Annotated in this window: 54 protein-coding genes (1 of these 54 running past the window's edge); 27 read left to right on the top strand and 27 right to left on the bottom strand. The window is 74.0% G+C overall.

Going from position 1 to position 55,982, the window contains the following annotated elements:
• Nucleotides 1-387, top strand: a 387-nt coding sequence (locus tag AB0P06_RS24645) for an oligopeptide/dipeptide ABC transporter ATP-binding protein (RefSeq protein ID WP_363610810.1), incomplete at its 5' end; no start/stop codon positions are given.
• Nucleotides 380-1,399: a dipeptide ABC transporter ATP-binding protein gene (locus AB0P06_RS24650; protein ID WP_363610812.1), complete on the top strand. Its 1,020-nt coding sequence runs from the start codon at nt 380-382 to the stop codon at nt 1,397-1,399. The genes AB0P06_RS24645 and AB0P06_RS24650, both read left to right, overlap by 8 nt.
• Nucleotides 1,400-1,451: 52 nt before the next feature.
• On the opposite strand, the gene AB0P06_RS24655 is transcribed toward AB0P06_RS24650, so the two are convergent.
• The 5 genes from AB0P06_RS24655 to AB0P06_RS24675 form a co-directional block, all read right to left on the bottom strand.
• The gene (locus AB0P06_RS24655) at nt 1,452-3,161 is read right to left on the bottom strand and encodes an ABC transporter family substrate-binding protein (protein WP_363610814.1); all 1,710 of its coding nucleotides are present in this window, start codon (nt 3,159-3,161) and stop codon (nt 1,452-1,454) included.
• A gap of 140 nt (nt 3,162-3,301) precedes the next feature.
• Entirely contained in the window at nt 3,302-5,599 is a 2,298-nt protein-coding gene (locus AB0P06_RS24660; protein ID WP_363610816.1) for a peptidoglycan binding domain-containing protein, read from the bottom strand.
• A gap of 238 nt (nt 5,600-5,837) precedes the next feature.
• Nucleotides 5,838-6,299, bottom strand: a complete 462-nt coding sequence (locus AB0P06_RS24665) for a DUF6113 family protein (protein WP_363610818.1) — start codon at nt 6,297-6,299, stop codon at nt 5,838-5,840.
• A complete protein-coding gene (mshB, locus tag AB0P06_RS24670) occupies nt 6,296-7,234 on the bottom strand; it encodes an N-acetyl-1-D-myo-inositol-2-amino-2-deoxy-alpha-D-glucopyranoside deacetylase (protein WP_363610820.1) in 939 nt (312 codons plus the stop codon). The genes AB0P06_RS24665 and mshB overlap by 4 nt, the downstream gene beginning before the upstream one ends.
• 46 nt (nt 7,235-7,280) lie before the next feature.
• Nucleotides 7,281-7,475, bottom strand: a complete 195-nt coding sequence (locus AB0P06_RS24675; protein ID WP_363610822.1) for a DUF2304 family protein — start codon at nt 7,473-7,475, stop codon at nt 7,281-7,283.
• 325 nt (nt 7,476-7,800) lie between these two features.
• On the opposite strand from AB0P06_RS24675, the gene AB0P06_RS24680 reads away from it, so the two are divergent.
• The 3 genes from AB0P06_RS24680 to AB0P06_RS24690 all read left to right on the top strand — a co-directional run bounded on the left by AB0P06_RS24680 (nt 7,801) and on the right by AB0P06_RS24690 (nt 12,108).
• The gene (locus AB0P06_RS24680) at nt 7,801-9,954 is read left to right on the top strand and encodes a prolyl oligopeptidase family serine peptidase (RefSeq protein WP_363610824.1); all 2,154 of its coding nucleotides are present in this window, start codon (nt 7,801-7,803) and stop codon (nt 9,952-9,954) included.
• Nucleotides 9,955-10,288: 334 nt separating this feature from the next.
• A complete protein-coding gene (locus AB0P06_RS24685) occupies nt 10,289-11,539 on the top strand; it encodes a histidine kinase (RefSeq protein WP_363610826.1) in 1,251 nt (416 codons plus the stop codon).
• A gap of 362 nt (nt 11,540-11,901) precedes the next feature.
• Entirely contained in the window at nt 11,902-12,108 is a 207-nt protein-coding gene (locus tag AB0P06_RS24690; RefSeq protein WP_363610828.1) for a hypothetical protein, read from the top strand.
• A gap of 148 nt (nt 12,109-12,256) precedes the next feature.
• On the opposite strand, the gene AB0P06_RS24695 is transcribed toward AB0P06_RS24690, so the two are convergent.
• Complete coding sequence (locus AB0P06_RS24695) at nt 12,257-12,796, bottom strand: carboxymuconolactone decarboxylase family protein (protein WP_363610830.1); 540 nt, start codon at nt 12,794-12,796, stop codon at nt 12,257-12,259.
• A 361-nt stretch (nt 12,797-13,157) separates the two neighbouring features.
• On the opposite strand from AB0P06_RS24695, the gene AB0P06_RS24700 reads away from it, so the two are divergent.
• Together AB0P06_RS24700 and AB0P06_RS24705 are read left to right on the top strand one after the other, a co-directional pair.
• The gene (locus AB0P06_RS24700) at nt 13,158-14,258 is read left to right on the top strand and encodes a YncE family protein (RefSeq protein WP_363610832.1); all 1,101 of its coding nucleotides are present in this window, start codon (nt 13,158-13,160) and stop codon (nt 14,256-14,258) included.
• Between the two features lie 148 nt (nt 14,259-14,406).
• Nucleotides 14,407-15,039 (top strand): response regulator transcription factor, encoded by a 633-nt coding sequence (locus AB0P06_RS24705; protein ID WP_363610834.1) that lies wholly within the window; start codon nt 14,407-14,409, stop codon nt 15,037-15,039.
• A gap of 6 nt (nt 15,040-15,045) precedes the next feature.
• On the opposite strand, the gene AB0P06_RS24710 is transcribed toward AB0P06_RS24705, so the two are convergent.
• The gene (locus tag AB0P06_RS24710) at nt 15,046-15,918 is read right to left on the bottom strand and encodes a transglutaminase-like domain-containing protein (protein ID WP_363610836.1); all 873 of its coding nucleotides are present in this window, start codon (nt 15,916-15,918) and stop codon (nt 15,046-15,048) included.
• A 91-nt stretch (nt 15,919-16,009) separates the two neighbouring features.
• On the bottom strand, nt 16,010-16,927 hold the full coding sequence (locus AB0P06_RS24715; RefSeq protein ID WP_363610838.1) for a GNAT family N-acetyltransferase: 918 nt from the start codon (nt 16,925-16,927) through the stop codon (nt 16,010-16,012).
• 227 nt (nt 16,928-17,154) lie between these two features.
• Between AB0P06_RS24715 and fdxA the strand changes: the two genes are divergently transcribed.
• Both fdxA and dapC read left to right on the top strand, forming a co-directional pair.
• Nucleotides 17,155-17,481, top strand: coding sequence for a ferredoxin (gene fdxA, locus AB0P06_RS24720; protein WP_030061559.1), 327 nt, complete (start codon nt 17,155-17,157; stop codon nt 17,479-17,481).
• 21 nt (nt 17,482-17,502) lie between these two features.
• Complete coding sequence (gene dapC / locus AB0P06_RS24725) at nt 17,503-18,663, top strand: succinyldiaminopimelate transaminase (RefSeq protein WP_363610840.1); 1,161 nt, start codon at nt 17,503-17,505, stop codon at nt 18,661-18,663.
• Nucleotides 18,664-18,734: 71 nt separating this feature from the next.
• Here dapC and AB0P06_RS24730 read toward each other — a convergent pair whose 3' ends face one another.
• Nucleotides 18,735-19,496, bottom strand: a complete 762-nt coding sequence (locus AB0P06_RS24730) for a hypothetical protein (protein ID WP_363610842.1) — start codon at nt 19,494-19,496, stop codon at nt 18,735-18,737.
• Between the two features lie 278 nt (nt 19,497-19,774).
• Entirely contained in the window at nt 19,775-20,791 is a 1,017-nt protein-coding gene (locus AB0P06_RS24735) for a hypothetical protein (protein ID WP_363610844.1), read from the bottom strand.
• 373 nt (nt 20,792-21,164) lie between these two features.
• On the opposite strand from AB0P06_RS24735, the gene dapE reads away from it, so the two are divergent.
• Both dapE and AB0P06_RS24745 read left to right on the top strand, forming a co-directional pair.
• A complete protein-coding gene (gene dapE / locus AB0P06_RS24740; protein ID WP_363610846.1) occupies nt 21,165-22,238 on the top strand; it encodes a succinyl-diaminopimelate desuccinylase in 1,074 nt (357 codons plus the stop codon).
• 88 nt (nt 22,239-22,326) lie between these two features.
• Entirely contained in the window at nt 22,327-23,136 is an 810-nt protein-coding gene (locus AB0P06_RS24745) for a TIGR00730 family Rossman fold protein (RefSeq protein WP_363610848.1), read from the top strand.
• 5 nt (nt 23,137-23,141) lie between these two features.
• Here the strand turns inward: AB0P06_RS24745 and folP are convergent, their stop codons facing one another.
• A complete protein-coding gene (gene folP, locus AB0P06_RS24750) occupies nt 23,142-23,954 on the bottom strand; it encodes a dihydropteroate synthase (RefSeq protein ID WP_363610931.1) in 813 nt (270 codons plus the stop codon).
• 157 nt (nt 23,955-24,111) lie between these two features.
• Here folP and AB0P06_RS24755 point away from each other — a divergent pair, with 157 nt between their 5' ends.
• Both AB0P06_RS24755 and AB0P06_RS24760 read left to right on the top strand, forming a co-directional pair.
• Nucleotides 24,112-24,528 (top strand): DivIVA domain-containing protein, encoded by a 417-nt coding sequence (locus AB0P06_RS24755; RefSeq protein WP_363610850.1) that lies wholly within the window; start codon nt 24,112-24,114, stop codon nt 24,526-24,528.
• Nucleotides 24,525-25,148 (top strand): DNA-3-methyladenine glycosylase I, encoded by a 624-nt coding sequence (locus AB0P06_RS24760; RefSeq protein ID WP_363610851.1) that lies wholly within the window; start codon nt 24,525-24,527, stop codon nt 25,146-25,148. Before AB0P06_RS24755 ends, AB0P06_RS24760 begins: the two co-directional genes overlap by 4 nt.
• A 31-nt stretch (nt 25,149-25,179) precedes the next feature.
• On the opposite strand, the gene AB0P06_RS24765 is transcribed toward AB0P06_RS24760, so the two are convergent.
• A complete protein-coding gene (locus tag AB0P06_RS24765) occupies nt 25,180-25,980 on the bottom strand; it encodes an enoyl-CoA hydratase-related protein (RefSeq protein WP_363610853.1) in 801 nt (266 codons plus the stop codon).
• Between the two features lie 296 nt (nt 25,981-26,276).
• Here AB0P06_RS24765 and AB0P06_RS24770 point away from each other — a divergent pair, with 296 nt between their 5' ends.
• Nucleotides 26,277-26,444, top strand: a complete 168-nt coding sequence (locus AB0P06_RS24770) for a DUF3117 domain-containing protein (protein WP_014137929.1) — start codon at nt 26,277-26,279, stop codon at nt 26,442-26,444.
• 148 nt (nt 26,445-26,592) lie between these two features.
• On the opposite strand, the gene AB0P06_RS24775 is transcribed toward AB0P06_RS24770, so the two are convergent.
• Nucleotides 26,593-27,225, bottom strand: a complete 633-nt coding sequence (locus AB0P06_RS24775) for an O-methyltransferase (RefSeq protein WP_363610933.1) — start codon at nt 27,223-27,225, stop codon at nt 26,593-26,595.
• A gap of 177 nt (nt 27,226-27,402) precedes the next feature.
• Here AB0P06_RS24775 and sigE point away from each other — a divergent pair, with 177 nt between their 5' ends.
• From sigE to AB0P06_RS24795, 4 genes are all read left to right on the top strand, one after another.
• Nucleotides 27,403-28,251: an RNA polymerase sigma factor SigE gene (gene sigE, locus AB0P06_RS24780; RefSeq protein WP_363610935.1), complete on the top strand. Its 849-nt coding sequence runs from the start codon at nt 27,403-27,405 to the stop codon at nt 28,249-28,251.
• Nucleotides 28,248-29,240 carry a zf-HC2 domain-containing protein gene (locus AB0P06_RS24785; RefSeq protein ID WP_363610855.1) on the top strand — a complete coding sequence of 331 codons (993 nt, stop codon included), beginning with the start codon at nt 28,248-28,250 and terminating at the stop codon, nt 29,238-29,240. Before sigE ends, AB0P06_RS24785 begins: the two co-directional genes overlap by 4 nt.
• A 138-nt stretch (nt 29,241-29,378) precedes the next feature.
• Nucleotides 29,379-29,816, top strand: a complete 438-nt coding sequence (locus tag AB0P06_RS24790) for a sec-independent translocase (RefSeq protein WP_363610857.1) — start codon at nt 29,379-29,381, stop codon at nt 29,814-29,816.
• A gap of 232 nt (nt 29,817-30,048) precedes the next feature.
• Entirely contained in the window at nt 30,049-30,726 is a 678-nt protein-coding gene (locus AB0P06_RS24795; RefSeq protein ID WP_363610859.1) for a hypothetical protein, read from the top strand.
• Between the two features lie 79 nt (nt 30,727-30,805).
• Here the strand turns inward: AB0P06_RS24795 and AB0P06_RS24800 are convergent, their stop codons facing one another.
• The 4 genes from AB0P06_RS24800 to AB0P06_RS24815 all read right to left on the bottom strand — a co-directional run bounded on the left by AB0P06_RS24800 (nt 30,806) and on the right by AB0P06_RS24815 (nt 34,622).
• Nucleotides 30,806-31,966 carry an Mrp/NBP35 family ATP-binding protein gene (locus AB0P06_RS24800; RefSeq protein ID WP_363610861.1) on the bottom strand — a complete coding sequence of 387 codons (1,161 nt, stop codon included), beginning with the start codon at nt 31,964-31,966 and terminating at the stop codon, nt 30,806-30,808.
• A gap of 56 nt (nt 31,967-32,022) precedes the next feature.
• Entirely contained in the window at nt 32,023-32,589 is a 567-nt protein-coding gene (locus AB0P06_RS24805) for a DUF1003 domain-containing protein (protein ID WP_363610937.1), read from the bottom strand.
• Between the two features lie 76 nt (nt 32,590-32,665).
• The gene (locus AB0P06_RS24810) at nt 32,666-33,949 is read right to left on the bottom strand and encodes a CBS domain-containing protein (protein ID WP_363610863.1); all 1,284 of its coding nucleotides are present in this window, start codon (nt 33,947-33,949) and stop codon (nt 32,666-32,668) included.
• A gap of 100 nt (nt 33,950-34,049) precedes the next feature.
• Nucleotides 34,050-34,622 carry a hypothetical protein gene (locus tag AB0P06_RS24815; RefSeq protein ID WP_363610865.1) on the bottom strand — a complete coding sequence of 191 codons (573 nt, stop codon included), beginning with the start codon at nt 34,620-34,622 and terminating at the stop codon, nt 34,050-34,052.
• A 198-nt stretch (nt 34,623-34,820) separates the two neighbouring features.
• On the opposite strand from AB0P06_RS24815, the gene AB0P06_RS24820 reads away from it, so the two are divergent.
• Nucleotides 34,821-35,681 (top strand): DMT family transporter, encoded by an 861-nt coding sequence (locus AB0P06_RS24820; protein ID WP_363610939.1) that lies wholly within the window; start codon nt 34,821-34,823, stop codon nt 35,679-35,681.
• A 9-nt stretch (nt 35,682-35,690) separates the two neighbouring features.
• Here AB0P06_RS24820 and corA read toward each other — a convergent pair whose 3' ends face one another.
• Nucleotides 35,691-36,815, bottom strand: coding sequence for a magnesium/cobalt transporter CorA (corA, locus tag AB0P06_RS24825; RefSeq protein WP_363610867.1), 1,125 nt, complete (start codon nt 36,813-36,815; stop codon nt 35,691-35,693).
• Nucleotides 36,816-37,268: 453 nt separating this feature from the next.
• Between corA and AB0P06_RS24830 the strand changes: the two genes are divergently transcribed.
• Nucleotides 37,269-37,934, top strand: a complete 666-nt coding sequence (locus tag AB0P06_RS24830) for a suppressor of fused domain protein (RefSeq protein WP_363610869.1) — start codon at nt 37,269-37,271, stop codon at nt 37,932-37,934.
• Nucleotides 37,935-38,005: 71 nt separating this feature from the next.
• Here the strand turns inward: AB0P06_RS24830 and AB0P06_RS24835 are convergent, their stop codons facing one another.
• The 5 genes from AB0P06_RS24835 to AB0P06_RS24855 all read right to left on the bottom strand — a co-directional run bounded on the left by AB0P06_RS24835 (nt 38,006) and on the right by AB0P06_RS24855 (nt 43,218).
• On the bottom strand, nt 38,006-38,866 hold the full coding sequence (locus AB0P06_RS24835; protein WP_363610871.1) for a PHP domain-containing protein: 861 nt from the start codon (nt 38,864-38,866) through the stop codon (nt 38,006-38,008).
• 62 nt (nt 38,867-38,928) lie between these two features.
• On the bottom strand, nt 38,929-39,567 hold the full coding sequence (locus AB0P06_RS24840; RefSeq protein WP_363610873.1) for a DUF6758 family protein: 639 nt from the start codon (nt 39,565-39,567) through the stop codon (nt 38,929-38,931).
• 320 nt (nt 39,568-39,887) lie between these two features.
• Entirely contained in the window at nt 39,888-40,034 is a 147-nt protein-coding gene (locus tag AB0P06_RS24845; RefSeq protein WP_363610875.1) for a hypothetical protein, read from the bottom strand.
• 401 nt (nt 40,035-40,435) lie between these two features.
• Nucleotides 40,436-41,320, bottom strand: coding sequence for an alpha/beta hydrolase (locus AB0P06_RS24850; protein WP_363610877.1), 885 nt, complete (start codon nt 41,318-41,320; stop codon nt 40,436-40,438).
• A gap of 134 nt (nt 41,321-41,454) precedes the next feature.
• The gene (locus tag AB0P06_RS24855) at nt 41,455-43,218 is read right to left on the bottom strand and encodes a DEAD/DEAH box helicase (RefSeq protein WP_363610879.1); all 1,764 of its coding nucleotides are present in this window, start codon (nt 43,216-43,218) and stop codon (nt 41,455-41,457) included.
• 781 nt (nt 43,219-43,999) lie between these two features.
• Between AB0P06_RS24855 and AB0P06_RS24860 the strand changes: the two genes are divergently transcribed.
• Nucleotides 44,000-44,728 carry a ferritin-like fold-containing protein gene (locus AB0P06_RS24860; RefSeq protein WP_363610881.1) on the top strand — a complete coding sequence of 243 codons (729 nt, stop codon included), beginning with the start codon at nt 44,000-44,002 and terminating at the stop codon, nt 44,726-44,728.
• A 12-nt stretch (nt 44,729-44,740) separates the two neighbouring features.
• Here AB0P06_RS24860 and AB0P06_RS24865 read toward each other — a convergent pair whose 3' ends face one another.
• From AB0P06_RS24865 to AB0P06_RS24875, 3 genes are all read right to left on the bottom strand, one after another.
• On the bottom strand, nt 44,741-45,067 hold the full coding sequence (locus AB0P06_RS24865; protein WP_363610883.1) for a hypothetical protein: 327 nt from the start codon (nt 45,065-45,067) through the stop codon (nt 44,741-44,743).
• Between the two features lie 132 nt (nt 45,068-45,199).
• Entirely contained in the window at nt 45,200-45,427 is a 228-nt protein-coding gene (locus AB0P06_RS24870; RefSeq protein ID WP_363610885.1) for a DUF3107 domain-containing protein, read from the bottom strand.
• 132 nt (nt 45,428-45,559) lie between these two features.
• A complete protein-coding gene (locus tag AB0P06_RS24875) occupies nt 45,560-46,222 on the bottom strand; it encodes a TetR/AcrR family transcriptional regulator (protein ID WP_363610887.1) in 663 nt (220 codons plus the stop codon).
• Between the two features lie 221 nt (nt 46,223-46,443).
• On the opposite strand from AB0P06_RS24875, the gene AB0P06_RS24880 reads away from it, so the two are divergent.
• From AB0P06_RS24880 to moeZ, 4 genes are all read left to right on the top strand, one after another.
• Complete coding sequence (locus tag AB0P06_RS24880) at nt 46,444-47,373, top strand: alpha/beta hydrolase (RefSeq protein WP_363610889.1); 930 nt, start codon at nt 46,444-46,446, stop codon at nt 47,371-47,373.
• A gap of 380 nt (nt 47,374-47,753) precedes the next feature.
• Complete coding sequence (locus AB0P06_RS24885) at nt 47,754-48,545, top strand: glycosyltransferase (protein ID WP_363610891.1); 792 nt, start codon at nt 47,754-47,756, stop codon at nt 48,543-48,545.
• Between the two features lie 95 nt (nt 48,546-48,640).
• On the top strand, nt 48,641-49,630 hold the full coding sequence (locus AB0P06_RS24890) for an NAD-dependent epimerase/dehydratase family protein (RefSeq protein WP_363610893.1): 990 nt from the start codon (nt 48,641-48,643) through the stop codon (nt 49,628-49,630).
• Nucleotides 49,631-49,908: 278 nt separating this feature from the next.
• Nucleotides 49,909-51,087, top strand: a complete 1,179-nt coding sequence (gene moeZ / locus AB0P06_RS24895; protein ID WP_363610895.1) for an adenylyltransferase/sulfurtransferase MoeZ — start codon at nt 49,909-49,911, stop codon at nt 51,085-51,087.
• A gap of 68 nt (nt 51,088-51,155) precedes the next feature.
• Here the strand turns inward: moeZ and AB0P06_RS24900 are convergent, their stop codons facing one another.
• The gene (locus tag AB0P06_RS24900) at nt 51,156-53,918 is read right to left on the bottom strand and encodes a lysylphosphatidylglycerol synthase transmembrane domain-containing protein (protein ID WP_363610897.1); all 2,763 of its coding nucleotides are present in this window, start codon (nt 53,916-53,918) and stop codon (nt 51,156-51,158) included.
• 143 nt (nt 53,919-54,061) lie between these two features.
• On the opposite strand from AB0P06_RS24900, the gene AB0P06_RS24905 reads away from it, so the two are divergent.
• Together AB0P06_RS24905 and AB0P06_RS24910 are read left to right on the top strand one after the other, a co-directional pair.
• Nucleotides 54,062-54,397, top strand: coding sequence for an MGMT family protein (locus AB0P06_RS24905; RefSeq protein ID WP_363610899.1), 336 nt, complete (start codon nt 54,062-54,064; stop codon nt 54,395-54,397).
• A 123-nt stretch (nt 54,398-54,520) separates the two neighbouring features.
• Nucleotides 54,521-55,982, top strand: the 5' portion of a protein-coding gene (locus AB0P06_RS24910; protein WP_363610901.1) for an ATP-dependent DNA helicase. It continues 1,916 nt past the right edge of the window; the window shows 1,462 of its 3,378 coding nt (coding positions 1-1,462); the start codon lies at nt 54,521-54,523; its stop codon lies off the right edge, out of view.

A 55,982-nucleotide genomic window follows, 5' to 3' on the forward strand; every position in this document is an offset into this window, starting at 1 on the left:
AACATGGGGCTGATCCTGATCACCCACGACCTCGGTGTGGTCGCCGACGTCGCGGACAAGATCGCCGTGATGTACGCGGGGCGGATCGTGGAGACGGCTCCGGTGCACGAGCTGTACGCGCGCCCGGCGCACCCGTACACCCGGGGCCTGCTCAACTCGATCCCGCGGCTGGACCAGAAGGGGCAGAACCTCTACGCCATCCAGGGCCTGCCGCCGAGCCTGCTGCGGATCCCGCAGGGTTGCGCGTTCAACCCGCGCTGCGACCGGGTGGCGGACCGCTGCCGCACCGAACTCCCGCAGCTCGTCCCGGTACTGGACGGCGAAGGGGCCGACCTGCCGGGCCGCCGCAGCGCCTGCCACTTCTGGAAGGAGACCCTCCATGGCTGAGCCCATCCTGGAGGTGAAGGACCTGGTCAAGTACTACCCGCTGACCCAGGGCATCGTCTTCAAGAAGCAGGTCGGCGCGGTGAAGGCGGTCGACGGCGTCTCGTTCGAGCTGCGGCGGGGCGAGACGCTGGGCATCGTCGGCGAGTCCGGCTGTGGCAAGTCCACGCTGGCCAAGGTGCTGATGAACCTGGAGCGGGCCACCTCCGGCCAGGTGCTCTTCAAAGGCGAGGACATCACCCGGCTCTCGGGCGCCGGCCTCAAGGCCGTGCGGCGCAACATCCAGATGGTGTTCCAGGACCCGTACACCTCGCTGAACCCGCGGATGACGGTCGGCGACATCATCGGGGAGCCGTACGAGATCCACCCCGAGGTGGCGCCGAAGGGCGACCGCCGCAAGGCCGTTCAGGATCTGCTGGACGTGGTCGGGCTCAACCCGGAGTACATCAACCGGTATCCGCACCAGTTCTCCGGCGGTCAGCGCCAGCGCATCGGCATCGCACGGGGGCTGGCGCTCAAGCCGGAGCTGATCATCTGTGACGAGCCGGTCTCCGCGCTGGACGTGTCGGTCCAGGCACAGGTGATCAACCTGCTGGAGCAGCTCCAGGGTGAGTTCGAGCTCTCGTACATGTTCATCGCGCACGACCTCTCCATCGTCCGGCACATCTCCGACCGGGTGGGGGTGATGTACCTCGGCAAGATGGTCGAGATCGGGACGGAGGACCAGATCTACTCCTACCCGACCCATCCGTACACCCAGGCGCTGCTCTCCGCGGTGCCGGTGCCGGACCCGGTGGCGCGCGAGTCCCGCGACCGGATCATCCTGAGCGGCGACCTGCCCTCGCCGGCCAACCCGCCGTCCGGCTGCCGGTTCCGCACCCGCTGCTGGAAGGCGCAGGAGCGCTGCTCCACCGAACTGCCGCTGCTGGCGGTGCCGTCCGTGCTGAGCGGCCCGGCCGCGCACGAGTCGGCCTGCCACTTCGCCGAAGTGCGGGACGTGATCGGCGCGGGCTGACCGGACGACCGCCGGGCCCCGGAGGGTGTGACCGCCTCCGGGGCCCGGCGCGTCACTTCTCGAAGCCGACGTTCTCCCAGACGATGTCGGAGAGGCCCTGCGCGCCGATGTTGGCGAGGTTGGCGCGGGCGCCGTACAGCTGCGGGCGCTGGTAGAGCGGCAGCACGCCGGCCACCTTCCACAGCTCGCCGTCGGCCTGGTTGATGGCCTCGAAGGCGGTGGCCGCGTCGGTCGCGGCGGCGGCCCGGTAGAGGGCGGTGTCGACGGCGGGGCTGCCGGCCTGGGAGTGGTTGGTCCCGCCGTTCTGGACGAAGTTGGCCCGGTTGCCGCTGGCCGGGAAGGGCGTGCCGAGCAGCGAGTACGCGGCGATGTCGAAGTCGCGCCGGTTCACGTACCGGTCGAAGAACTCGTTGGCTTCGGCGGTCACGGTGGTGACCTTGACCCCGACGTCCTTCAGCATCCGGGTGGCGACCGAGGCCTCGTTCTGGGCCTGGGTGACCCCGGCCGGGATGACCATCCGCAGGTTCAGCTCCCGGCCGTCCTTCTTGCGGACGTCGCCGTCGAGCTTCCAGCCGGCCGCCTCCAGCTTCCGGACGGCGTCGTCCGGGTCGTAGCGGCTGAGGCCGAGGGAGTTGTCCCGGTAGGCGTTCTGGTTGGCGACCAGCAGATGGTTGTTGAGGGTGACGGTGGGCCAGTCCAGGCCGTTGAGGTCGGACCGGGTGATGGCGTCCCGGTTGATCGCCTGGAACAGGGCCTGGCGGACGGCCGGGTCGGTGAGCGCGGGGCTCCGGCTGTTCAGCGTGAACTGGCGGAAGTCGGGGCCGCCGGCGCGGCGGACGGCGGCCCCCTTGGTGCTCTTAATGATCTGGTAACCGGCCACGTCGGGACCGTTGTTGAAGAGGTCGACCTCGCCCCTGGCGAAGGCGGCGGCCATGGTGTTGGGGACCATGGCACGGAACACGATCCGGTCCAGCAGCGGTTGGTCGCCCCACCAGGCCGGGTCCGCGACCAGGGTGACGGTCTGGGTGGCCCGGTCGAGCCTCTCGACCTTGAACGGGCCCGCGGTGACCGGGATCGCGTTCAGGTAGGAGGTGTTGAACAGCTCCGGGGTGGCGATCCGGCTCGCCGGGAGCAGCGGGGCGTTGGCGGCGCCGTTGAACATCGACTGCCACTCGGAGAACGGCCGCTCGAAGGTCATCACGGCCTGGAAGTCGTCCTTGCCCCGCTCGACCGCGGAGGCCAGCTCGAAGCCGGTGCTGCTGGAGGCCCGGTAGGCCGGGTCCTTCCCGTTCAGGGCACGCCAGTTGGCCTCGATGTCCCGCCAGGTGATCGGCGTGCCGTCGGACCAGACGGCCTTCGGGTTGAGCGTCCAGGTGACGGTCTGCCGGCCGTCCTTCAGCTCGGACCTGGCGTCCTGGAGATAGGCCGGGTTGACGGTCTGGGTGCCGGCCGCGTCCGAGCGGAAGAAGGTGGGCAGCAGGGGCTTGGTGACGCTGATGGTGGAGGACTCGCCACCGTCGGTCTGGATCGGCGACCACTGGCTGGAGAACTGGGCGATCGCGACGTTCAGCGTGCCGCCCCGGCGCAGCCGCGAGCGGTCGTGAGGGTTGGTGTCGACGGTGGTGAGCTTGGGCGCCTCGGCCGCGGTCGGGAGCGCCCGGGCGCCGGTGCCGGTGCCGCAGGAGCAGAGCGTCAGCGAGAGCGGGACGACGGTGAGGCCGGCGAGCAGGGCCGTTCGGTGTGGCGTGAGGCGGCGGCCCATGGTGTGCTTCTCCCTGGTGCGGGTGTGACGGACGGTACGGCGTCACATCTTGCTGACCTGGGAGGGGAGTTGTCGAGGGGCGGGCCCGAATCCGGGCCCGCCCCCGGGGTCTGCCGCCGGGTGGTGGGTCGGGAAGCGGGTCAGACGGTGGCGAACTTGAAGGTGCGGTCCTTGTCGCCGCTCTTGTCCAGCACCGAGGTGATGCCGTCGGCGACGTCCTGCGCGGTGATCACGGCCGTCTGGCCGTTCTTCTTCACCTTCACCTTGTCGAAGTAGCCGTTGATCTGGCCGTTCAGCGCGTCCAGGTCCCACTTGGGCACGATCTTGCCGGAGGCGTCCGGCACCAGGGTCAGCGCCTTGGCCGCGGTGAGCTTGCCGAAGTCCCACTTCTTGGTGCCGGCCAGGACATGGACGTTGCCGCTCACCACGGACTTGCCCAGGCTGTCGGCGGCGGCCTGGAGGGCCTGCGGCGAGACCTTGGGCTGGGCGGCCGTCACGGAGAGCGCGACGGGCTGCTCGGCCTTGCCCGCGGCGCGGTCGCGGTAGGCCTGCTCGATCTGGTCGACCGCGGCGGCGGAGTCCACCGCCTGGCCGGCCCGGCCGGGCACCACGACGGGCTCACCGGAATCGCTGAACTTGACGTAGCCCTCCTGGAGGGTCTGCCCCGAGCCGGCGCCCAGGGCGTCCAGGGCGGCCTTGAGCTTGGCCCGGTCCACCTTGACCTCCGGCGGTACGGCCTTCTCGCCGCCCTTCAGCGAGGTGATCACGTCGACCGGGCTGTAGCTGTGCCGGGTGAGGTTGTCCACGGTGGCCGTGGTGTCGAAGCTCAGCCCGGCGACGGCCGGGTCGAGGTCCACGGACTGTTCGCCGATCTTCAGCTTGACGGGCTGCCGGCCGGCCTTGCCGATCGTCTCGTCGAGCTGGTGGATCGCCTGGTCTCGGTTGTTGCCGCCGATGTCCGTGCCCAGCACGACGGTGCCCTTGGGGATGTCGGACTGGTTCAGCATCAGACCGGTGCCGTACGCGGCGGCGCCGAGGAACAGCAGGCCGCCGACGGCGTAGACGCCGAGCTTGACGAGCTTCTTGCCGGCGCCGGCCTTGGGCTTGCCCGCCGCCTTGCCCGTCGCGGGCTTGGGGGCCGCCGGCTTGGGTGCCTCGGGCTTCTTCGGGCCGGGCGCGGGCGCCGCCACCGGTCCGGCGGGGCCGCCGGGCGTCTGGGCACCAGGCTCGGGCTGCGGGCGGCCGGGCGCGGTGGCGCCGGGGCCCTCCGGCCGGTGGCCGGGGGACGGGGCGGGGGTCTCGCCCTGGCGGCCGGGGGCGCCGGGGAAGAGGCCGCCCTGGACCGCGGTGCCGAACGGGTCGGTGCCGGCCGGGGGCCGCTGTGCGGCGAACGGGTCGGTGCCGGCCGGGGCGGAGGCGAACAGGCCGGGCTGCGGCAGGCCGTCCTGGGGCAGGCCGTGCTGGGCCGCCGCGCCCGAGGGCGGACCGGATATGGCGCCCGGCGCGGGGGCGCCCTCGCGGATCGGCGCGAAGCCGTCCACCGAGGTGTCCTCCGGGCTCACCGCGCCGGACGGGCCGCCAGCCGGGTGGCCCTGGGGGTGGCCGGCGGCGGGGCCGCCCGCCGGGGCGAAGGGGTCGGCGACCGGGGCGAACGGATCCGCCGGGGCGAACGGGTCGGTGGGGAAGTCCTCGTACACGCCGGCCTCGTCCGCAGGGACGTCCGGTCCGACGCCGGTGCCGAACGGCGAGGCGGGCGCGCCGGTCGGGCGCGGTGCGGGTGCGGGGGCCTGGCCGGGCACCGGGCGGCCGTTCGGGTGGTCCGTACCCTGGCCGGAGGCCTGGGTCTGCCGGGCGCCGCCCGGCTGGGAGCCGTTCTTCCGGGCGCCGTTCGGGCGGGCCCCGGCACCGCCGGCGGGTTCGGCCGGGGGGCCGGCCGGAGCCGGAGCGGGCTCGGTGGAGGACGCCTTCTTCTGGCGCGGCCGGAACCACGCGCCGGTCGACTCGGCCTCCGAGGTGGCCGGCGGGATCTGCCACTCGGGCGGCAGGTTCGGCGGTGTGGCCGTCCGGGCGCCGCCGTCCATCACCCCGAGCACGGGGGAGGAGGGCGCGGCGGAGCGGTGCCGGGGGCCGGGCGGCTCGGTGGCGGCGGGCGGGGTGTCATCGCCCGGGCCGTCCTCGTTCTTGACGGCGCTGCGGACCACGACGGGCGGGATCGGACGCGAGCCGGGGATGTTGATCCGCACCCTGGTGGTCAGGGTGGTCTCGGTCTTCGGGGCCTCGTCCTCGCCGCCCGACGCCGGTCCCTGGGCGGCACTGGTGCCCGCACGGTCGCCGCCGGGGAGGCCCGGTGTGCCGTAGGGCGGGGTGCCCGACGGGTAGGCGTCCGGGCCCGTGCGCCGAGGCGTCGGGTGGGCGTTGTCAGATTCGCGGCTGCTCAATGCTGCTCTGCTCCGGGTTCGCGGGCGGGCCGTCGGGCGCGACCGCGGGTTCGTGGGCGCCGGGCCTGGCGGGCGGCGGTCGGGTACGGCGTTCTGCGGCACCACCATACTGGGAAGAACTGAGCGGTGAACCGGTTCGGATAGAACCTGATACGTCCGGTTCCTCCGGTATGAGAGTACGGCCGTTCGGTCCTGACTGCTCGTCGTACGCGGTACCGTACGCCGCGCACCGCCGAGGTCAGCGGGGAGGGCCCGGTACTCCGGGGAACCAGCTGGTCCGGGTGGGCAGGGTGGCGCAGATCACGCCCAGAATCGACCCGGCGAACAGCCAGCCGAGTGAGGTCGCGTTGGTCCAGAGCACGTTGTCGCCCTCGGGCCGGGGGACCATCACCAGCAGCAGCGCCAGGAACCAGCCGGCCGCCGGGAGCCCCGCGCCGAGCCGGGTACCGGTGACCCGCAGACCGGCGTAGAAGGTGGCACCGGTGGCGGCCAGCGCCAGCAGAACCCCCACCGGCGGCCACAGGGCCTGCACAAAGGCTCCGCAGATCGACACCGCGGCACCCAGCAGGAAGAACAGGACGTAGGCGACGATCCGCCAGGCCCGCGGGGGCTGAGGCTCGGCCAGCCGCTCGGCGCGGGTGCCGAGGACGGCCGCCGGGATCGAGCGGCGCGGCGGCCGGGCGTCGGCGGGCTCGGTCATCGGACACCTTCCTGTTCCTGCGCGGGGGCGGCGGTCGCGTCGGCGGCGGCCGGGCCTGTGGTGTCCAGGCCCGCGAAGAGGTCGTCCTCGGGCAGCCGCGGCCCGGCCTGGCCGCGCACCAGCTGGTAGTACTCGGTGGCGACCAGCGGCTGGCCGAGGTTGTTGGAGAGCGCGAAGAAGGCGCCGTCCACGGTGATCTGGGTGGCGTGCGCGGCCATCGCGGCCGCCTTGCGGCCGGCGTACGCGGCGCCGTCCAGCAGGGTGGTGACCGCGGCGTCGTCCACCACGCCGGGCACGTCGGACGGCGCGGCGACACCGGGGAACGGTGCCCTGGCGGCGGTCTCGGCGAGCCCCCGCTCGATCACCGAACGGGGCATCCGGTTCCAGTACACCTTGGCGATCCGCCAGGCCGGGCCCAGCTCGGGCCGGTACGCGGGATCGGCGGCCAGCTCGTACGCGCGCATCGCGACCCGGTGCGCCTGGATGTGGTCCGGGTGCCCGTAGCCGCCGTCCTCGTCGTAGGTGACCAGGACCTGCGGCCGCACCTCCCGGACCACCGCGACCAGGTGACCGGCCGCCTCGTCCGGGTCGGCCCGCCAGAAGCAGCCGGGCACGTCGTTGTCGGGGACGCCCATCATCCCGGAGTCGCGGTAGCGCCCCGGGCCGCCGAGGAAGCGGACGTCGGCGACGCCGACCGCGCGCATGGCGGCGGTCAGCTCGCCGATCCGGTACGGGCCGAGCGCGTCGTCCCGATCCGCCGTCAGACGGGCCAGCTCCGGCGGGATGACCTCGCCGCCCTCACCGAGGGTGCAGGTCACCAGGGTGACGTGGGCGCCCTCGTCGGTGTACCTGGCCATCGTGGCGCCGTTGCCGATCGACTCGTCGTCGGGGTGCGCGTGCACCAGGAGCAGGCGGCGGCCGGTAGTCACGGTCATGGGAGCAGCCTAACGACCGGTCCACAGGGTGCGGGCGGGGGCGGGGTCAGAGCTTGAGGCCGTTGATCATCCCGGCGAGGTTGCTGGTCACCTGGCTGATCGAGGGGGCGATGGAGCTGGACGCCAGGTAGAAGCCGAGCAGCGCGCAGATGATCGCGTGCGCGAGCTTCAGACCGGAGCGGCGGATCAGCACCACCACGATGACCAGCATCAGCATGGCTGCGGAGATGGACAGGGCCATGTCGGCTTACACCCCTTTTCTCGGGTGCGCCACCCCTCGGCAGGGCGGCGGTCGGACCGTGCGGGACTTGCGGTCGGGCGACCGGGGCCCGGGACGGGGCCCGACGATCACGCGCCGGACCCAGTCATACCCGATGAGTGATGGATGTATGACGTACGGTGACGCCGCACGCCCGGGGTACGGCGGCACCGGTGGGGCGCACAGGCCGGTCGGAGGGGGTTCGGAGGGGGGCGGACGGCTTCGGGGCGTCCTTCGCCGGGATGCTCCGAACGAGTGATCGTGATCGGCCGGGCGGTGGCACCCGAAGGTCGTATGGTCTGGTGCCATGACCACCCACACCCCTGCGGACACCTTCCCGAGGCAGTACGCGCGCACCCTGCGCTACACCGTCGGCGCGCCCCGGTCGTTCTCCGTCGCACCCGACGGCTCCCGGGTCGTCTTCCTGCGCTCCCGTTCGGGCGGCGACCGGGCCAACCTGCTCTGGACCCTCGACACCGCCACCGGCGAGGAGCGGATCGCCGCCGACCCGGCCGTCCTGCTCGGCGGCGGCGAGGAAGACCTCTCCCCGGCCGAGAAGGCCCGCCGCGAGCGCAGCCGCGAGGGCTCGGCCGGCATCGTCGGCTACGCCCTGGACGGCGCCGGCCGGCTGGCCGCCTTCGCCCTCTCCGGACGCCTGTTCACCGCCGACCTGGTGGCGGGCACCACGGCCGAACTGCCCGCCGAGGGCCCGCTCCTCGACCCGCGCCCCTCGCCGGACGGCGTCCACGTCGCCTACGCCAACACCGCCGGCGAGCTGCGGCTCACCCGGACCGACGGTACCGGCGACCGGGCCCTCGTCCAGCCCGAAGGCCCCGGCGTGACCTGGGGGCAGGCCGAGTTCATCGCCCAGGAGGAGATGGACCGCGACCGCGGCTTCTGGTGGTCGCCCGACGGTGACCGGCTGCTGGTCGAGCGGGCCGACGACAGCCCGGTGCGCCGCTGGTGGATCGCCGACCCGGCCAACCCGGGCACCGAGCCCGCCGAGATCGCCTACCCCGCCGCCGGCACCGCCGACGCCGAGGTCGGCCTCTGGGTGGTCGGCCTGGACGGCGCCCGGACGGAGGTGCTGTGGGACCGCACCGCCTTCCCGTACCTGGCCCGGGTGCACTGGTCCAAGGGCGGCGTACCGCTGCTGCTCGTCCAGGCCCGCGACCAGCGCAGCCAGCTGATCCTCGGGGTGGACGTGGCGAGCGGCGCCACCGAGGTGCTGTTCGAGGAGCGCGACGACGCCTGGCTGGAGCTGTTCCAGGGCGTCCCGGCCTGGACGCCGGACGGCCGGCTGGTCCGGATCTCCGACGCGGACGGGACGCGCGCGCTGGTGATCGGCGACCAGGCCGTCACCGGGGCCGACCTGCACCTGCGCTCGGTGGTCGCGATCACCGAGGACGAGGTCTTCTTCAGCGCCTCCGGCGGCGCCGAGGAGACCGACCCCGAGCCCGGCTGGATCGCCGTCGGCCGGATCAGCCACGACGGCAAGCGGCTCTCCTGGGAGGCGGCCAACGGCCGGCCGTTCACCTCGGTGACCACCGCGGTGCACGCGGCCGGCGTCACCGTCCGGGCCACCGCCGAGCACGACCGGCCCGGCACGCTCGTCCAGGTCGCCCGCGACCTGCCGGAGGGCGTGGTGGTGGACGACATCGCCACCATCGAGTCCTACGCCGAGACGCCGGTGATCACCGCCCGCCCGGTCTTCCGCTTCGCCGGTGAGCGGCGCATCCCCGCCGCGGTCTTCCTGCCCACCGGCTACGACCGCGAGCGCGACGGCCTGCTGCCCGTCCTGATGGACCCGTACGGCGGCCCGCACGGCCAGCGCGTCGTCCAGGCGCACAACCCGCACCTCAACTCGCAGTGGTTCGCCGACCAGGGCTTCGCGGTGGTCGTCGCCGACGGGCGCGGCACCCCCGGGCGCGGCCCGGCCTGGGAGAAGTCGATCGCCTTCGACTTCGCCGGCGCCACCCTGGACGACCAGGTGGAGGCGGTGCAGGCGCTCGCCGAGGAGTTCCCGCTGGACCTCGGCCGGGTCGCCATCCGCGGCTGGTCGTACGGCGGCTACCTCTCCGCGCTCGCGGTGCTGCGCCGCCCGGACGTCTTCCACGCGGCCGTCGCCGGCGCCCCGGTGACCGACTGGGAGCTGTACGACACCCACTACACCGAGCGCTACCTGGGCCACCCGGCCGAGCGTCCGGAGGTCTACGCGGCCAACTCGCTGAGCGGCTACGCGGCCGGTCTGGAGCGGCCGCTGATGATCATCCACGGTCTGGCGGACGACAACGTGGTGGCCGCGCACACCCTGCGGCTCTCCTCCGCCCTGCTCGCGGCCGGCCGCCCGCACACCGTGCTGCCGCTCTCGGGCGTCACCCACATGACGCCGCAGGAGGAGGTCGCGGAGAACCTGCTGCTGCTCCAGGTCGACTTCGTGAAGCGCTCGCTGGGCATCTGATCCCCCGCAACCGCCCCTGACCCGCGGCTTCCGCGGCCGGTGCCCGTGCCGCGGGTGCCGGCCGCAGCCATGACATCCGTCATGCGGAAGGCACGACGGCGGGCACTGCCGCCGGCCCCGGTCCGCGCGGGACCCTGAGGTGGCGCGAACGACACCGGCAGGGGAGAGGACCGGGGCGATGGACACCGAAGCGGCCGCCTTCCGGCAGGTCGGCAAGAGCCGCGGCCGGGTCCGGGCGGTGGACGGTGGACGGTCCGGCCGGCTTCCCGGTGGTCTTCGTCGCGGCCGCGGCAGCGCTGTACCGCCGGGACACCGGGCGGGCATGATGGCCCCCATGCCAGACACGTTCTCCGCGTACCGTCCCGACGAGCTCGGGAAGGCGGGCGGGGAACGGGTGGTCTTCACCAACATCCCGGGCGCCCCGGTGGAGAACCGCCGCCAGCTGCTGGTCAAGGTCTGCTGGATGCTGCTCTGGATGGTCTACCTGTTCTACCCGGTGGGCGATCTGCTCAAGGGCGGGCACGCGGTGGCCGCCACGGTGGCCGGCTGGCTGGCCCTGGCCGCCTTCCTGGCCAGCTACATCGGCCTGGTGATCTTCCGCTCGATGGTCGGGAGGCTGCCCAGGGCGGGCGACGCGATGGCCGCCGTGATGATCGTGATCTCGGTGGTCACCACCTTCGGCCTCGGCACCGCCTGGCTGACGCTGTTCACCTACTCCGCGGTGGCCGTCGGCGTCGTCCTGCCACCGCGCTTCGCCCTCGGCGGGGTCGCCGTGATGACGCTGGTCACCGGCGCCGTCGGACTGCTCAGCCACGCCGACCGCGGCGCGATCCCGACCATCATGCTCAGCGCCTTCCTGGCCGGCGCCGCGATGACCGGCCTGCAACGGCTGGTCGCGACCATGCGGGAGCTGCGCGAGGCACGGGCCGCCGTCGCCCACCTGGCCGCCGCCGAGGAGCGGCTGCGGCTCTCCCGGGACCTGCACGACCTGCTCGGGCACTCGCTGTCGCTGATCACCCTGAAGAGCGAGCTGGCCGGGCGGTTCATGGACGCGGGCAAGGACGAGGCGGCACGGGCGCAGGTCGCCGACATCGAGCAGGTGGCCCGGCAGTCGCTGATCGACGTCCGGGAGGCGGTGACCGGCTTCCGCAGGCCCACCCTGCCGGTCGAACTGGCCGCCGCCCGTACGGCGCTGGCGGCCGCGCAGGTGACCCTGGAGGTGTCGCCGACGCTGCCGGACGCCTGGACCGGGCTCGCCACCGAGGAGTCGGGCGCCCTGGCCTGGGCGCTGCGCGAGGCGGTCACCAACATCGTCCGGCACGGCGAGGGCGCCACGGCCTGCACGGTGACGGCCGACGAGACCTGGGAGGGCGACGGCGAGCGATACGCCGCCCTGGAGATCACCGACAACGGCGCCGGGCCCGGCAAGTCCGCCCCGGGCAACGGGCTTTCCGGCCTGGAGGAGCGGCTGACGCTGGTCGGCGGACGGCTGGAGACCGGGCCGGGGGAGCGCGGCAGGGGCTTCCGGCTGCGGGCGCTGGTGCCGCTCCGGACGGCCTCCGCACCCGCGCCCGGCGGGCGTTAGGGCTTGCCGGACAAGCCCTGGGCCACGCCGGGCCCCCGGCCGGCGGTGGTCTCCCCCTTCCTCGGCCGGTCGCCGCGCGCGCCGAACCGGAGGCCGGGCGATGTGGTGACCCCGTACCGATGTCACCACATCGGGTCTTCTTCTCGCCGGTGAATCCCCTTGCGCCGCTTGCCCGGGCCCCGCGCCCGGCCCCTGAGGGATGTTTGAGCAGGGTGAAGCCGGGACAGGGGCACGTTCTGCTGCTAGGCGAGGAAGGACTGCACCATGGCATCGAGGCCGAGAAGGGCGACCGAGGAGATCCGGCGGGGGCCGGCGGAGGTGGCCGCCGAGCCGGTCGACGCTCCCCGGAAGGGGACGCGGGCGTGACGGCCCCGGACTCCTCCTGGTCTCCGTGCATCGGGGAGACGGTGGCCATCGTCCCGCCGGACTGGGAGATCTCGACGCCCTGGGCCCCCCGGATCCCCGCCGAGGTCGTCGATGTGACCGACAACCTCATCACGCTCACCGTCGACGGCCAGCTCCGGCTGCGCCGGCTGCACCAGATCGCGCCCTGGACGGACCTGCGCTGAGCACCGACGAGGCGGAGCCGCGATGAGCGCTCCCGGGCCGTGCACCGCGGCGCCCGGCGTCGCCGTCCACGACCGCCGTGCCGCCCGACTTCCTGCGGGTCGCCCTCTGCCGGTCCGGGCACGCCGGGCAGGCCGGCCCCGGGCGCCCTCAGTCCCCGCGGCCGTAGCCGGAGTCGACGATTCGCTGCGCCCCCTCGGTGTAGTAGCCGGGGTCCTCGGGCAGTTCGGTGGCCAGAGCGTCGACGTAGCGGTTGTACATGCAGAACGCGGCGGCGATCAGGACGGTGTCGTGGATCTCGGTGTCACCGGCGCCGGCCGCCCGGGCGGCCGCGACCGCCTCCTGCGAGACCGGCCCGACCTGCCCCCGGACCTCGGCCGCGATCCGCAGCAGGGCCCGCATCCGCTCCGTGAGCGGCGCGGCCGCGGGATCGGCCAGGGCTGCCTTCACCAGCGCCTCGCCACCCTCCAGCTGCGCTGCGGCGAAGGCGCTGTGGGCGTTCGTGCAGTAGCGGGTGCCGTTGAGCCCGGAGACGTACGCGGCGACCAGCTCGCGCTCGCCCCGGCTCATCGGGGCCGGGTTGCGCAGCAGCGCGTCGGCGAGCATCGACAGCGGGGCGGCGGTGTCCGGGCGGAGCGTCAGCAGCCCGTTGATTCCCGGTAGTTCGTTGTCGATGGCGATGTGCGGCACGGTGCACTTCCTCGTCTCGGAGGGGTGGGCGGACGGCGGTCCATCGTCACGGGTGCCGCTCCGGGCGGGCAACTTCCATATTGCCCAACCGTCTTGGGCCGAGGCCGGCCCCGGCCGGCGTGCCCCGGGTGCAGACCGGGTGCAGACCGGGAGCAGGCCGGGAGCAGGGCGGGTCGGCGAAGTGCCCAGGGGGCGCGCCCCGGCGGACGTGGCTGATTCCAGGCGCGCTTGGAGGGCGTTCGGCCCGGTTCGTACGGGCGGTTCTGAGCCCCGTCCGCCGACCGGCCCCGCCCTGCCGGGCCGGTGCCCTAGCCTGGCCCACGGCCGCCGCGGAGGGCGGTCTCCCGATAGCGGAGGTGTCATGAATTCGCTTGCGAAGAAGGCTCGTTGGGCAGGTTCATTGATGGTGGCCGGGGTGCTGCTGGTCACCGGCGCGGGTGCCGCCGCAGCCGATCAGGCGCCCGAGGTACCGGGTGCCACCGCGGTCGGCTGGCGGTCGCTCGGGCTGGCGGTCAGCCCGGACGGGACCAGGGCGTACGTGGTGGCGTGGGACCGGGTGGGCAGCGACCTCTCCGTGGTGCTGCGGACGGTCGACACCCGGACGGGCACGGTGGTCGCGCGGCTGGCGCTGGCCGACACGGGGACGGCGGGCCGGCCCGTGGTCAGCCCGGACGGCTCCCGGCTCTATGTGGTGGTCTCGGAGCAGCTGGTGGCCGTCTCCACCGCCACCAACACCGTGCTGTCCCGGACCCCGGCGCCGGACCAGCCGCGCCCGGCCGGCTGGAGCCAGGGGAGGCTGACCGGCCTGGCGGTCAGCCGGGACGGCGCGCGGGTCTACGTGGACCAGTACGGGCCGTACGGCCTCAACCAGGGCGTCGGCACGGGCCGGGTGCTGGTGTTCTCCACCGGGCAGGACGCGTTCACCTCCACCGTGCCGGTGGGCGGCTACCAGGTCGACTCGATCGCCGTCGCCCCGAACGGCGGCGCCGCGTACGTCAGCACCGACCAGGGGCTGTTCCACCTGGACACCGGCGGGGCCGTCCCGGCGGTGGCCCGCGTCGTCGACCGGCTCGGCGCCAGTACCGAACTGGCACCCTCCCCGGACGGCACCCGCCTGTACGCGCTGGGCTGGCAGACCGGCAGCGGCACCGGCTACGAGGTCGACACCGCCAGGGACACCGCCCGGCCCGCGGTCACCTTCGGCTCGGGCTGGGTCGACGTGCACTTCGTGTCCGTGAGCCCGGACGGCCGCCGCCTGTACGTGCTCAAGGACGGGTGGGCCCCGAAGGCGTCGGTGCTGTCCTTCGACACCGCGACCAACACCGGCGTCCCGGCGGAGACGCTCACCGGGTTCGCCCTGGACGGGGTGTCGGACGCGGCGGTGGGCCCGGACGGCCACACGCTGTACGTGGTCGGCCTCCACGGCGGCGACGGCTCGTACCTGAAGACCGTCGGCTTCTGACCCGCGGTTCGCGGCGACGCACCCGCGGCGGGCGGCCGGGGACACCGGCCGCCCGCCGCACCGGTGCGGGGGCTCAGGTGCCGGGCCCGTCGGGAGCGGACGTCCGCGGTGCCTCGACGAACCACCCGGGGCCCCTAAGGTCGTCGGCATGAGTGAGATTCAGAACGGCGGGGCCTCCGTCCGCGTCCTGCTCGCCGAGGACCAGGGGATGGTCCGGGAGGCGCTGGCCGCGCTGCTCGGGCTGGAGGGGGACATCGACGTCGTCGCGCAGGTCGGGCGCGGCGACGAGGTGGTGGCGGCCGCCATCGCGCACGAGGTGCAGGTCGCGGTGCTGGACATCGAGATGCCGGGGATGACCGGGATCGAGGCGGCCGCCGAACTGCGCCGGCAGCGGCCCCAGACCAGGGTCGTGATCGCGACGACCTTCGGGCGGCCCGGGTATCTGCGCCGGGCGATGGAGTCGGGCGCGGACGCGTTCCTGGTGAAGGACGCCCCGGCGGCCGAGCTGGCCGAGGCGATCCGGCGGGTGCTGCGCGGCGAGCGGGTGATCGACCCGGCCCTGGCCGCCGCCGCGCTCGCCGAAGGGGCGAACCCGCTGACGGCCCGTGAGCGTGATGTGCTGGCGGCCGCCGCCGACGGGGCGGTGAACGCCGACATCGCCAAGCGGCTGCACCTCTCCGAGGGGACGGTGCGCAACTACCTCTCGATGGCGATCCAGAAGACCGAGGCCCGCAACCGCACCGAGGCCGTCCGGATCGCCCGGGAGAAGGGCTGGCTGTGAAGCCGGTCAGTTGAGCCGGTGCCGGGCCGCGCGGGCCTCCTGCCGGACCTTCGCCGCCGCGTCCGGGTCGAAGGCGTCCAGGATCTCCGCGTACGCGTCCATCTCGGCCGAGCCGCCGAGGAAGTCGCCGGTCCGGACGAGCAGCTCGGCCCGCTCCAGCCGGAGCTGGGCGGGGTGGCGGGGGAGCAGCAGGGCCAGTTCGGTGGCCCAGAGCTGGGTGCGGGCGTGCTCGGGACGGTCGGCGGCCCAGCCGCGGATGTTGCCGAGTACCCGCAGCACGATGTCCAGCGGCTGCGCGGGGGTGAGCAGTTCGGGCGTGAACGGGTGGCCGGTGGCGTGGACCAGGTCGGTCACGTCCGTGAGGTCGAGCAGCCGGCCGCCGTGGAACGGGTCTGCCAGGACGTAGTCGTCGCCGCCGTCCGGGCCGCCGACGGCGACGATGAAGTGGCCCGGCAGGGCGACGCCGTGGACGGCCAGCCCGGCCCGGGCGGCGACCGCCGTCCACACCAGCGACAGCATGATCGGCAGCCCGCGCCGGCGCCGCAGCACGTCCGGCAGCAGCGAGGACTCCAGCCGCCGGTAGTCGGACTGCCGCCCGTGGAACCGCTCCCGCCCGCCGAGGACGGCCGCGAGCAGGGCGGCCGTCTCCTCGGGCCCGGCCGGCGCGCGCTCCGCGACGGCGAGCCGGACGGCGGCGGCGTGCCGGTCCAGCGCGGCCTCGCAGGCGGCGAGCAGCGCGTCCAGGGTGGGCGGCTCCCGGAGGTCGTCGGGATCCGGTGCGGGGCTGTGCTCGGCGGCCGCGAGCAGGCAGAGCAGCACCGGATCGGGGTGCTCGGCCCGGGCCTCGGTCCGGAAGCGTGCTCTGCTCTGCTCGGTCACGGTGGCTGCGACGGCTTTCGTGCGGCGGACGGCTGGGACGGCTGGGACGGCGGACGAGGGACGGCCGGTGGTGGACGGCTCCCGGAGCGCGCTACCACTGGGGGAGGCGGGCGTAGTGGTAAGTGTGACTGGTCGTGAAGCCAAGTCCGTCATAGAGCGCGATCGCACCATCGTTCTCCGCCTCGACCTGGAGGCAGGCACCGGTGGCGCCCTCCTCGGCGGCCCGGGCGGCGAGCACCGCCATCAGCGCCGTGGCCAGGCCCGCGCGCCGGGCGTACGGGGCGACCTCGATCGCCCCGAAACAGGCCCACGGTCCGTCGATGACACAGCGTCCGATCGCCGGCGGCGGCTGACCGGCCGCCCCCGGCACGGTGGCGAACCAGACCGAAGGGCCGCCGTGCAGCACCGCTCGGGCGGCCTCCTCCACCGCCGGGTCGTCCGTCACCCGCCGGTACAGCGCCATCCACTCCGGACCGGCCGTCCGGGACAGCCGGACCCGGTCGTGCCCCGAGCCGATCCGGGCCAGCGTCGCCAGCGCGGCGGTCCGTACCAGGGTGGGCGAGTACGCGGCGCCCAGCCGGTCGAGCTCGGCGCGCAGTTCCTCCGGCGAGCCGGGCACGCAGACCTCGACCCAGGCGGGCAGGGCGCGCGCACGGTACCAGTCCTGGACGGCCGCCAGCGCCCGCGGCAGCGGCAGCCCGGGGTCGCCGAGGGCCTGGACGGAGTTGGCCCGGCGGGTGAAGCCGGCCGAGGCGCGCAGCGTCCAGTCGCCGAGCGGCTCCTGCTCGACGGCGGGCCAGCCGCGCGCCGCGATCCGCTGGAGCTCGACCGCCGTCGCGACGGGCGGGGCGACACGCCGGGCCGGGAAGAGCGGCACCACCTTGCCCGCGACCAGCAGCTTCTCGTCGAACGAGACCGGATCGCCACTCCTCGGGACGACCGTCAGTCCAAGATCGTCCCACGATGTGAGCACGCCGATCACATCGCGGAACACCGGCCTGTCGTCCACGAACTCCGAGACGCGCCGTACTGAAACGCGTCGTCCCACGTCAGAGCGGTCTATCCGGACCTCCGGACGCGACTCCACGGGCCCGCTGGACGCCATCTGGGCACCTCCTGTGCATTTGCGGTCTCCGACCCGCGATACTAGGGGCGGGCATCGACGACGCCGCGCTCACCCGCGCACGCGAGCAAAACAGAATGGGCCGCCGAGCCCTTCCGAGGAGGAACGACAGCGTGACCTACGTCATCGCGCAGCCTTGTGTCGACGTCAAGGACAAGGCGTGCATCGAAGAGTGCCCGGTTGACTGCATCTACGAGGGCGAGCGATCGCTCTACATCCACCCGGATGAGTGTGTCGACTGTGGCGCTTGTGAGCCGGTCTGCCCGGTCGAGGCGATCTTCTACGAGGACGACACTCCGGAGGAGTGGAAGGACTACTACAAGGCGAACGTCGAGTTCTTCGACGACCTCGGTTCGCCCGGTGGTGCCTCGAAGCTCGGCCTGATCGAGCGCGACCACCCGTTCATCGCCGCTCTGCCGCCGCAGAACGCCGACCACTGACCGATCGGTGGCAACTGAGCTGTGAGTACCAACGACAGCACGCACGCGCCGTTCCCGGGCCACCCGGGGGCGGCGCGCCGCGTTTCCGACCTCCTGCCGGTCTTCCCCTGGGACAAGCTGGAGCCGTACAAGCGGACCGCCCTCGCCCACCCGGGCGGGCTCTGCGACTTCTCGGTGGGCACCCCCGTGGACCCGGTCCCCGAGGTGATCCAGAAGGCGCTGGCCGCCGCCACGGACACGCCCGGCTATCCGACCGTCTGGGGCCCGGTGGAGCTGCGCGAGGCGATCGCCGGCTGGCTGCGCCGCCGGGTCGGCGCCGAGATCGGCCCGGAGGCCGTCCTGCCGACCGTCGGCTCCAAGGAGCTGGTGGCCTGGCTGCCGACCCAGCTCGGCCTCGGCCCCGGTGACCAGGTCGCCTACCCGCGGCTGGCCTACCCGACGTACGAGGTGGGCGCGCGGCTCTGCGGCGCCGAGCCGGTCGAGTACGACTCGGTGGACGAGCTGGACGGCTCGCGGGTGCGCCTGATCTGGGTGAACTCGCCGTCCAACCCGACCGGCCGGGTCCTGGGCGCGGACGAGCTGCGCCGCGCGGTCGAGTGGGCCCGGGAGCACCGGGCGCTGCTGGTCAGCGACGAGTGCTACCTGGAGCTGGGCTGGGAGGCCGACCCGGTCTCCGTCCTGCACCCGGACGTCTGCGGGGGCTCCGGCCGGGAGAAGCGGCACGAGGGCCTGCTGGCCGTCCACTCGCTCTCCAAGCGTTCCAACCTGGCGGGCTACCGCGCCTCCTTCGTGGCGGGCGACCCGGTGGTGGTCAGGGAGCTGCTGGAGGTGCGCAAGCACGGCGGCATGATCGTGCCGGCGCCGGTCCAGGCGGCGACCGTCGCGGCGCTCGCGGACGACGCGCACGTGGCCGAGCAGCGTGGACGGTACGCGGCCCGGCGCTCGGCGCTGCGGGCGGCGCTGGAGGCGTACGGCTTCCGGGTGGAGCACTCGGAGGCGAGCCTCTACCTGTGGGCGACCCAGGACCGGCCGTGCTGGGAGACGGTGGCCGAACTGGCCGGTCTGGGCATCCTGGTGGCGCCCGGCGACTTCTACGGGCCGGCCGGCGGGCAGTTCGTCCGGGTCGCGTTCACCGCGACCGACGAGCGGGTCGCGGCGGCCGTGGAGCGGCTGCGCGGCTGAGCCCGCGGACGTGCTGCGGAGGGGGCCGGTGCCCCGACGGACACCGGCCCCCTCCGCGTGCCGTTCCCCGGTCAGCCGATCGGCAGCCCGCTGAGGCTGCCGCCGTTCAGGCCGCCCAGCAGCCCGGAGAGCGGGCCGGTGAGGCCGGCCAGCGGGTTGTTCGCGCCGAGGTCGGTGCCGCCCAGGCGGTTGGCCGAGCCGTGCTCGGCCAGGCCGAGCACGTCGGCACCGGGCAGACCGGCGGGCAGGGCGCGGGTCACCGCGCCGATCGGCAGCGCGTCGGTGACGGCGTTGGCGCCGGGGACGGCACCGGTGAGCGTCTCGGCGCCGGGCAGGGCCTGGGTGACCGCGCCGGTCTGGGTGAGCCCGCCGACCGGGTTGGTGGTGGCGGCGCTGCGGCCGGCCGCAGCGTGGCCGGTGACGGCCTCGCCGAGCTTGCCGGCCAGGGCGGAGGCCACCTTCGGGGTGACGGCGGAGAGCTGGCCGGTGGTGGCGGCGGTCTTGTCGACCGGCGCGGTCAGCGAACCGGCCTTCTCGTTCGCCTCGGGAAGCTGCTGGGCGACGATGTTGCCGGTGGCGTCCGCGGTGGCGGGTACGCCCGCGGCGACGGTGGCGGCGCCGGTGTTCCCGGCGGCCTGGCCCAGCTCGTGGGTGGTGTGCTGCAGGGTGGAACTCGCGTCGGTGTTGGTCAGCTGGCCCAGCGGCGCGGCCAGGTCCGACTTGGGCAGCAGGGCGTCGGCTGCGGACGCGGAGCCGGCCGCGACCAGCGGGGTCGCTCCGGCCGCCACGAGCAGCGCGGCCTGGGCGATCCGGCGCGTGAGGGAGTGAGACATGGGGCTCCTCGAAGGGTCTGGGTCCGTCCCGTCCGCCGGGCGGACGACGTTCATACCGCTTGAGAAGCCAGAAGGTTTCGGTCGGTGCAACGAAAGCGCATAGCCGACGATCGGATCGTATGTCTGACGCTGTGCCGGGTCGGCCGGCCCGTCCGGTGGCGCGGACGGGCCGTGGCCAGGGGAAGTGACGGTTCTGCACTCCGGCGGGGACAACCAGCCACCCGTCCACCGGGGTTGACCGGAATCACCGGTTCGGCGGTAACCCGGACACCAGTGCGTCAGCTCTTCCCGACGGAGGCCAGCGAGACCTGCACGAGCTTGGTCGAGGTGCCGGTCGGCTGCGGCTTCCAGCCGTCCTCGGACTTCGCCTTCCGCCAGATCCTTCCGTCGTACGCCACCGTCTCGATGCCCAGCTCCTGGGCCTGCGTCACCGCCCAGTGCGCCACCGCCCAGCCGTTCTGCCGCTCGGCGTCCGGGCCCGCGTCGGTGCTCGCGGCCGGGTCCGGCGTCAGCGAGACGGCGTTCCCGACGCCCTTGATGGTGGAGGCGTACCCGGTGGCCGGCGTCACCGTCCGGCCGAACTCACGGCGCACCCGGTCGGCCAGCGCCTGCGACCGGTCCGGCCGTCCGGCCGGCGAGGCGGAGGCCGACGCGGACCCGGTCGGGGTGGCGGCGTCGTCGGCCGGATCCGGCGCGTCGAAGTCGTGCACCACACAGGTCAGCGAGGCCGGCTCGCGGCCGGTGAGCGCCGAGGCCAGCAGCGTCGCCTTGGTCTCGTGCTTGGCGTAGGCCTGCGGGTAGCCGCTCTTCTGCACCTGCTGCGCCGCGTCGGTCAGCGGAAGCCGGGTGTAGCCGGGCACCTTGACCAGGCCGTCCAGGAACTTGTTGGTCGCGTAGACCGGGTCCATGATCTGCTCCACGGTGCCCCAGCCCTGCGAGGGACGCTGCTGGAACAGACCGACCGAGTCCCGGTCGCCGCCCGACAGATTACGGATCTTGGACTCCTGCATCGCGGTCGCCAGCGAGATGGTCACCGCCCGGTCCGGCAGGCCGCGCGCGTGCGCCACGGCGGCGATCGTCGCCGCGTTGGCCGCCTGCGGGAGCTCCAGCGTCCCCTCGCCGGCCGGCGTCTTCACCTCGCAGCCCTCGGCCGTGAACTTCTGGTCGCGGAGCCAGTACAGCCCGACCGCGACCAGTACGAGCGCCAGCAGCCCGATCAGCACCGCCCGCAGCGGCCTGCGGCGCCGCCGGGGCGCCGTGTCGCCGCCCTGCCCGCCGCTCCTCTTCCTGGCCACCGCCGCCCCTCTCCACCGTCCCTTGATCCGACACCGTACCCACTCGGACGGACGTACGGCGCAGGCGGTTCTGTGTTATCGCCCTTCGCCGCCGGGCGCTCGTACCCGGTGCCGACGCTCCTCGCTTCGTCGCGCCCTCCTTCGTCGGTTGCTCCCGCGCTCTTTCGCTTTCGGCACCGGCGCGCCCTTTGGCTCAGGGCGGGTTCGCCCTTCGCCGCCGGGCGCTCGTACCCGGTGCCGACGCTCCTCGCTTCGTCGCGACCTCCTTCGTCGGTTGCTCCCGCGCTCCTTCGCTTTCGGCACCGGCGCGCCCTTTGGCTCAGGGCGGGTTCGCCCTTCGCCGCCGGGTGGCGCGGCGATAGGCTGGACGACCATGAGCAGCCCGAACACGCCCCTGGACCTCACCCTCGACGGCGGCACGCTGACCGCCCGGCTCGTCGACTTCCCGTCGGTCAGCGGCGACGAGCAGGCGCTCGCCGACGCCGTGGAGGCCGCCCTGCGCGCCTACCCGCACCTCACCGTCGACCGGCACGGCAACAACGTGGTCGCCCGCACCGACCTGGGCCGCGCCGAGCGCATCCTGCTCGCCGGCCACCTGGACACCGTGCCGATCGCCGACAACCTGCCCTCCCACGTCGAGGGCGACCTGCTCTACGGCTGCGGCACCTCCGACATGAAGTCCGGTGTGGCCGTCCAGCTGCGGCTGGCCGCCACCCTGCCGGAGCCCAACCGCGACCTCACCTTCGTCTTCTACGACTGCGAGGAGGTGGAGGCCCACCGCAACGGCCTCGGCCACCTCGCCGCCGAGCACCCCGACTGGCTGGCCGCCGACTTCGCGGTGCTGCTGGAGCCCAGCGGCGCCACCGTCGAGGGCGGCTGCCAGGGCACCATGCGGGCGCAGATCCGGCTCACCGGTGTGCGCGCCCACTCGGCCCGCAGCTGGCTCGGTGACAACGCCATCCACCACGCCGCCGAGGTGCTCGGCCGGCTCGCCCGGTACCAGCCGCGCCGGGTGGAGATCGACGGCCTGGAGTACCGCGAGGGCCTCAACGCCGTCCGCATCGACGGCGGCGTGGCCGGCAACGTCATCCCCGACGAGTGCGTGGTGACGGTCAACTTCCGCTTCGCGCCCGACCGCAGCGAGGCCGACGCCGAGAAGCACGTGCGCGAGGTCTTCGAGGGCTACGAGGTGACGGTCACCGACTCCGCCCCGGGCGCGCTGCCGGGCCTCGCCCAGCCCGCCGCGCAGGCCTTCCTGGCCGCCACCGGTGGCGTCGCCCGCGCCAAGTTCGGCTGGACCGACGTCGCCCGGTTCAGCGCGTTCGGCGTCCCCGCGGTCAACTACGGCCCCGGCGAACCGAACCTCGCGCACAAGCGGGACGAGCACTGCTCGCTCAGCGCCGTCACCGAGACCGAGCAGCGGCTGCGCGCCTGGCTGACCAGCTGAGCAGCCGCCGAACACGCCATCTTCCGGACGCCCAACCGACCTTCCCCCGTTGCCTGAAAACGGGGATCAACGGGCGTAGGGTTTCGTCATGACAGGCACAGGAGACGACAAGCACTACGGACACGGCCCCGAGCAGGTGGGCGAGCCGCCGCAGAAGAAGGCCTGGCCCGAGAAGCAGAAGGGCCCGGTGCTGGTGCGCCGGGACCAGGTCGGCACGAGCACCACGGACCAGCGCCTGCTGGACACCACCGGGCCGACCGACTGGCTGCACACCGATCCGTGGCGGGTGCTGCGGATCACCTCCGAGTTCGTCGAGGGCTTCGGTGCGCTGGCCGAACTCCCTCCCGCGATCAGCGTCTTCGGCTCCGCCCGGACCCCGGTCGACTCGCCCGAGTACGCGGCGGGCGTGGAGATCGGCCGGGCGCTGGTCGAGGCCGGCTACGCGGTGATCACCGGCGGCGGCCCGGGCGCGATGGAGGCCGCCAACCGCGGTGCCTCCGACGCGGGCGGGCTGAGCGTCGGCCTCGGCATCGAGCTGCCCTTCGAGCAGGGGCTCAACGAGTTCGTCGACCTCGGACTGAACTTCCGTTACTTCTTCGTCCGCAAGACGATGTTCGTCAAGTACGCGCAGGGCTTCGTGGTGCTGCCCGGCGGACTCGGCACGCTGGACGAGCTGTTCGAGGCGCTCACCCTGGTGCAGACGAAGAAGGTCACCCGCTTCCCGGTGATCCTCTTCGGCAGCGAGTACTGGGGCGGCCTCTTCGACTGGCTGAAGAACACCCTGGTCGCGCAGGGCAAGGCGGCCCCGCACGACCTCGAACTGTTCCACATCACCGACGACGTCGACGAGGTCATGAAGATCCTCGCCGACGCCCGTCGGCCGGTGAACGGGATCTGACCGGCCTACGCCAGCCCCCGGCGGGCCACCGCCGGGGGGCGGGTGCCCCGGATCGAGGCGACCATGTCCAGCACCTGCCGGGTCTCCGCCACCTGGTGCACCCGGTACACCTGGGCGCCCAGCCAGGCCGAGACGGCCGTGGTCGCCAGGGTGCCGAGCAGCCGCTCGTCCACGGGCCGGTCCAGCGTCTCGCCGACGAAGTCCTTGTTGGAGAGCGAGACCAGCACCGGGAAGCCGGTCGCGGTCATCTCCGGCAGCCGCCGGGTGGCCTCCAGCGAGTGCCGGGTGTTCTTGCCGAAGTCGTGCCCCGGGTCGATGATCAGCGCGTCCCGCCGCACCCCGAGCCCGGCGGCCCGCTCGGCCAGCCCGACGGTCACCCGCAGGATGTCCGCCATCACGTCCTCGTAGCCGACCCGGTGCGGCCTGGTCCGCGGTTCGGCGCCGCCCGCGTGGGTGCAGACCAGCCCGACGTCGTGGCGCGCGGCCACCTCGGCGAGTCGCGGGTCCACCCCGCCCCAGGCGTCGTTCAGCAGGTCAGCGCCCACCTCGCAGACCGCCTCGCCGACCTCGTGCCGCCAGGTGTCCACGCTGATCACGGCCCCCGGGTGGCGCCGGCGCAGCTCGGCCACGAACGGCACCGTGCGCCGCAGTTCCTCCTCGACCGTGACCTCGTCGCCCGGCCCGGCCTTCACCCCGCCGATGTCCAGGATGGCCGCGCCCTCGGCCATCGCCCGGTCCGCCGCGGCGAACGCGGCCTCGTCGGCGAAGGTGGCGCCCTTGTCGAAGAACGAATCCGGGGTGCGATTGACGATCGCCATGATCACCAGCTCGTCGTCACCGAATTCCCGTGGTCCCAGACGCAGTGCCACCGATGTCTCCTCCACAGCTGCTCCGGGTGCGATGATGGCCCCCGGCCTATCGGGGACCATGATCCCACTGTTGTCAGGGCCGGCCGGGAAGTCGGGAGGACAGCTCGTGTTCTGGGTGATCGTGGTGGCCATGGCCGTGGTGGTCGGCGGCGCCGCGCTGGTGGCGCTCGGCGGGGGCGGCTCGCTGCCGGAGGCGGTGCAGGACCGGATCGCCGCGCGGCTGCCGCAGGACCGTCCGCTGAGCCGGGACGACGTGGACGGGATCAGGCTGCCGATGGCCGTCCGCGGCTATCGGATGGACGAGGTGGACGACGTCCTCGACCGCCTCGGCGCGGAACTCGCGTACCGCGACTCGCGGATCGCCGAGCTGGAGGCGGGCGCCGCGCTGCGCGGCGCGGTCGAGGCCGGCCCGGACACCGGCGCCGAACCGCTGCCGGGCCTGGAGGAGTTCGCCAAGGTGGTCGAGCCCGCCGTGGTGCTGACCAAGGAGCCCGAGGACGCGAAGCCGGGGCGGGACCAGTGACCGAGCCGCTGACCGAGCCGCTGACCGAGCCCCGCGCCGGGACCGGCGCCGTGGTCGGCCCGGACGGGCTGCGGCGCTGCGCCTGGGGCGACTCGGCGGACGACTACCGGGTCTACCACGACACCGAGTGGGGCCGCCCGGTGCACGGCGACGACGCCCTGTTCGAGCGGGTCTGCCTGGAGGCCTTCCAGTCCGGGCTGTCCTGGATCACCATCCTCCGCCGCCGCGCGGGCTTCCGGGCCGGGTTCGCCGGATTCGAGATCGCCAGGGTCGCGGAGTTCGGACCGGCCGACGTGGAGCGGCTGCTCGCCGACACCGGCATCATCCGCAACCGCGCCAAGATCGAGGCGGCCATCGCCAACGCCCGGGCCGCCCGCGAACTCGACGGCGGACTCGACGCGTTGATCTGGCGGTTCGCCGGTGACCCGGACCGGCCGGCCCCCCGCACCATGGGCGAGGTGCCGGCCATCACACCCGAGTCGACGGCGCTGGCGAAGGCGCTGAAGAAGGAGGGCTTCCGCTTCGTCGGCCCGACCACCGCCTACGCCCTGATGCAGGCCTGCGGCCTGGTCGACGACCACCTGGCCGACTGCCACGTCCGGGCGGCCCTGACGCGCTGAGGCGGCCCGGACGGCCCCTCGGGCCCGGGCGTCAGCGCCCCAGGTACTCCGGCTTCTCCTTGGCGATGAAGGCGCGGACCGCGATCCGGTGGTCCTCGCTGTCGCCCGCCAGGGTCTGCAGCTCGTCCTCCTTGTCCAGCAGTTCGTCCAGCGTGTGCGAAGCGCCGTACGCCAGCGACTCCTTGATGGCGCCGTACGCCACCGTGGGGCCCGCGGCCAGCTCCTTGGCGAAGGCCCGCGCGGTGGCGGCCAGCTCGGCGGCCGGGACCACCTTGGTGGCCAGACCCAGCTCCATCGCCTCGGCGGCCTTCACGGTCCGCGGCAGCATCAGCAGTTCGGTCGCCTTCGCGTGCCCGACCAGCCGCGGCAGCGTCCAGGACGCGCCCGAGTCGGCGGTCAGCGCGATCCCGGCGAAGGCGGTGTTGAAGCCGGCCGTGTCCGCGACGATCCGGAAGTCGCAGGCGAAGGCCAGCGAGGCGCCCGCGCCCGCCGCCACCCCGCCGACCGCCGCCACGGTCGGCTTGCGCATCCCGGCCAGCGCCCGCAGCAGCGGGTTGTAGTGCTCGGCGACGGTCTTCAGCGCGCCCTCGCCGGTCTCCCCGGCCCGCTTGAGCAGCTCCAGGTGCTCCTTGAGGTCCTGCCCGACGCAGAACGCGCGCTCACCGGCGCCGGTGAGCAGCACCGCCCGCACCGCCCGGTCCTCGGCGGCGGCCGCCACGGTGTCCCGCAGCGCCACCTTGGTCGCGGTGTCCAGCGCGTTCATCGCCTCCGGGCGGTTGACGGTGATGACGGCCAGGCCGCCGTCGAGCTCGTACAGGACGGAATCGGACATGGGCGAGGGCTCCCTTGTGATCGTCGCGGGGTCGGTCGTCTGTCAGGATGCCGGAGTGCGCGGCCGGGTGGGGAGTGTGAGGTATCGCACCTTTCGGTGCCGCGCCGACCGCCGCCGCGCCGGGGCTTATGCCGGGAAATGTGCCGCTTGGGCCCAATCCGGCCGTGGTTGCACCGAGAGTGATGTTGGTCATCAGCCCGTGGCATGCGGGATAATGGCTTCCGATCAATGCGTTCGATACCGGCGGTGGACGGACTGCCGGTGCGTAGCTGAGCGTTGCAGGAAGGGGAACGAGCATGGCGGCCATGAAGCCGCGGACGGGTGACGGCCCGCTCGAAGTCACCAAAGAGGGGCGGGGCATCATCATGCGCGTTCCGCTCGAAGGCGGCGGACGCCTTGTGGTGGAGCTCACGCCTGACGAGGCCGACGCCCTCGGCGAGGCCCTGAAGAAGGCCTGCGGCTGACCGCAGCGGGAACTCCCCATCTCCTGGAGATGTGCCGCCGGGCCCGGGTTCGACACGATGTGTCGGCCCGGGCTCTGTGGTTTCCGCCCCGGGCCCGGGTCCTGCCGGGCCCCGCTGCCCGGCCGGGCCCCCGGCCCCGTCGGGCCCGCTACCGCTTGACGGCGCAGAGCAGGCCGTCCGAGACCGGCAGCAGCGCCGGCAGCAGGTCGTCGCTCTCCCGGACGTCCCGGACCAGGTCGCGCACCGCGTGGGTCTGCGGGTCCTGCTGCTCCGGCTCGGCCAGCCGGCCCTCCTGGAACACGCCCTCGAAGCAGACCATCCCGCCCGGCCGCAGCAGCCTCAGCGACTCCGCCAGGTACTCCCGGGACTCCGCCGGGTCCCCGTCGCAGAACACCAGGTCGTACTGGCCGTCCGCGAGCCGGGGCAGCACCTCCAGCGCCCGGCCCGGTATGAACCGGGAGCGGTTGGCCGCGAATCCGGCCGCGTGGTAGGCCTCCCGGGCCAGCTGCTGGCGCACCGGCTCGGAGTCCACCGTGGTGAGCACACCGTCCGGCCGCATCCCGCGCAGCAGGTAGACGCCGGAGACGCCCGTCCCGGTACCGATCTCGGCGACGGCCTTGGCGTCCAGCGCCGCGGCCAGCAGCCGCAGGCAGGCACCGCCGCTCGGCCCGATCGACCTTATTCCCGTCCGCGCCGACTGGGCCCGGGCGTAGGTCAGCACCGCGTCCTCGCCCACAAAAGTGTCGGCGAGGGCCGCACGCGCGGGCCCGAACTCGCTGATGGCTGCCTCTTTCGGAGCCCCGGGTGGCGGCCCGGTGCCGAGGGGATGTCGATATTTCCTGCCACAGATTACTGGCCGACCGGGAACCGCGTACGGCGGCGGGCCGTTGCTGAAGAAGGGACCGGCCTGCGGATACCCCCCGGGCACTTTTATCCGGGCTTGACGGGTGAGGTGGATATGGTGGTGGCCCTGCTGGGCAGAAGAGCCGACCGAGGAGGTGTGGCCGAGGGCGACGTCCCTGTGCGGCGGCACATCCGCGGCACCGCGTCAGTCCGTACGCCGAAGCCCGTGATGAACCAGCCTGCGCACTCCACCCTGGACCAGCCGGCCGCCGAGACGCCGGTCGCCGGTGCCGCCGAGGCCCCCGCCGCCCTCGCGACCTTCACCGAGGGTCCCGACGCGCAGACCTGGACTCCGCCCACCTGGGAGGAGATCGTCGAGGCGCACAGCGCCCGCGTCTACCGCCTCGCCTACCGCCTGACGGGCAACCAGCACGACGCCGAGGACCTCACCCAGGAGGTCTTCGTCCGGGTCTTCCGTTCGCTGTCGACCTACACCCCCGGCACGTTCGAGGGCTGGCTGCACCGGATCACCACCAACCTGTTCCTGGACATGGTCCGCCGCCGCCAGCGGATCCGCTTCGACGCGCTCGGCGAGGACGCGGCCGAGCGCCTGGCCAGCCGCGAGCCGAGCCCGGCCCAGCACTTCAGCGACACCCACTTCGACGCCGACGTCCAGCAGGCGCTCGACACCCTCGCCCCGGAGTTCCGCGCCGCCGTGGTGCTCTGCGACATCGAGGGCCTCTCCTACGAGGAGATCGCCGCGACGCTGGGCGTCAAGCTCGGCACCGTCCGCAGCCGCATCCACCGCGGCCGCTCCCACCTGCGTGCCGCGCTCAAGCACCGCGCCCCCGGCTCGGCCCCCGGCCGTGAGCGCCGGGGCGGCTCCGAGGAGCCGGTGCCGGTCGGTGCCGTCGCCGGTGAGGCCGTCGGGGCGCCTGGTGGGCGCGGACGGAGGCGATCGTGAGCGCAACCGGCCGGTCAGGGCCGGACGCGGTCGGCAAGGCCGCGGCCCGGAGGAGCGGTTGGGCCCAGCTCGGACGCCGGGGCCACGAGGAGCCCGACGCGCCCGCGGTGCTCGCCGGCCCGCTGCCGGGCGAGTCGGCGCTGCGCGCGGTGGCCGTCCGGCCGACCGAGCCCGCCGCCGAGGAGCACCATCTCGGGGAGCGGCTCTCCGCCTTCGTCGACGGCGAACTCGGCCATGACTCCCGTGACCGTGTCCAGGCCCACCTGGCGACCTGCCCGGAGTGCCTCGCCGAGGCCGACGAGGGCCGGGCCGTCAAGCACCTGCTGACCCGTACCGGCACCCCCGGCCCGTCCTCGGCGCTGATGGCCCGGCTGATGGCCGTCGGTGCCCTCCCGGACGACGAGCGGCCGGGCGGCCGGCCCCGCCGCGACGACGACGACCTCCCCGGCGGCGGCGTGGCGGCCGCGGGCACGCTCGGCGGCAGCCGGCTCACCGGCGGTTCGTTCGGCCGGGGCGCGGGTGCCTCCTTCGGCGCGGGCGCGCTCGGCGCCGACGCACCGCTGCCCGGGGTCGACCCGAGGGCGTTCGGGCGCGGCGGTTCGGTGCTGCGCCCGCTGATGGGCCGGCGCACGGGCCGGCCCGAGGCTCCGGTCCGGCCGCAGCCGGCCGCGGCGGCCACCGCGGTGGCCCGGCAGGCCCCGCCGCGTGGGCGCCGGTTCGTCTTCGCCGCCGCCGGCGCCTTCTCGGTCGCCGCGGTCACCCTCGGCGGGGTCGGCGGCTTCGCCGGTCCGGCCGACGAGCAGCACGGCACCTCGGTGAGCCCGGTCGGCGGCCCCGGCCGCGGGGGTCCGGTCCCGATGAACGCGCAGGTCCCGGTGGACTTCCCGGTCCACCCGGTGGCCGCCACCCGTTCCGCGGTCCCGCCCCGGGACCTGCCGGACCGCGTCACCGGCTCCGGTCTCGCCGGGATGCACCACGAGAACCGCTAGAACGGGCCTCGCGGGCCGCTCGTGACGGTTATGGCCATCGGCAGGTCTTTACCACGGCTTCATCACCGTGTGGGTCAGGGACCGGCCGGTGGCCATTACGCTGTTAGGAACCGCCGTCGGAGGAGCTAGGGAGCTTAGGTGTTCAGCGACGTAGGCTCACTGGAGGTCCTGACCCTGGTCATCATGGCCATCGTGATCTTCGGTCCGGACAAGCTGCCGAAGCTGATCCAGGACACCATGGGCTTCATCCGGAAGATCCGGTCCTTCGCCGACAGCGCGAAGGAGGACATCCGCAGCGAACTGGGCCCCGAGTTCCAGGACTTCGAGTTCGAGGACCTGCACCCCAAGACCTTCGTCCGCAAGCAGCTCATGGGCGGCAACGAGGACCCGCTGGGTCTCAAGGAGATGCGGGACACCCTGGACATCCGGTCGGTGCTGGACGACAAGCCCGCCGCCACCGTGAACGGCCGCGCGGGCACCGTCAGCATGGACAAGTCCGCCGCCGCTCCGGCGGCCTCCGCCGGGGCCCCGCTCCAGCCCGGTGAGCGGCCCCCGTTCGACCCCGACGCGACCTGACGAGGCCTGCCGCGACCCGGCGCCGGCACCCCGCGAGCGACACCACCGCCCCGTCCGGCCGCCCGGCTGAGCGGGGCGGTGGTGTGTGCGCCGCTATTGTGCTGATTGTTCCCGCTGTGCCGTCTGTCACTTCCGGTCCGATCCGGACCGAAGGCGCACGGCGGAGACGCCGGGGTGGGCCACCATGGGAGCGCACCGCGGCAGGGAAAAACGTGCGTTGAGGAGGTCCGGGATGGACGCGACGAGTCATGCGGTGGGGACGACGGCCACGGCGGGTGGCCCGGTGGTCGGCGGGCAGCCCGGCCCGGCGGACCCGCTGGTGCCCTACCTGTCGGCGGACTTCCCCTGGTACGGCCTGGACGACGGCTGGACCGGGCGCCGCTATCTGATGCAGGCCGGCGCCGGGGGCCCGCGCGCCGGGGCCGCCGGCAACGTCGACTACGGCACCCTCGGCCACGGCGAGGAGCCGGCCAGACAGTACGAGCCGCGTGACATGCGCAAGTTCGCCGTGGTCGTCACGATGGCCCGCCGGGAGAGCCGCCGCAGCGTCGACAACACCGGCACCCTCGAGGCGACCTCGGCCTCCTCCGCCGCCTGGCTGGCCGGCTCCGGCCTGCTCGCGGCGACCTGGCCGGGCCAGCTGGACCGCACGCTGCGCCAGGACTGGCTGGACCAGCAGAGCACGCTCGCCTGGGACCTCGCCGACGACCTGGCCGGCCCCGGCTGGTCCACCCTCAGCCTCCCGGTGAACGGCCTGCCGCAGCCCTTCCGCTACCGCGAGTCCGAGTACGGCTGGGTGCTCGCCGGCGAGGCCCCCGGCGTCCTGCTCGGCGCCTACGGCCGGGGCGTCAGCGCGTACGGCGCGGGCTTCGCCACCGTCCCCGACCTGACCGCCTACACCCGCCCCTGAGCCGCCCGCCCGGGGGCTCCGCGGCCCCCGGAGACGGCAACGGGCCGGACGCCCGCGCCCGGCCCGTTCACCGCTCGGGTCAGAACTTGTTCCTCGGCGTGAGCCCGAGGGAGAGGCCGGAGAGGCCGCGCTGACGGCCGCCGAGCTTGCCGGCGACGGAGCGCAGGGCGGCGCCGGCCGGGGAGTCGGGGGCGGCGAGCACGACCGGGCGGCCGTCGTCGCCGCCCTCGCGCAGCCGGACGTCGATCGGGATCGAGCCGAGCACCGGCACGGTGGCGCCGACGGTCCGGGTGAGCGCGTCCGCGACGGTCTGGCCGCCGCCGGTGCCGAACACGTCGATCATCTCGTCGCAGTGCGGGCAGGGCATGCCGGACATGTTCTCGATCACGCCGACGATCTTCTGGTGGGTCTGCACCGCGATGGTGCCGGCCCGCTCGGCGACCTCGGCGGCGGCCATCTGCGGGGTGGTGACGATCAGGATCTCGGCGTTCGGCACCAGCTGGGCCACCGAGATGGCGATGTCGCCGGTGCCGGGCGGCAGGTCGAGCAGCAGGACGTCCAGGTCGCCCCAGTAGACGTCGGCGAGGAACTGCTGCAGCGCGCGGTGCAGCATCGGGCCGCGCCAGACCACCGGGGCGTTGCCCGGGGTGAACATGCCGATCGAGATGACCTTCACGCCGTGTGCCTGCGGCGGCATGATCATGTCCTGGACCTGGGTGGGCCGGCCCTCGACGCCCAGCATGCGCGGCACGCTGTGGCCGTAGATGTCGGCGTCCACGACGGCGACCTTCAGGCCGTCGGCGGCCATCGCGGCCGCCAGGTTCACCGTCACCGAGGACTTGCCGACGCCGCCCTTGCCGGAGGCGACCGCGTAGACCCGGGTCAGTGTGCCGGGCTTGGCGAACGGGATCTCCCGCTCGGGGGCGCCGCCGCGCAGCAACTGGGAGAGCTCCTTGCGCTGCTCGTCGCTCATCACGTCGAGTTCGACCTCGACGCCGGTCACACCCGGGACCTTGCCGACCGCCTCGCGGACCCGGGTGGTGATGGTGTCGCGCATCGGACAGCCGGAGACGGTCAGGTAGACCGCGACGCGCACCGCGCCGCCCTCGGCGATCTCGACCGATTTCACCATGCCGATCTCGGTGATCGGGCGGTTGATCTCCGGGTCGTTGACGGTCGCCAGTGCCTGGCGTACGGAATCCTCCGTGACGCCGGCCGCGACCTCTGTCTCGTTGGCCATGCCTTGATGGTACGGCGCTCAGGGGGGTGGCCGACCGGCCGGTAGCGTGCCGCGGATCACAGCGCCTCGGAGGGCTCCCGGCGCTCGTCGATCTCCCTGAGCAGGGACTGGAGTTCGGAGCGGATACCGCCCAGTTCGGAGGCGATGAAGGCGCGGGTGGCGACCTCGCCGAGGCCCTGCCGCAGGGCGGCGACCTCGCGGGTCAGGTACTCGGTGTCGGCGATGTTGCGGTCGCTGCGGGCGCGGTCCTGCTCCATGTTGACGCGGTCCCGGTTGTCCTGGCGGTTCTGCGCGAGCAGGATCAGCGGCGCCGCGTACGAGGCCTGCAGCGACAGCATCAGGGTGAGGAAGATGAACGGGTAGTTGTCGAACCGCACCGAGCTGGGCAGCAGGGTGTTCCAGGCCACCCAGACGATGATCACCACCGTCATCCAGACGATGAACCGGCCGGTGCCGAGGAAGCGGGCGATCCGCTCGGAGAGCTTGCCGAAGGCCTCCGGGTCGTAGGCCGGCAGCGTGATCAGCCCGGGGCGGGCGGTGCGCGGCTGGTCGAGCCGGGTGCGGGCCGGTCCGGTGACCGAGGTCTCGGTGCGCTGGAGGCGGCCGCCCTCGCGGGTGCGCAGTTCGCGCAGCTGGCGCAGTTCCCGCAGTTCGCCCTGCAGGCGCTTGCGGGGGGAGTCGTCGCGTCGGCCCTTGCGGTCAGCGTCCACCGGTCGCCTCTCTCTCGTCGTCCAGCCCGTGCAGGGCGGCCTCGCGCCAGTCGTCGGGCAGCAGGTGGTCGAGCACGTCGTCGACGGTGACCGCGCCGAGCAGGTGGTCGCCGTCGTCGACGACGGGCGCGGCCACCATGTTGTACGTCGCCAGGTAGCTGGTGATCAGGGACAGCGGGGTGTCCGGCGGCAGCGGGTCCAGGTCGTCGTCCACCAGCGAGCCGACCAGGACGTACGGGGGCTCGCGGAGCAGCCGCTGGAAGTGCACGGTGCCCAGGTACTTGCCGGTAGGGGTCTCGTTCGGCGGGCGGCAGACGAAGACCTGTGCGGCGAGGGCCGGCTTGTGGTCGGAGATCCGGACGCGGGCGAGCGCCTCGGCCACCGTGGCGTCCGGCTCCAGCACGATCGGCTCGGTGGTCATCAGGCCGCCGGCGGTGTTCTCCTCGTACGTCAGCAGCCGCCGCACCGGCTCGGCCTCGTCCGGCTCCATCAGCTGGAGCAGCCGCTCGGCCTCGTCCCCTGGCAGTTCGGAGAGCAGGTCGGCGGCGTCGTCCGGGTCCATCGCCTCCAGGACGTCGGCGGCCCGTTCGTCCTTCAGCTTGCCGATGATCTCGACCTGGTCGTCCTCGGGCAGCTCCTCCAGGACGTCGGCGAGCCGTTCGTCGTCGAGGGCGGCGGCGACCTCGGCGCGGCGCTTGGCGGAGAGGTGGTGCAGGACGTTGGCGAGGTCGGCGGGGCGCAGCTGGTCGAAGGTGGCGAGCAGGTTGGCGGCGCCCTGGTCCTGCTCGGGGAGGGCGAAGCCGGTGACGTCCTTCCAGTTCAGGGTCAGCCGCTCGCCCTTGCCCTTGCGCAGCCGGCCGGCCCGGCCGACCTGGACGAAGACCTTGCTGATCTCCCACTCGCGCACCCGGGCCTGGACCATCGCCACGTCCAGCACGGTGACCTCCTCGGAGGTCTTGCTCCAGGTGACGGTGCGGTCCAGCAGCTCGGCGAGGACGAGGGTCTCGGACGGGCGCTGTTCGAAGCGGCGCATGTTGATCACGCCGGTGGTCAGCACCTGGCCGGACTCCAGGCTGGTCACCCTGGTCATCGGGAGGAAGATCCGGCGCCGGCCGACCACCTCGACCACCAGCCCGAGCACCCGCGGCGGGCGGCCGCCGAGCCGCAGCGAGACCACCACGTCGCGAACCCGGCCGACCTGGTCGCCGTTCGGGTCGAAGACGGCGATACCGGCGAGATGCGAGATGAAGACCCGGCCCCCTGGACCTGCCATGGACTCCCTCGACTCGCTCGACGCCCGGTCGGGCGCGCGCGGCGCGCCCCGCGTGCACAGGCTACCCGGGCCGCGGCGGACCGGCCTGGCGAGGCGTGGTTCAGCTCCCGGTGCGGCCGGTGCGGCGCTTGAACAGCAGCCGGGGCAGGCCGGCCGGGACGGGCCGGCGGGTGGTGGCGGGGGTGGGCATCGGGACGACGGCGTGCGAGTCGTCGGGCATGGCGCCCGGCTGCTCGGTGAGCAGGCCGTCGCCGCGGCCGGCCGGCTCCAGCCGCAGGACGCGGCACTCGCGGGCCCAGCGCTCGGTGATGGTGTCGGTGTCGGGCGCGTTCAGCCGCTTCCCCTTGAGCTCCTCGACCGCGCCGAGCCAGGCCTCGCCCCGCGGGGCGAGCTCGGTGACCCGGGCCGGCCAGCCGGTCAGCCGGCCGCCCTTGTCCTTGCTGCGGACGGTCACCACGGCGCCCGCCCCGGCGGCCAGACCGTGCAGCGGCTGCTCGTCGCCGTCACCGACCACCACCACGGCGCCGTCGTACCAGGCGTGCCAGAGCGCCCGGCTCTGCTCCTGGCCGTCCGCCCGCACCCAGAGCAGACCGGACTTCTTCGCGGCCTCCTCCAGCAGGGCCCGGTCGAGGAAGTCGTCGGCGGTCGCGGTCGCGGCAGGCGTACGGTCCATGGCGGACAGCGTACGTCCTGGGCCGTCCGGGAGATGTCTCACCCGTCGGGCGACAGTTCCGTGAGCGTGGCACGGGCCTTACCTTGGGAGCGCCCCTCCGGGGTGTCCGCCCCCGCCACGAGCCGAAGGAGCGCCGTGCCCGCCGCCCGGTCCGAGACCGCAGCCCCCGTCCGCACCGCCCCGGCGCCGTCGCACCCGCTGCCCACCCTCGACCTGCTGCTGCTCGCGGTCTCCGTCGCGGGCATCTCGCTCTCCGCGCCGCTGATCAGCGCCACCGCCGCGCCCGCCCTGGCGATCGCGTTCTGGCGCAACGTCATGTCGGTCGGCGTGCTCGGCCCGTACGCGCTGCTGCGGCACCGGGCGGAGCTGCGCGGGATCGGCCGGCGGGCGCTGCTGCTGGCGGTGGCGGCCGGTGTGCTGCTCGCCGTGCACTTCGCGCTCTGGATGCCGAGCCTGCGGATGACCTCGGTGGCCTCGGCGACCGCGCTGGTGACCACCACCCCGCTCTGGACGATCCTGCTGCTGCGGCTGCTCGGGGTGCGGGCGCCCCGACCGGTCTGGACCGGGACGTGCGTGGCCTTCGCCGGGGTGCTGGTGCTCACCGGGGTGGACCTCTCGCTCTCGCCCCGCGCGCTGCTCGGCGACGCGCTGGCGCTCGGCGCCGGACTGGCGGCGGCCGGGTACCTGCTGCTGGGTGCGGAGGTCCGCAGGACCGTGAGCACCACCGCGTACACGCTGGTCTGCTACGCCACCACGGCGGCGGTGCTGCTGGTGGTCTGCCTGGCCGCCGGGACGCCGATGACGGGCTGGCCGGCCGGGGTCTGGTGGCAGATCGTGCTGCTGATGGTCACCGCCCAGCTGCTCGGCCATTCGCTCAGCAACCGGGTGGTGCGCACGCTCGGCCCGTCCGTCACCTCGACCGCGATCCTGCTGGAGACGCCGGGCGCCGCGCTGATCGCGGCCGTCTGGCTGGGCCAGTGGCCCCCGGCGGCCGCGTACCCGGCGGTGGTGCTGATCCTGCTCGGTCTGGTCCTGGTCGCGCGGGGCGGCCGGAGGTAGGCGACGGCTTCAGAGCCAGCCGTTGCGGCGGAAGCCCCGGTACATCCCGATGCAGACGATGACGATCCCGCTGAGCACCACCGGGTAGCCGTACTTGGTGTCCAGCTCGGGCATGTACTTGAAGTTCATGCCGTAGACGCCGGTGATCATGGTGGGGACGGCGAAGATCGCCGCCCAGGCGGTGATCTTGCGCATGTCCTCGTTCTGCGCCACCGAGACCTGTGCCAGGTTGGCCTGGAGCAGCGAGTTCAGCAGTTCGTCGAAGCCGTGCACCTGCTCGGTGACCCGGGCGAGGTGGTCGGCGACGTCCCGGAAGTACTTCTGGATGTCCGGGTCGACCAGGCGCTGGAGCGGCTCGGAGAGCTGCTGCATCGGGCGCAGCAGCGGTGCCACCGCCCGCTTGAACTCCAGTACCTCGCGCTTGAGTTGGTAGACCCGGCCGACGTCGGTGCCCCGGCCGCCCTTGTTGGAGAAGACGTCGGACTCGATCTCGTCCACGTCGGTCTGCAGCCGGTCGGCGACCAGCAGGTAGTTGTCCACCACGTGGTCGGCGATGGCGTGGAGCACGGCGGACGGGCCCTTGGCGAGCAGCCCGGCGCCGTCCGCGTCGGCCTCCAGACGGTGCCGCAGTTCCTGCAGTGAACTGTGTCCGCCGTGCCGGACGGTGATCACGAAGTCCCGCCCGGCGAAGACCATCAGCTCGCCGGTCTCGACCACCTCGCTGGTCGGGGTGAGCTGGTCGTGCTCGACGTAGCGGATCGTCTTGAAGACGGCGAACAGCACGTCGTCGTACCGCTCGACCTTGGGCCGCTGGTGCGCGTGGACGGCGTCCTCGACCGCGAGCGGGTGCAGGCCGAAGCGCTGGGCGATGCCCTCGAACTCGGCCTCGGTGGGCTCGTGCAGGCCGATCCAGCTGAACGACCCGGAGCCCTCGGGCAGTTGCTGCGAGGCCTTGACCTGGCGGGCCGCCTCGCGCGGGCTGCAGCTCTCGCCGTGGCGGCGGCCGTGCTGGTAGACCGCGCAGTCCACCACGGAGGAGGCGGACCGGTCCGGGTGGATCGAGTCGAACAGGCCGGCCGCGGTGCGGCGGCGGTTGGTGCGGACGGCGGCGCGCAGGCTGTTGATCATCGACATGGCAGGCTCCCTTGGGCAGGAGCCGTCGCACGGCGGCGCGGTGGCGGAAGGGCCGTGGTGCGACGGCGAGGAACACCGATGGATTCCGGCGCCTGCGGTCGGTCCTCGGCCTTGCTGGGGCACGTGGTGGAGCGACCGGGCGTCGGTGGGGTGCTCTCCCGGCCGGCCCGACACTTGCCTCGGTCATCTCGACGGACGCGGCTGTTCCAGCTGCTGCTGTTGTTTCAGCCTGCGTGGCGAGGGGTACGGGGAAGGCGTCCGGGCCGGGTAGAGCTGCCGGTACTGCATGGTCGGCTGGTATCCACCGCAACCACCTCCTTCACGCCGCTGCCCCGGAGGTAAGGATCCCCGGTGGCCAGTCGCTCACACTAACATCTGACCGGCTGTCGGCGCTGGGGCGTTCCGGTGGCGGCCGTGCCAACCGCGGGGGTGCGCCGGGTTACGCTCACCGGCATGGCGCACGACTTCCCGCCCTTCGGCGATCTCCCCCCGGCCTCCGGCTGGGAGGACCCTCACGGCAGCCCGCACGGCGCCTCCCGGGAGGCGGTGCTGGCCGCCGTGGAGGCCCGGCTGCTGACCGCCTTCGGCGAGCCCGGTGGCCGTGCCGCGGTCACCTTCCTCGGCGCGGACCGGATCGAGGTGCTGCGCTTCGGCCCGGACGCCGAGGGGCTGGTCCGTTACGCGACGCTCGGGATGTCCGCCGCGCCGATGGCCGACCCGGCCGCACCGGTCGCCGACCAGGTGCGCGGCCCGCGCGTCGAACTGGTGCTGACGGTCCGCGGGGGCCGCGACAGCGTGCTCCGCTCGCTGGCCACCTTCGCCGCGACGCCGCAGGTGGAGGGCCTGGTGGTGGCCCCCGGCGGCTCGCTGGACCTCGGCGCCCCGCTCTGGGACGGCGCGCCGTTCACCTCCGTACTGGCCGCCGAACCGGGCGGTCTGGTGGCCGACCTGGAGCTGGAGGGGCCGGCCGACCCGGTCCGCTTCCTGCCGCTGCTGCCGATGACGCCCAACGAGGCCGGCTGGAAGCGGGTGCACGGCGCGGCCGCGCTGGAGGAGCGCTGGCTGAAGCACGGCACCGATCTGCGCGACCCGGAGCGGCGCGGCGTCCCGCTGGACTGACGGCCGGTCAGCCGGGGGCGCGGGGCGTCGGCCGCACCACGCCCGGTGCCCCCGTACGCCCGCGTGAGCGGTCAGCCGCCGATCGGCTTCGCGCCGGTGGCCTGGGCCAGCAGCGCCTCGTAGACGGCCGGGTCGGTGGTGTGCTCGCCGAGCCGCACGGTCTTGCGGGTGCCGTGGTAGTCGCTGGAGCCGGTGGTCAGCAGGCCGAGTTCGGCGGCCAGCGCGCGCAGCCGGGCCCGGGCCGGTTCGTCGTGGTCGATGTGGTCGACCTCCAGCGCTGCCAGGCCGGCCGCCGCGAGATCGGCGATCACCTGGTCGGAGACGGTCCGGCCGCGCTTGACCGCGCCCGGGTGGGCGAAGACCGGCACCCCGCCGGCCGCCCGGACCAGCCGGACCGCCGTGACCGGGTCGGTCTCGTGCTTGCGGACGTCCGCCCGGCCGCCGTTGGCCAGCCAGTCGGCGGTGAAGGCGTCCGAGACGGTCGCCACCACGCCCGCCTCGACCAGCGCGCTGGCGATGTGCGGCCGGCCCACCGAGCCGGTGCCCGCGATCCGTTCGACCTGCTCCCAGCTGATGTCCGCGCCCAGGGCGCGGCAGCGCTCGACGATCGCCCGCCCGCGCCGGAACCGGTCCGTGCGGACCAGCTCGCGCTCGCGCGCGAACTCCGGCTCGGCCGGGTCGAACAGGTAGGCCAGCAGATGCATGCTGATGCCGTCCACCACGCAGGACAGTTCGGCGCCCGGGACGAGGGTCAGCCGGGCCCCGGCCGGCAGCGCGCGCACCGCCCCGGCGGCCTCGGCGTGGCCCGCCACGGTGTCGTGGTCGGTGAGCGCGACCACGTCCAGGCCCGCGGCGACGGCCGCCCTGACCAGCTCCGCCGGGCTGTCGGTGCCGTCGGACGCGTTGCTGTGGGCGTGCAGGTCGATGCGCACGGAGTGTTCTCCTGGGGTGGACGCTCGCGGGTGCCGCCCAGGATAGACGCGGCGGCCGCCGGTCAGCCGAACAGGCGGGGGGAGAGCGCCCCGCAGGGCAGCAGGTCGAGCTCGGCGCCGGCCTCGCGCAGGTCGGTGAGCACCAGTTCGTCGTACATCACCAGGGCCGACTGCTCCGGCCAGGCCACCGCCCAGAGCCAGAGGCCCCGGGCCTCGCCGACGAAGACCGCGCGGTCGGCCGGGGCGTCCGGGACGTGGAACATCGGGGTGGGCCGTCCGGCCGCCATCAGCTTGGCGTCGGCGGGCTTGTAGAGCGCGACGGTCTCGCCCGGATCCGGCCCGGCCAGCCCCGCGTACCGGGCACCGAGCCCGACGCCCAGCTCCTCGGCGACCAGCACCAGCTCGCCGAAACCGCCGAGCGGCGCCGGGCCCGAGCAGGCGACGGCGGTGGCCCGGGCGCCCGAGACATCGTCACCGACGTGCGCGATACCGGTGTAGAGCCAGCCGACCGGCAGTGGCCAGGGCAGCCAGACGGGGACCTGCGAACGGGCGACGGCGACGTTCAGCGCCTCCACGCTCGGAGGCAGCACCGGCTGCATCGGATGCACGGCTCCGTGCCGGTCGCACTGCCAGGTGTCTGAGAACAGACCGGGGGCGCGCACCCGACCGGCGCACCTCGGGCAGCTTGGCTCGCCCCTCATAGCCGACAACGCTCCTCCCTCCGGACCGCCGCGTCAAGGACGATCACCCGTACGGAGGGCTCGGCGGCACCTGTCGCTGGCGGGCGCCCGGGCCGGCGCGGCGTGGGCGGCTCCCGCTAGGGGATGTCCAGCGGCGGGCGGCGGCAAACGTCGGCCGGTCCGCGCCCGGTGGACGGAGCGGGGCGGCCCCGGACGCACTGACGCCCCGTCATCGTCGGTTGCGGTGACAGGGCGTCAGTCGGGTATCGGAACGTCGGGATCGGACGCTCCCGGCTCTTCGGCGGCGGGTGAGGGCTCCCGGTCGGAGGCGCCGCGCTGGGTCAGACGGTCGGGCACGGACGGATCAGCAGGCGTTCGCCGGTGTGGGCGGCGGCCTGGACGACCTCGCGGACGGTCTCGGCATCGGCGATCAGGGGGTTGGTGGCGCCACCGTGGGCGTCGTCCAGTCGGAGGATCTCGAAGCGCATGGGCCTCTCCTTTCCTGGCCCCGTCGGGCGGGGCGGTCGTGGCTGACTCGATATCAGCCCACTCGGGGACTGTCGGATCCGTCGCATCGGTCGGATCTGTGCGATCTGTCGGGTCGAACGGTCGACGATCTGCTGCGGCAAAGGGCTCCCCCCTGCTTGCCAAGTGCGTCTGGTGCCTCATGAACCACGGTGACGTGGCGGTGCTACCGGGCCGTTGCCCGTCCGTAAAGTCCTGGTTTCGGCTGACTCGCGCCGACGTCGATGTCGACGATGATTCCCGGACAGAATCAAATATTACCGCAACTAACGAATTTTGTCCTCTGTGCCGCCCGAAGTTGATCGAACAACGGAGGGCCCGGAGTGGTCACGAGTGGTCCAGACCGGTCCGGGCCCCGGCGGGCTCAGGCCCAGAAGTCCAGCAGCGCCTCGGCGGTCGCGGCCGGCCGCTCCGCGTTGGGGGAGTGCCCGGCGTCCTCGACGACCACCCGGCGGGCGCCCAGCCGCTCGGCCATCCGGGTCTGCTCCGGCACCGGCCAGGCGTAGTCCCGCACGCCGGAGAGCACCAGGGCGGGCAGGACGGCGGCGGTCGCGGCCAGCTCGTCCACCCGGTCCGGCGCGGAGATCAGATGGGCACCGGTGGTGCTCAGCGCCTGCGGCACATTGGCCACCCAGCGGCGGTGCAGGAACTCCGCGACCTCCGCGGACGGGCGCCGCTCCCGGTCGCCGGCGCCCTCCTCCAACTGCTGGAGCACCTGCCAGATCTCCTCCAGGCTCATCGTCGGCAGCACGTCGATCAGCAGCTTGGTGCGCGCCGCCTCGCCCGGCTCGATCGGGCCGGGTCCGGTGGACATCAGCGTCAGCGAGCGCCACGGCAGCGGGCCCGCCCCGGCCCCCAGGACGGCCTCCCGGGCCACCTGGCCGCCGAAGGAGTGGCCGAGCAGGTGCAACGGTCCGCCCCCGGGACCGCCCTCGGCCAGCAGGGCCGCGGACAGCGCCCGGACGTCCGCGCCCAGCGCGGACACGGCGTAGACGGCCGGGTCGTCGGGACCGCCGGTCTCGTACTGGCCGCGCTGGTCGACCGCGGTCACCCGGTGGCCGGCCGCCGCCAGCGGCTCCAGCAGCGCGATGAAGTCCTCCTTGCTGCCGGTGAAACCGGGCACCAGCAGCGCCGCCCCCCGTACCTCCCCGGCCGGCTCGGCCCGCAGCGCGGCGAACTCCCCGCGGGCGGTCGCGATCCGCAGCGCACGCGCGCAGGAGGGAAGGGTGAGGAACGGCGGCGTGCTCATGGGCGGATCTCCTCAGGGGCATGCGACTGGCCGGTAACCCGAGCTTAGGGCCTGCCCGGCGGGCCCGGCGCGGCGGGGAACGCCGAAGGGGACGGGCCGGTCGCGGACCGGCCCGTCCCCTTCGGGGCGGTGCGTCAGCTCTCCGGGGTCGCCTCGGTGGCGGCGGCCGGGCGGCGGGTGCGAGTGCGGCGGCGCGGGGCGGCGGCCTCGGCCGGGGCGTCCGCGGCGGCCTCGGGCGCGGCCTCGACGGCGGTCTCGGCCTTCGCCTTGGCCCGGCTGCGGGTCCGCGGCTTGGTGGCCGGCTTCTCCTCGGCGACGGCGACGGCGGCGACCGCGGCGGCCGGAGCCTCGGCGGGCGCCTCGGTCACCGTGACGGTCGTGCCCTCGCCGGCGGCGGCGGTGCCGCGCGGGCGGCGACGGCGGCGGCGCGGAGCGGCCTCGCCCTCGGCGCCCTCGACGGCAGGAGCGGCCGGGGCCTCGACCGCCGAAGCGGCGCCGGCCGGGCTCTCCACCACCGCGTCGCCCTCGACGGCGGAGCCGCCACGGGTGCGCCGGCGCTCACGGGTGCGGCGGGCCGGCTTCTCCTCGACGGCCTCGGCGGTGGCCGTACCGGTCCGGCCGGAGCCGCCCCGGGTGCCACCGCCACCGTTACCGCCACCGTTACCGCCACGGCCCCGGCCGGCCGCCGAACGCGAACCGCGCCCGCCGGTCTCGCCGAGGTCCTCGACCTCCTCCGCGCCCAGGCCGGCGCGGGTCCGCTCGGAGCGGGGCAGCACGCCGGTGGTCCCCGGGGCGATCTTCAGCAGCTCGTACAGGTGCGCCGAGGTGGAGTAGGTCTCCTCCGGGTCGTTGAACGACAGGTCCAGCGCCTTGTTGATCAGCTGCCAGCGCGGGATGTCGTCCCAGTCCACCAGCGTGACGGCGGTGCCGGAGGCGCCGGCCCGGCCGGTGCGGCCGATCCGGTGCAGGTAGGTCTTCTCGTCCTCGGGGCACTGGTAGTTGATGACGTGCGTGACGCCCTCGACGTCGATGCCGCGGGCGGCGACGTCGGTGCAGACCAGGACGTCGACCTTGCCGTTGCGGAACGCCCGCAGGGCCTGCTCGCGCGCGCCCTGGCCGAGGTCGCCGTGCACCGCGCCGGCCGCGAAGCCGCGCTGGGTGAGCTGGTCGGAGACGTCGGCGGCGGTGCGCTTGGTGCGGCAGAAGATCATCGCCAGCCCGCGGCCGTCGGCCTGCAGGATGCGCGAGACCGTCTCCACCTTGTCGAGCGAGTGCGCCCGGAAGATGTGCTGGTCGACGCTGGCGACGGTGTGGCCGGTGTCGTCCGGGGCAGCGGCCCGGATGTGGGTCGGCTGGTTCATGTACCGGCGGGCGAGGCTGATCACCTGGCCCGGCATGGTGGCCGAGAACAGCAGGGTCTGCCGCTTGGCGGGCAGCATGGTGAGGATCTTCTCGACGTCGGGCAGGAAGCCCAGGTCGAGCATCTCGTCGGCCTCGTCCAGGACGAGCGCGCGGACCGTGGACAGGTTCAGCTTCTTCTGCCCGGCGAGGTCCAGCAGACGGCCCGGGGTGCCGACGACGATGTCGACGCCCTTCTTCAGGGCCTCGACCTGCGGCTCGTACGCCCGGCCGCCGTAGACGGCCAGCACGCGGACGTCGCGCACCTTGCCGGCGGTCTGCAGGTCGTTGGTGACCTGGGTGCACAGCTCACGCGTCGGGACGACGATCAGCGCCTGCGGGGACTCGGAGAGCTGCTCCTCGGTGGCCCGGCCGGCGTCGATGTCGGCCCGGACGACGACCCGCTCGATCAGCGGGAGGCCGAAACCGAGCGTCTTGCCGGTGCCGGTCTTGGCCTGGCCGATGACGTCGTGGCCGGTCAGCGCGACCGGGAGGGTCATCTCCTGGATGGGGAAGGGATGGACGATGCCGACGGACTCGAGCGCCTCGGCGGTCTCCGGGAGGATCCCCAGATCCCGGAACGTCGTCTTGATGGGTTCAGCGGTGGTGGACAGGGTGCTGCCTCTTCCGTGTGGGAGGGGCCGAGAGCGAGCGGCGGGCGGGCAGCCGCGCGGCTGCGTACGGGCCTGGACGGCCCTGAATACAGCTGCGCGGACGCACAACCGCGCCGGTCCCTGCGGCCGGCCGGTCCGCGCGGCCCGGTACGGGGCGCGTCGCCGGCGGCGTCGGGGAGGATTCCCGTGAGGGACCTGCGCGGGACCTTCGCCTGGCGGCGCGGTCCGCGGCGGCCCTCGCTCGGCCACTGATGCGGTGCCAAGGCTTGAAGTCCAAGCCATGGTCGGAGCCGATCGGCTCTCCGACCGGGCATCCGCGTACGTGAGTACCCGGCTTCCGGTACGGACACGTCCTGATGGACGGTGCCGTTACGGAGCGGGCTTGCCCGGCGCACCGAGACGGCGGTGACACCGTGCGAGCACTACGGGCCTCCCTACCACCATACAGTCACGCGACGACTCGAACACGTGACGCTTCTGACACCGGGGTGAGCGGCGGGTGTCCGGGGCGGAACTTTTCGGTGGTGGTCCTGGGGCGGAGGCGCCGGCGGCCGGCCCGGGCGACCGGGGGCGGGTACGGCGCGGGGGGGCCGGGGCCGGGCCGGGGAGCCCGCGGCGGCGGCCGGAGACGTGTACCGCAGGGCGGGCCGGACTAAGGTGGCAGGTCATGGAGACCCATGGTGAGACGCAGGACGACGCGGCCGGTTCGATCGGGGACTGGGCGGCCCGCTCGGCCGATCCGGGATACCGGGCGGCCGTGCTGGACCTGCTCGGCGCCCTCGCGTACGGCGAGCTGAGCGCCTTCGAGCGGCTCGCCGAGGACGCCAAGCTCGCGCCCGACCTCGCCGACAAGGCGGCGCTGGCCCGGATGGCCTCCGCCGAGTTCCAGCACTACCAGCGCCTGCACGACCGGCTCGCCGAGGTGGGCGCGGACCCGCAGGAGGCGATGCGGCCGTTCGTCGAGCCGCTGGAGCTCTTCCACCGGATGACCGCGCCCTCGGACTGGCTGGAGGGCCTGGTCAAGGCCTACGTCGGCGACGCGATCGCGACCGACTTCTACCGCGAGGTGGCCGTCCGGCTGGACGACGACACCCGCGACCTGGTGCTCGGCGTGATGTCGGACACCGGGCACGCCCAGTTCGCCGTCGACAAGGTCCGCCAGGCCATCGAGGCGGACCCGCGGGCCGGCGGCCGGCTCGCGCTCTGGGGCCGACGGCTGATGGGCGAGGCGCTGAGCCAGGCCCAGCGGGTGGTCGCGGAGCGGGACGCGCTCTCCAACCTGCTGGTCGGCGGTGTGCAGCTGCAGGGCTTCGACCTGGTCGAGGTCGGCAAGATGTTCAACCGGATCACCGAGGCGCACACCAAGCGGATGGCCGCGCTGGGCCTCGCCTCCTGAGACCGCGCCCCGTCAGGCAGGCCGGTGGCGCCGCTGCGCGCGGTGCGCGCCCGGGCGGTGGGGGCGGTGCCGGTGGGCCGGTGCCCGCCCGGCCGCCAGGTCGGGCCGGGCCAGCACCGAGGTGAGCAGGGCGGAGACGACGGCCGAGACGCCGAGCGTCACCGCCGGGTACCCGCCGTTCAGGGTGAAGTGCGTGATCACCCCGCTGACCAGGGCCGCCACCAGCGCCGTCCCGATCGTCAGCCCCCGGCCGGCCGGGAAGTGGGCGGGCAGTGCGAGCAGCGCGGCCGAGCCGACGATCAGGCCGATGAGGACGAAGGCGATCGACTCGACCAGCAAGGCTGCCTCCCGGGGTGCGGGTGCGGGTGCGGCGTGCGGACGGCCGCACTGTCGCCCTACCCCTGATGACCCGGCCGTACACGCAGCGGTGCCCCGCCCCCTCGGTGAGGGGGCGGGGCACCGGGCAGCGTCTCAGCTGGTGCCGAACCCGACCTTGCGGGCCGCCGACTCGCCGATCTCCACGTACGCCAGGCGCTCGGCCGGGACGATGACGCGGCGGCCGTGCTCGTCGGTCAGCGAGAAGAGCTTCGAGGTGCCCTCCAGCGCCTTGGCGATCGCGCTCTCGACCTCTTCGGCAGTCTGCGAGCTCTCGATCACGATCTCGCGCGGCGCGTTCTGCACGCCGATCTTGACCTCCACGGCTTCCGTCCCTCCGGGGTTGCAGCCATCCACGCACGGGCACCGGACCGCCTGGGACAAGCGTTCGCGACGACCGCGCCGTACGGCTTCACCATAGAGCACACGATCAGCGCCGAGGCGAAGGTCAGCGCATCACCGCTCTTCGCCCGCCGCCTCCGCGGCCTCGGCGACGGGATGCATCGGGAAGCCCTTCAGACCGCGCCAGGCCAGGCTCGCGACCAGCCGGACCGCCTCGTCGCGGGGGATCTCCAGCCCCTGCGAGAGCCAGTAGCGGGCGGTGATCTGGGCCAGGCCGCAGACCCCGGCGGCGAGCAGCTTGGACTCGGCCTCCGGCAGGTCGGTGTCCTCCTGGATCACCTTGCTGACCAGGGTCGCGCTGGCGTCCGAGGCACGCTCGACGCGCTCGCGCACGGCCGGTTCGTTGGTCAGGTCCGACTCGAAGACCAGCCGGAAGGCGCCGGACTCGCTGGAGACGTAGTTGAAGTACGCCTCCATGGTCGCGGCCACCCGCTGCTTGTTGTCGGTGGTCGCGGCCAGCGCCGCGCGGGTCGACTCGACCAGGGCGTCGCAGTGCTTGTCCAGCAGCGCCAGGTAGAGCTCCAGCTTTCCGGGGAAGTGCTGGTACAGCACCGGCTTGCTGACCCCGGCGCGGTCGGCGATGTCGTCCATGGCGGCCGCGTGGTAACCCTGCGCGACGAACACCTCCTGGGCGGCACCGAGCAGTTGTTCACGGCGGGCGCTTCGCGGCAGGCGGGCACCGCGCGGGCGCTCCTGCGCCTCCTGGATGGCCGTCACGGCGCTCCTCACTTCACGGGTTGTTCGGGGCTGGCAAGATGACCGATTCTACTTTTCGGTAACCACCTTCGCGCTTGGCGAGCGTGAGAAAAGCACCGAGCCCCCTTGTCAGGAGCCCACAATACGGCGCTGACCACGGCTGACGGCAGTGGTGTGACGTCGGCCGGGAGGGCGGCCCGGGCCCGGGGGCGCGGGGTGGCGTCTCACTACCATCGTCCACCATGAGCAGCGCTGAGCAGCAGGTACGGACGGAGGCAGGGCGGCCCGGGCCGCTCCGCACGGTCGAGGTCCCCGTTCCGGTGCCGGCGGCGCACCGGCCCGGCGGTGACGGTGGTGGCGCGGACGGGCGGGAGCCGGCGCTCTTCGTGCACGGGCTCGGCGGCTCGGCGGCCAACTGGACGGCGCTGATGGACCGCCTCGGCGGCCTGGTCGACGGTGAGGCCGTGGACCTGCCCGGCTTCGGCCGGTCCGCTCCGCCGGCCGACGGCAACCTGACCGTCTCCGGCCACGTCCGCGCGGTGATCGGCCACCTGGAGGCGGCCGGGCGCGGTCCGGTGCACCTGTTCGGCAACTCGCTGGGCGGGGCCGTCGCCGTCCGGCTCGCCGCGCTCCGCCCCGACCTGGTGCGCAGCCTCACCCTGATCTCGCCCGCGCTGCCCGAACTGCCGCCGCAGCGCACGGCCTGGCCGACCGGGCTGCTCGCGGTGCCCGGGGTCCCCGCGCTGCTGCGCCGGCTGCCGTCGAAGGGGCGGGCCCCCGAGGCCGCCACCGAGGAACTGCTGAGGCTGGTCTACGGAGACCCGGACGGCCTGTCCGAGGCCGCCCGGGCCGCGGCGGTGGCCGAGTACCGGAGCCGACTGGCGGTGCCGTACGCGATGCGGGCGCTGACCGGGTCGGCGCGCGGAATCGTTTCGGCTTACACCGAGCGCGGCGACCAGTCGCTCTGGCGGCAGGCCGAGCAGGTGCGGGTGCCGGTGCTGCTGGTGTACGGGCTGCGGGACAAGCTGGTCTCCTACCGCTCGGCGCGGCGGGCCTGCGCGGCGTTCGCGGACGCCCGGCTGCTGGTGCTGCCGGACTCGGGGCACGTGGCGATGATGGAGCACCCCGAGCAGGTGGCGCGCGCGGTCCGGGAGCTGCTCGGGCGCGGCTGACCCGCCCGGAGCGGGAGAGCCCCAACGCCCCGGCCCGGGCGAGGTCACGCGGGTTCACTCGTTCAGGTGGCAGCCAGGCATGTGACCGATGGATCGCCGGGGGCCGGTCCTACCTTTCTGCTGTCGGACCGAACACATGTGGGGGCGTCGCGGCAGCCGGAGGATCCGGAGGGCGGCCGTACGCAGGGTGACGGCGGGTCGGAGGTGACCGCCGGGCGGCCGCCCCGCCGGCCGGCGGCACCCCGGCCGGGCCGCGATGCCGCCGGCCGACCGGGCCCCTCGGCCCCGGGCCGTTCCCGGGCCGGTCGCGGGGCCATTCCGGGTGGCCGCCCAGGCCGCTCAAGCAATCCGTCGATCCCGCTCTGCTCTGGAGGTCTCCCGTGCGCATAGCCCTGCTCACCGAGGGTGCCCGCCTGTATTCCCGGCGTGGTTCCGGCGGCCTGGCCGCGGTGGGCCTCTGCCATCTGGCGGGCGGCGGCGCGGCGCTGCCCGCGCCGGGGGCGGGCCGGGACGCCGAGCCGGTGCCGTACGCCTTCGCCCGGGTCCGGGCCGGGCGGCCCGCGGCGCGGCCGGTGATCCACGGTGAGGAGACGGCGCCCGGCCACCGGGCGCACCGCGAGGCCGTGGCCGGCCGGCCGGGAGTGGCCGGGGCGGTGGAATTCGCCGGACGGCCCGCATCGTCGGCGCGGGCCTGGGAGGGTGGCACCGTGGTCGTCTTCTCGGCGCTCGCCCCGCGCGGTCCGCGGCTGCCGGCGGACGCGATGCTCAGCGGTCGGGCGGTGGTCCCCACCGATGTGGGGGTGGCACGTGAGGCGGCTGGGCCGACCGGGCCGCTGGTCCCGCCCCGGGATCCGGACGCGCCGGCGGGTGCCTGCCCGGCGCTGCCGCGGGACGAGGAGCGGGGGTCCCGGCCGGGGTCGGCCGGGCGGCTGAGGGCGCAGGAACGCTTCGCCGTGGAACGGGTGGTCGGCGCGTTCCGCGAGATCTGCCCGGAGCCGGTCTCGCGGTGGCCGGCCTTCCCGGCGGCCGGGGCCGACGGCGGGGCCGGGGAGCGTTCGCGCCCGTTCGCCCGGCCCACCGGGTACCGGCCGGCCGCCGCGCCGGGCGCGCTCGCCGCTCCCGCGCTCTGGCTCGCGCTGCTCGCGCTGGGCCGGGCCGGCCCGCACCGCTGACCGGGCCCGCGCCGGTGCCGCCACCGATCCACTGTCCTGTTGTTCATTCTGTCCGCCAGGTCGTACCGACCTCGCTTCGTGGAAGGACACCCCCGATGAGGGTGCTGCTGCTGGGCGCCGACGGCTTTATCGGCCGTCGGGTCACCGATCGTCTGCTCATGGACCAGGAGTTGCAGGTGACGGTGCTCGGCCGGCGTGACTCCGCCGACATCCGCTTCGACCTGACCACCGGCAGTCCGGGCGCGCTGGCCCGGTTCCTGGACGCGGTCGCGCCCCAGGTGGTGATCAACTGCGCGGGCGCCACCTACGGCAGCTCGCGCACCCTGATCCGGGCGAACACGCTGGCGGTGGCCACCGTCTGCGAGGCGATCCGGCGCAGCCGGGAGCCGGCCCGGCTGGTGCACGTCGGCTCGGCGGCGGAGTACGGGCCGGTGCCGGGCGGTGTGCCGGTGGCGGAGAGCGCCGAGCCGCGCCCGGTGGGCCCGTACGGGGTGTCCAAGCTCGCCGGGACGGAGCTGGTGCTGGCCTCCGGGCTGGACGCGGCCGTGCTGCGGGTGTTCGACGTGGTGGGTCCGGGCGCGCCGACCGCCTCGCTGTTCGGACGGCTCGCCGAGGGCCTGCGCCGGGCGCTGGAGCGGGAGGAGTCCCAGGTGCGGATGCCGGACCTGTCCGGCTACCGGGACTTCGTGGACGTCCGGGACGTCGCCCGGGCGATCCAGGCGGCGGCGGTGTCGGCGGCCACCGGGGTGATCAACATCGGCAGCGGGCACGCCGTCCGGGCCCGGGACGCGGCGCAGCTGCTGGTCCGGGCGGCCGGTTTCGAGGGGACGGTCCTGGAGGAGAACCGGCAGATGCTGCTGCCCGCGCAGTCCGCCGGACCGGCCGACCACCTGCCCGGGCACCATCTGCCGGGCCACCGGGCGCCGGAGCCGCGGCCGGCCGAGGGGCGCGGTCCGGCGGGCGAGCCGGTGCCGTGGCGGCAGGCGGACGTCCGGACCGCCCGGGACCGTCTCGGCTGGCGGACGCAGGTGCCGCTGGAGGAGTCGCTCGGGGACGTCTGGCTGGAGACGGCCTGCCGGGTCTGAGCGCGGGCCGGTCCGGGGCGGCGGCCGGGGCCGGGCGGCCCGCCGCGGCTCTTCCGCGGTTCTTCCGCGGCCCTTTCGCGGGGCCCCGGACCTGCTGGGTCCCGGGGCCGGCGGGTGGTCCCACCATCCGGTGCCGCCCGTCTCGCCAGTCGGACGAGCTGTCTCGGAATACCGGGGCGGCATGACACTGTTGGCGTAGCAGAGCCACCTCGGTGGCGGAGCAACAAGCCACAAGAGGTTGGCCCAGGCCACCTGAACCGACGACCATCGGAGTCCCCGTGTCGCTGCCACCCCTGGTCGAGCCGGCCGCCGAGCTCACCGTCGACGAGGTCCGCAGGTACTCCCGCCACCTGATCATCCCCGATGTGGGCATGGCCGGGCAGAAGCGGCTGAAGAACGCCAAGGTGCTGTGTGTCGGCGCCGGCGGCCTGGGCTCGCCCGCGCTGATGTACCTGGCCGCGGCCGGTGTCGGCACGCTCGGCATCGTCGAGTTCGACGTGGTGGACGAGTCCAACCTCCAGCGGCAGATCATCCACGGCCAGTCGGACATCGGCCGCTCCAAGGGCGAGTCGGCGCGGGACTCCGTCAAGGAGATCAACCCCTACGTCAACGTGATCCTCCACGAGGAGCGTCTCGACAACGACAACGTCATGGAGATCTTCTCCGGCTACGACCTGATCGTCGACGGCACCGACAACTTCGCCACCCGCTACCTGGTCAACGACGCCGCGGTGCTGCTCGGCAAGCCGTACGTGTGGGGTTCGATCTACCGCTTCGACGGCCAGGCCAGCGTGTTCTGGGCCGAGCACGGCCCGTGCTACCGCTGCCTCTACCCGGAGGCCCCGCCGGCCGGCATGGTCCCGTCCTGCGCCGAGGGCGGCGTGCTGGGCGTGCTCTGCGCCTCCATCGGCTCGATCCAGGTCACCGAGGCGATCAAGCTGCTGGCCGGGGTCGGCGAGCCGCTGGTCGGCCGGCTGATGATCTACGACGCCCTGGAGATGACCTACCGCCAGGTGAAGGTCCGCAAGGACCCGAACTGCGCGCTCTGCGGCGAGAACCCGACGGTCACCGAGCTGATCGACTACGAGGCCTTCTGCGGCGTGGTGTCGGAGGAGGCGCAGGCCGCCGCCGCCGGTTCGACGATCACCTCGAAGCAGCTCAAGCAGTGGCAGGACGACAAGGAGGACATCTTCCTGATCGACGTCCGCGAGCCCGGTGAGTACGAGATCGTCAACATCCCCGGCGCGGTGCTGATCCCGAAGAACGAGTTCCTGATGGGCGACGCCCTGGAGTCGCTGCCGCAGGACAAGAAGATCGTGCTGCACTGCAAGTCGGGCGTGCGCTCGGCCGAGGTGCTGGCCGTGGTGAAGGCGGCCGGCTTCGCCAACGCCGTGCACCTCGGCGGCGGCGTGCTCGGCTGGGTGAGCCAGATCGAGCCGCACAAGCCGGTTTACTAGGCCTGCCGTACCAGGCCTGACACGCGAAGGGCCCGCCGTTCCCGGCGGGCCCTTTCGCATGCGCGGACCTACAGCGCGCCCTTGCGCTGGAGCACGTTGTAGGAGATCCAGCCGGGCAGCACCGGCAGCCAGAAGGTCAGCGCGCGGTAGAGGAAGACCGCCGGGGTGGCGACCGCGGCCGGCACGTCGGCGAAGGTCAGGGCACTGATCAGGGCCACCTCCACCGGGCCGATCCCGCCGGGTGTGGGGATCGCGGAACCGGCCGCGTTGGCGGTCAGGAAGACCACCGCGACCGCCGAGAAGCTGATGCTGCCGCCGAAGGCCTGCACCGAGGCGTCCAGGCAGGCGGTGAACGACAGGGTCAGCAGCAGGATGCCGCCGAAGCCGGTGATCAGCTTCCTGGGGGTCTGCATCAGGTCGAGCATCCGGGGCACCACGCCGAAGAACAGCGAGCGCAGCCGGTTCAGCACGAACCGCCGCAGCGGGGCGACGGCCGCGACCACCAGGGCGAGCACGGCGGCGGTCAGCACCCCGATGATCACCGCCCGGGAGGCGGAGAGGTCGCCGTTGGTCTGGCTGCCGGTGATCAGGCCGAAGCTGAACAGCAGCAGCAGGTGCCCGGCCAGCCCGGCCAGCTGGGAGGCGCCGACGGAGGCGACCGCCTGGCCGGAGCGGATGCCGGCCTTCTGCAGATAGCGGGTGTTCAGCGCGATGCCGCCGATCGCGGCGGGCGCGACCAGCTTGACGAAGGACCCGGCCAGCTGGGCGGCGACGGTGCGCCGGAACGGCAGCTTCTCCGGGACGAACCCGGTCAGGCTCATCGAGGCGGCCACGTAGCTGAACGCGGCGCCGGCCAGGGCCACCGCAGCCCAGGCCCAGTCCATCTGGGAGAGCTTGAGCTGGGCCGGCTTGATGGTGGTCAGGGCCAGATAGGCGGCGAAGGTGAGCGCGATCACCATGATCAGGCTCTTCGGCTTGAGCCGTTCCAGCTTGGCCGTCTCGGTCGGTGCCTCGGGGGCGATCTGGAGGATCTGGCCGCGGAGCCGGCTGAGCAGGTCCTCGCCGGCCGCCGCGATGTCCTCCTCGGCCTGCTGCTGGGTGCGCTCGCCGGCGGCGACCTGCTCCAGCGCCCGGGCCCGGGCGGCGGCCTTGCGTTCCCTGGTGAGCTTCTTCAGGTCGACCCTGGTGGAGCGGCTCATGCCGACCGGCTGGAGCAGCGGCAGCGCCTGCGCCACCCGCTCGGCGCCGAGGACGGCGTTGGCGGTGGCGACCGCCCGCTCCGGGCCGATCCGCAGCGCGAAGGTGGTGAGCAGCTGGGCGATGTCGATGCGCAGCGTCAGATCGGTGGCCGCGATGTCGCCGCCGGAGAGGTTGACCAGGCAGGCCGCCTTCTCGTCGACGACCAGCAGCGACTCGCCGGTGAGCCGGCGGTGGGCGATCCGGCGCTCGTGCAGGGCGGCGACCGACTCCCAGAGCGAGGCCATCACCTGGTCGGTGACCTCCCCCTCGCCGAGGTCGTCCAGGATGCGGCCCTCGACGTTCTCGTAGACCAGGATCGCGGCGTCCGGACCGAGCTCGGAGGTGGCGACCAGCTGCGGGGCGCGGGCGCCCGAGGCGGCCGCCGCGTAGGCGATCAGCGCCTCCTGCTCCAGGGCCTGGCGCAGCGACTGGGGGCTGCGGCGGACGGCCACCGAGCGCAGCCGCAGCCGCCGCCAGGCGCGGTAGAAGAAGCCGGAGGCCTGCTGCTCGCGGTCGATGATGTGGACGTCCAGCGGCGGGCCGCTCTGCTGGGCGACGTAGTAGCGGCGGGTGCCGCCGGGCGCGTCGGGGGCGCGGTGGGCGCTGGCCGGGGTGAAGCCGACCTTGCGCAGGCCGATCATCAGGTGCTGGCCGGTGGGCCGGATGTTCGGCGAGCCGATCGCGTACAGCGTGCCGTAGGCGACGGACCAGCCGATCAGCACGGTGAGCAGCAGGGACAGCGGGGTGGTGTAGCCGCCGAGCAGCTCGGTGATCCCGCTGAAGATCACCACCACCCAGAGGGCGACCCGCCAGCGCGGCCGGCTCGACATGCCGACCGCGGTCATATAGGCGATCACCGGCGCCAGATAGCCGTGCACCGGGTCGGTGAGGGTGCCGTTGCTGTCCAGCGGCAGTCTGGTGAGGGCGTCCCGGATGTGATCGGAGGCGCCCTCGGCGACCCACCAGTCGATGCCCAGCGAGACGCCGTAGGCGAGCACCGAGGCGAGCACACCGTCGGCGACCCGCAGGCCGTCGCGTTTGATCAGCCGCTCCACCGCGAAGGCGAGCGGGACGGCGAGCACCGCGACGCTGGAGACCAGGCCGGTGATGGTGGAGAGCACCGGGGAGAACCGGGGCGCGTTGGAGGCGATGTCCAGCTCGATGCCGGTGGTGGTCGAGGTCGCGACGCCGGCCAGGACGAACACCGCGACGATGCCGAAGACGCCGGCCAGGAAGCGGATCAGATCGGACGGGCGGTGCGCCCGGGCGGCGAGCAGCGGCTCGTCCACGTCCAGGTGCGGGGTGTCGTCCAACGGCTCGTGCGGCCCGTGCGGCCCGGCCGGTTCGTACGGTGCGGGCGCCGGCCCGGGGGCGGGCTGCTGGGCCGGGACACCGGTCGTCGCCGGCTCGGGTGCGGGCCCGGGCAGCCCGGCCTCGGGGCCGGTCGGCTGGGGGGTCTTGATCGTCCGGTCCTTGATCAGGGAGACTTCCGGTGACGGCTCGGCGGCGCTCTCGCCGCCGGGACGTGCGGGCACGGCGTCGGCGGACTCGTCGGAGTCCTCGTCCACGCCCACGTCAGCCGTCCCGGTCATCTGGTCTTGTCCTCGTATCACCACTCACCGCCCCGAAGATGGTGGCATGCCTCGGCGCCCCGTGCTGGACAGGGGGCGGATCGGGCGCGGCGGATCGTCCACGACGGACCTCCCGGGCGCCCGGATGGGGAAGAATGCCGCAGGTGACGGACGCTACCGACGACGGCGGCCACGACGCGCTGCCACCCTTCGCCGAACTGGTGCTCGACCTGACCGAGCGGATTCCACCCGGCCGGGTGATGACCTACGGAGACGTCGCCGAATACCTCGGCCAGGGCGGACCCCGCCAGGTCGGCCGGGTCATGGCACTCTACGGCGGCGCCGTGCCCTGGTGGCGGGTGATCCGCGCGGACGGCCGGTTCCTGCCCGGCCACGAGCACCGCGCCCTCGCCCACTACGGCGAGGAGGGCACCCCGCTGCGCGAACTCGCCGACCCGCCCCGGGTCGACCTGAAGCGGGCCCGCTGGGACGGCCGGTGACCCCGGACCTTCCCGGAACCGGGTGCGCGGACGGGAATGACGGGGCAGGATCGTAGGCTCGATACGGGCGGGCCCCGGGCGGGCCCGTCCGACGTTGCCCGCAGCACAACCCCCAGGAACTCCGTGACCTCCCCCTACCGTCTGGTGCGCAGCCCCCTCGTCCAGCCCGCCCCGCCCGTGCTGGACGAGTACCAGCGCGCCGTGGTCGAGCACACGGGCGGCCCGCTGCTGGTGCTCGCCGGGCCCGGGACGGGCAAGACCACGACCCTGGTGGAGGCCGTCGCCCGGCGGATCGAACGCGGCACCGACCCCGAGCGGATCCTGGTCCTGACCTTCAGCCGCAAGGCCGCGATGGAGCTCCGCGACCGGATGTCCGGCCGGCTCGGGGCCTCGGCCGCCGCCCCGCAGGCCACCACCTTCCACTCCTTCTGCTACGCCCTGCTCCGCGCCCACCAGGACCCGCAGGACTACGCCGAGCCGCTGCGGCTGCTCTCCGGCCCCGAGCAGGACGTCATGGTCCGCGAGCTGCTGGCCGGCGGCGCCGAGGACGCCCGCCTCGCCGCGTCCGACGACGGCCCCGCCACGGGCGGCCGGATCGGCTGGCCGCTCGACCTGCGCGCCTGCCTGACCACCCGCGGCTTCGCCGACGAGGTCCGCGCGGTGCTCGCCCGCAGCCGCGAACTGGGCCTCGGCGAGGACGAGCTGCGCCGCTTCGCCGAGGGCGTCCAGCGCCCCGACTGGGCCGCCGCCGCGCACTTCCTCGCCGACTACCTGGACGTTCTCGACCTGCGCGGCGTCCTCGACTACGCCGAACTCGTCCACCGCGCCGTGCTGCTCGCCGAACGCGCCGAGGTCGGCGAGGACCTGCGGCAGCGCTACGAGGCCGTCTTCGTCGACGAGTACCAGGACACCGACCCCTCGCAGGTCCGGCTGCTGCGCCGGCTGGCCGGCGGCGGGCGGGAGCTGGTCGCCGTCGGCGACCCCGACCAGTCGATCTACGCGTTCCGCGGCGCCGACATCAACGGCATCCTGGAATTCCCGCAGACCTTCCGGCGGGCCGACGGCGGCCCCGCCGAGGTCAAGGTCCTGCGGGTCTCCCGCCGCTCCGGCGCCGTCCTGCTCGCCGCCTCCCGCGAACTCGCCCGGCGGATGCCGATGGGCCGGCTGCCCGCCGACAAGCTCGCCCAGCACCGCGCCCTGCTGCCCTCCCGCGAGGGCGGCCGGGTCGAGGTCTACACCTACCCCACCCCCGGCACCGAGCTGGACTCCATCGCCGACCTGCTCCGCCGCGCCCACCTGGAGGACGGCGTGCCCTGGGGCGAGATGGCCGTGCTGGTCCGGGCCGGCGGCCGTTCCATCCCCGGCGTCCGGCGGGCGCTCAGCGCGGCCGGCGTCCCGCTGGAGATCGACGGCGACGACCTGCCGCTGCGCGAGGAACCCGCCGTCGCCCAGCTGCTGCTCGCCCTCAGGGTCTGCGCCGAGCAGGCGGTCCGGCAGGCCGCCCGGGACCGGCACGACCACGAGGAGGAGACCACCACCGACCTCCACACCACCGACCCCCTCACCACCGAGCTCGCCCACACCC

It is taken from the genome of Kitasatospora sp. NPDC088351, assembly GCF_040685575.1.
Classification (GTDB): Bacteria; Actinomycetota; Actinomycetes; order Streptomycetales; family Streptomycetaceae; genus Kitasatospora.

Excerpts from the sequence above, each read along its gene's own strand:
- AB0P06_RS24860 (WP_363610881.1), top strand. The coding sequence starts at position 44,000 with ATGGAGACCCATGGTGAGACGCAGGACGACGCGGCCGGTTCGATCGGG.
- AB0P06_RS24765 (WP_363610853.1), bottom strand. The coding sequence starts at position 25,980 with ATGTCCGATTCCGTCCTGTACGAGCTCGACGGCGGCCTGGCCGTCATC.
- AB0P06_RS24705 (WP_363610834.1), top strand. The coding sequence starts at position 14,407 with ATGAGTGAGATTCAGAACGGCGGGGCCTCCGTCCGCGTCCTGCTCGCC.
- AB0P06_RS24810 (WP_363610863.1), bottom strand. The coding sequence starts at position 33,949 with ATGGCAGGTCCAGGGGGCCGGGTCTTCATCTCGCATCTCGCCGGTATC.
- AB0P06_RS24890 (WP_363610893.1), top strand. The coding sequence starts at position 48,641 with ATGAGGGTGCTGCTGCTGGGCGCCGACGGCTTTATCGGCCGTCGGGTC.
- AB0P06_RS24655 (WP_363610814.1), bottom strand. The coding sequence starts at position 3,161 with ATGGGCCGCCGCCTCACGCCACACCGAACGGCCCTGCTCGCCGGCCTC.
- sigE (WP_363610935.1), top strand. The coding sequence starts at position 27,403 with ATGGTGGTGGCCCTGCTGGGCAGAAGAGCCGACCGAGGAGGTGTGGCC.
- AB0P06_RS24850 (WP_363610877.1), bottom strand. The coding sequence starts at position 41,320 with ATGAGCACGCCGCCGTTCCTCACCCTTCCCTCCTGCGCGCGTGCGCTG.
- AB0P06_RS24830 (WP_363610869.1), top strand. The coding sequence starts at position 37,269 with ATGGCGCACGACTTCCCGCCCTTCGGCGATCTCCCCCCGGCCTCCGGC.
- corA (WP_363610867.1), bottom strand. The coding sequence starts at position 36,815 with ATGTCGATGATCAACAGCCTGCGCGCCGCCGTCCGCACCAACCGCCGC.
- AB0P06_RS24745 (WP_363610848.1), top strand. The coding sequence starts at position 22,327 with ATGACAGGCACAGGAGACGACAAGCACTACGGACACGGCCCCGAGCAG.
- AB0P06_RS24845 (WP_363610875.1), bottom strand. The coding sequence starts at position 40,034 with ATGCGCTTCGAGATCCTCCGACTGGACGACGCCCACGGTGGCGCCACC.
- AB0P06_RS24800 (WP_363610861.1), bottom strand. The coding sequence starts at position 31,966 with ATGGCCAACGAGACAGAGGTCGCGGCCGGCGTCACGGAGGATTCCGTA.
- AB0P06_RS24900 (WP_363610897.1), bottom strand. The coding sequence starts at position 53,918 with ATGACCGGGACGGCTGACGTGGGCGTGGACGAGGACTCCGACGAGTCC.
- AB0P06_RS24665 (WP_363610818.1), bottom strand. The coding sequence starts at position 6,299 with ATGACCGAGCCCGCCGACGCCCGGCCGCCGCGCCGCTCGATCCCGGCG.
- AB0P06_RS24795 (WP_363610859.1), top strand. The coding sequence starts at position 30,049 with ATGGACGCGACGAGTCATGCGGTGGGGACGACGGCCACGGCGGGTGGC.
- AB0P06_RS24700 (WP_363610832.1), top strand. The coding sequence starts at position 13,158 with ATGAATTCGCTTGCGAAGAAGGCTCGTTGGGCAGGTTCATTGATGGTG.
- AB0P06_RS24815 (WP_363610865.1), bottom strand. The coding sequence starts at position 34,622 with ATGGACCGTACGCCTGCCGCGACCGCGACCGCCGACGACTTCCTCGAC.
- AB0P06_RS24730 (WP_363610842.1), bottom strand. The coding sequence starts at position 19,496 with ATGTCTCACTCCCTCACGCGCCGGATCGCCCAGGCCGCGCTGCTCGTG.
- AB0P06_RS24675 (WP_363610822.1), bottom strand. The coding sequence starts at position 7,475 with ATGGCCCTGTCCATCTCCGCAGCCATGCTGATGCTGGTCATCGTGGTG.
- AB0P06_RS24680 (WP_363610824.1), top strand. The coding sequence starts at position 7,801 with ATGACCACCCACACCCCTGCGGACACCTTCCCGAGGCAGTACGCGCGC.
- AB0P06_RS24685 (WP_363610826.1), top strand. The coding sequence starts at position 10,289 with ATGCCAGACACGTTCTCCGCGTACCGTCCCGACGAGCTCGGGAAGGCG.
- folP (WP_363610931.1), bottom strand. The coding sequence starts at position 23,954 with ATGGCGATCGTCAATCGCACCCCGGATTCGTTCTTCGACAAGGGCGCC.
- AB0P06_RS24650 (WP_363610812.1), top strand. The coding sequence starts at position 380 with ATGGCTGAGCCCATCCTGGAGGTGAAGGACCTGGTCAAGTACTACCCG.
- mshB (WP_363610820.1), bottom strand. The coding sequence starts at position 7,234 with ATGACCGTGACTACCGGCCGCCGCCTGCTCCTGGTGCACGCGCACCCC.
- AB0P06_RS24855 (WP_363610879.1), bottom strand. The coding sequence starts at position 43,218 with ATGACCCTCCCGGTCGCGCTGACCGGCCACGACGTCATCGGCCAGGCC.
- dapE (WP_363610846.1), top strand. The coding sequence starts at position 21,165 with ATGAGCAGCCCGAACACGCCCCTGGACCTCACCCTCGACGGCGGCACG.
- AB0P06_RS24840 (WP_363610873.1), bottom strand. The coding sequence starts at position 39,567 with ATGAGGGGCGAGCCAAGCTGCCCGAGGTGCGCCGGTCGGGTGCGCGCC.
- AB0P06_RS24880 (WP_363610889.1), top strand. The coding sequence starts at position 46,444 with ATGAGCAGCGCTGAGCAGCAGGTACGGACGGAGGCAGGGCGGCCCGGG.
- AB0P06_RS24770 (WP_014137929.1), top strand. The coding sequence starts at position 26,277 with ATGGCGGCCATGAAGCCGCGGACGGGTGACGGCCCGCTCGAAGTCACC.